This is a genomic window from Desulfonatronum thiosulfatophilum, assembly GCF_900104215.1.
Taxonomy (GTDB): Bacteria; Desulfobacterota; Desulfovibrionia; order Desulfovibrionales; family Desulfonatronaceae; genus Desulfonatronum; species Desulfonatronum thiosulfatophilum.
The window spans coordinates 173,015-230,685 of sequence record NZ_FMXO01000002.1 but is presented as its reverse complement, the minus strand read 5'-3'; the positions used below and the strand labels follow the sequence as shown (position 1 = coordinate 230,685).

The 57,671-nt window shown below is 58.9% G+C and carries 50 protein-coding genes, 1 tRNA gene and 1 pseudogene (2 of these 52 running past the window's edge); 22 read left to right on the top strand and 30 right to left on the bottom strand.

Features of this window, described 5'->3' with window-relative positions:
* The 5 genes from BLP93_RS02510 to BLP93_RS02490 form a co-directional block, all read right to left on the bottom strand.
* A protein-coding gene (locus BLP93_RS02510; RefSeq protein WP_092116875.1) for a rhodanese-like domain-containing protein crosses the window boundary here: on the bottom strand, positions 1-890 show its 5' portion. Its footprint begins 409 nt before the window's first position; only the first 890 of its 1,299 coding nucleotides appear in the window; its start codon is at positions 888-890; its stop codon lies beyond the left edge, outside the window.
* A gap of 86 nt (positions 891-976) precedes the next feature.
* A complete protein-coding gene (locus BLP93_RS02505; protein ID WP_092116873.1) occupies positions 977-1,696 on the bottom strand; it encodes a formate dehydrogenase subunit gamma in 720 nt (239 codons plus the stop codon).
* Complete coding sequence (locus BLP93_RS02500; RefSeq protein WP_092116871.1) at positions 1,693-2,457, bottom strand: 4Fe-4S dicluster domain-containing protein; 765 nt, start codon at positions 2,455-2,457, stop codon at positions 1,693-1,695. The genes BLP93_RS02505 and BLP93_RS02500 overlap by 4 nt, the downstream gene beginning before the upstream one ends.
* On the bottom strand, positions 2,457-4,646 hold the full coding sequence (locus BLP93_RS02495) for a molybdopterin-containing oxidoreductase family protein (RefSeq protein WP_092116869.1): 2,190 nt from the start codon (positions 4,644-4,646) through the stop codon (positions 2,457-2,459). The genes BLP93_RS02500 and BLP93_RS02495 overlap by 1 nt, the downstream gene beginning before the upstream one ends.
* 135 nt (positions 4,647-4,781) lie before the next feature.
* Positions 4,782-5,123, bottom strand: coding sequence for a c-type cytochrome (locus BLP93_RS02490; RefSeq protein ID WP_092116867.1), 342 nt, complete (start codon positions 5,121-5,123; stop codon positions 4,782-4,784).
* A 323-nt stretch (positions 5,124-5,446) separates the two neighbouring features.
* On the opposite strand from BLP93_RS02490, the gene BLP93_RS02485 reads away from it, so the two are divergent.
* The 4 genes from BLP93_RS02485 (at position 5,447) to BLP93_RS02470 (ending at position 8,854) form a co-directional block, all read left to right on the top strand.
* Positions 5,447-6,877, top strand: coding sequence for a sigma-54 interaction domain-containing protein (locus BLP93_RS02485; RefSeq protein ID WP_092116865.1), 1,431 nt, complete (start codon positions 5,447-5,449; stop codon positions 6,875-6,877).
* Between the two features lie 9 nt (positions 6,878-6,886).
* The gene (gene tsaA, locus BLP93_RS02480; RefSeq protein ID WP_092116863.1) at positions 6,887-7,924 is read left to right on the top strand and encodes a tRNA (N6-threonylcarbamoyladenosine(37)-N6)-methyltransferase TrmO; all 1,038 of its coding nucleotides are present in this window, start codon (positions 6,887-6,889) and stop codon (positions 7,922-7,924) included.
* Positions 7,925-8,098: 174 nt separating this feature from the next.
* Entirely contained in the window at positions 8,099-8,710 is a 612-nt protein-coding gene (gene wrbA, locus BLP93_RS02475) for an NAD(P)H:quinone oxidoreductase (RefSeq protein WP_092116861.1), read from the top strand.
* 68 nt (positions 8,711-8,778) lie between these two features.
* Positions 8,779-8,854: transfer RNA gene (locus BLP93_RS02470), tRNA-Ala, on the top strand.
* Between the two features lie 330 nt (positions 8,855-9,184).
* Here BLP93_RS02470 and BLP93_RS02465 read toward each other — a convergent pair.
* The 6 genes from BLP93_RS02465 to BLP93_RS16550 all read right to left on the bottom strand — a co-directional run bounded on the left by BLP93_RS02465 (position 9,185) and on the right by BLP93_RS16550 (position 19,262).
* Positions 9,185-12,433: a type I restriction endonuclease subunit R gene (locus BLP93_RS02465; RefSeq protein ID WP_092116858.1), complete on the bottom strand. Its 3,249-nt coding sequence runs from the start codon at positions 12,431-12,433 to the stop codon at positions 9,185-9,187.
* A complete protein-coding gene (locus BLP93_RS02460) occupies positions 12,430-13,857 on the bottom strand; it encodes an ATP-binding protein (protein WP_092116856.1) in 1,428 nt (475 codons plus the stop codon). Before BLP93_RS02460 ends, BLP93_RS02465 begins: the two co-directional genes overlap by 4 nt.
* Entirely contained in the window at positions 13,854-15,062 is a 1,209-nt protein-coding gene (locus BLP93_RS02455) for a restriction endonuclease subunit S (protein WP_092116854.1), read from the bottom strand. The genes BLP93_RS02460 and BLP93_RS02455 overlap by 4 nt, the downstream gene beginning before the upstream one ends.
* Before the next feature lie 130 nt (positions 15,063-15,192).
* Positions 15,193-16,668 carry an AlbA family DNA-binding domain-containing protein gene (locus BLP93_RS02450; protein ID WP_092116852.1) on the bottom strand — a complete coding sequence of 492 codons (1,476 nt, stop codon included), beginning with the start codon at positions 16,666-16,668 and terminating at the stop codon, positions 15,193-15,195.
* On the bottom strand, positions 16,665-18,809 hold the full coding sequence (locus tag BLP93_RS02445; protein WP_092116851.1) for a class I SAM-dependent DNA methyltransferase: 2,145 nt from the start codon (positions 18,807-18,809) through the stop codon (positions 16,665-16,667). The genes BLP93_RS02450 and BLP93_RS02445 overlap by 4 nt, the downstream gene beginning before the upstream one ends.
* Positions 18,810-19,001: 192 nt before the next feature.
* Complete coding sequence (locus BLP93_RS16550) at positions 19,002-19,262, bottom strand: hypothetical protein (protein ID WP_139162893.1); 261 nt, start codon at positions 19,260-19,262, stop codon at positions 19,002-19,004.
* 206 nt (positions 19,263-19,468) lie between these two features.
* Here BLP93_RS16550 and BLP93_RS02440 point away from each other — a divergent pair, with 206 nt between their 5' ends.
* Entirely contained in the window at positions 19,469-20,980 is a 1,512-nt protein-coding gene (locus tag BLP93_RS02440; RefSeq protein ID WP_092116849.1) for a helicase HerA-like domain-containing protein, read from the top strand.
* A gap of 65 nt (positions 20,981-21,045) precedes the next feature.
* Here the strand turns inward: BLP93_RS02440 and yqeC are convergent, their stop codons facing one another.
* From yqeC to BLP93_RS02360, 15 genes and pseudogenes are all read right to left on the bottom strand, one after another.
* Entirely contained in the window at positions 21,046-21,882 is an 837-nt protein-coding gene (gene yqeC / locus BLP93_RS02435; protein ID WP_092116847.1) for a selenium cofactor biosynthesis protein YqeC, read from the bottom strand.
* Positions 21,879-22,358: a xanthine dehydrogenase subunit XdhC gene (xdhC, locus tag BLP93_RS02430; protein WP_092116845.1), complete on the bottom strand. Its 480-nt coding sequence runs from the start codon at positions 22,356-22,358 to the stop codon at positions 21,879-21,881. The genes yqeC and xdhC overlap by 4 nt, the downstream gene beginning before the upstream one ends.
* Positions 22,352-23,224, bottom strand: a complete 873-nt coding sequence (gene xdhB / locus BLP93_RS02425; protein ID WP_092116843.1) for a xanthine dehydrogenase FAD-binding subunit XdhB — start codon at positions 23,222-23,224, stop codon at positions 22,352-22,354. The genes xdhC and xdhB overlap by 7 nt, the downstream gene beginning before the upstream one ends.
* A gap of 7 nt (positions 23,225-23,231) precedes the next feature.
* Positions 23,232-25,526: a xanthine dehydrogenase subunit XdhA gene (gene xdhA / locus BLP93_RS02420; RefSeq protein WP_092116841.1), complete on the bottom strand. Its 2,295-nt coding sequence runs from the start codon at positions 25,524-25,526 to the stop codon at positions 23,232-23,234.
* Entirely contained in the window at positions 25,523-26,410 is an 888-nt protein-coding gene (gene yqeB / locus BLP93_RS02415) for a selenium-dependent molybdenum cofactor biosynthesis protein YqeB (protein ID WP_092116839.1), read from the bottom strand. The genes xdhA and yqeB overlap by 4 nt, the downstream gene beginning before the upstream one ends.
* A gap of 20 nt (positions 26,411-26,430) precedes the next feature.
* Positions 26,431-26,775, bottom strand: a complete 345-nt coding sequence (locus BLP93_RS02410) for a nucleotidyltransferase domain-containing protein (protein ID WP_092116837.1) — start codon at positions 26,773-26,775, stop codon at positions 26,431-26,433.
* Between the two features lie 20 nt (positions 26,776-26,795).
* Positions 26,796-27,074, bottom strand: a pseudogene (locus BLP93_RS17650) (HEPN domain-containing protein); the annotation flags it as partial.
* 117 nt (positions 27,075-27,191) lie between these two features.
* Positions 27,192-29,933 (bottom strand): hypothetical protein, encoded by a 2,742-nt coding sequence (locus tag BLP93_RS02400; RefSeq protein ID WP_092116833.1) that lies wholly within the window; start codon positions 29,931-29,933, stop codon positions 27,192-27,194.
* Between the two features lie 144 nt (positions 29,934-30,077).
* Positions 30,078-30,374, bottom strand: a complete 297-nt coding sequence (locus BLP93_RS02395; protein ID WP_092116831.1) for an antitoxin — start codon at positions 30,372-30,374, stop codon at positions 30,078-30,080.
* A gap of 72 nt (positions 30,375-30,446) precedes the next feature.
* Positions 30,447-31,787: an amidohydrolase family protein gene (locus BLP93_RS02390; RefSeq protein WP_092116829.1), complete on the bottom strand. Its 1,341-nt coding sequence runs from the start codon at positions 31,785-31,787 to the stop codon at positions 30,447-30,449.
* Positions 31,772-34,396 (bottom strand): selenium-dependent xanthine dehydrogenase, encoded by a 2,625-nt coding sequence (gene xdh, locus BLP93_RS02385; protein WP_092116827.1) that lies wholly within the window; start codon positions 34,394-34,396, stop codon positions 31,772-31,774. Before xdh ends, BLP93_RS02390 begins: the two co-directional genes overlap by 16 nt.
* 72 nt (positions 34,397-34,468) lie before the next feature.
* Entirely contained in the window at positions 34,469-34,693 is a 225-nt protein-coding gene (locus BLP93_RS02380) for a type II toxin-antitoxin system HicA family toxin (protein WP_092116825.1), read from the bottom strand.
* Complete coding sequence (locus BLP93_RS17150; protein WP_208596547.1) at positions 34,690-35,262, bottom strand: DUF2442 domain-containing protein; 573 nt, start codon at positions 35,260-35,262, stop codon at positions 34,690-34,692. The genes BLP93_RS02380 and BLP93_RS17150 overlap by 4 nt, the downstream gene beginning before the upstream one ends.
* Positions 35,222-35,461, bottom strand: a complete 240-nt coding sequence (locus BLP93_RS02365; protein WP_092116823.1) for a DUF4160 domain-containing protein — start codon at positions 35,459-35,461, stop codon at positions 35,222-35,224. Before BLP93_RS02365 ends, BLP93_RS17150 begins: the two co-directional genes overlap by 41 nt.
* 29 nt (positions 35,462-35,490) lie before the next feature.
* Positions 35,491-36,972 (bottom strand): pyridoxal-phosphate dependent enzyme, encoded by a 1,482-nt coding sequence (locus BLP93_RS02360; protein ID WP_092116821.1) that lies wholly within the window; start codon positions 36,970-36,972, stop codon positions 35,491-35,493.
* A 384-nt stretch (positions 36,973-37,356) separates the two neighbouring features.
* On the opposite strand from BLP93_RS02360, the gene BLP93_RS02355 reads away from it, so the two are divergent.
* Positions 37,357-39,603, top strand: coding sequence for an NADP-dependent isocitrate dehydrogenase (locus BLP93_RS02355; protein ID WP_092116819.1), 2,247 nt, complete (start codon positions 37,357-37,359; stop codon positions 39,601-39,603).
* A 225-nt stretch (positions 39,604-39,828) separates the two neighbouring features.
* On the opposite strand, the gene thrC is transcribed toward BLP93_RS02355, so the two are convergent.
* The 4 genes from thrC to BLP93_RS02335 all read right to left on the bottom strand — a co-directional run bounded on the left by thrC (position 39,829) and on the right by BLP93_RS02335 (position 43,920).
* Positions 39,829-41,133: a threonine synthase gene (gene thrC, locus BLP93_RS02350; RefSeq protein WP_092116817.1), complete on the bottom strand. Its 1,305-nt coding sequence runs from the start codon at positions 41,131-41,133 to the stop codon at positions 39,829-39,831.
* A gap of 120 nt (positions 41,134-41,253) precedes the next feature.
* Positions 41,254-42,015 (bottom strand): ABC transporter permease, encoded by a 762-nt coding sequence (locus tag BLP93_RS02345; RefSeq protein ID WP_092116815.1) that lies wholly within the window; start codon positions 42,013-42,015, stop codon positions 41,254-41,256.
* The gene (locus tag BLP93_RS02340; RefSeq protein ID WP_092116813.1) at positions 41,999-42,820 is read right to left on the bottom strand and encodes an ABC transporter ATP-binding protein; all 822 of its coding nucleotides are present in this window, start codon (positions 42,818-42,820) and stop codon (positions 41,999-42,001) included. The genes BLP93_RS02345 and BLP93_RS02340 overlap by 17 nt, the downstream gene beginning before the upstream one ends.
* 62 nt (positions 42,821-42,882) lie before the next feature.
* Positions 42,883-43,920, bottom strand: a complete 1,038-nt coding sequence (locus tag BLP93_RS02335; protein ID WP_092116811.1) for an ABC transporter substrate-binding protein — start codon at positions 43,918-43,920, stop codon at positions 42,883-42,885.
* Positions 43,921-44,253: 333 nt separating this feature from the next.
* On the opposite strand from BLP93_RS02335, the gene ffh reads away from it, so the two are divergent.
* The 16 genes from ffh to secA all read left to right on the top strand — a co-directional run.
* Positions 44,254-45,642 carry a signal recognition particle protein gene (gene ffh, locus BLP93_RS02330; protein WP_092116809.1) on the top strand — a complete coding sequence of 463 codons (1,389 nt, stop codon included), beginning with the start codon at positions 44,254-44,256 and terminating at the stop codon, positions 45,640-45,642.
* 50 nt (positions 45,643-45,692) lie between these two features.
* Positions 45,693-45,947, top strand: a complete 255-nt coding sequence (gene rpsP / locus BLP93_RS02325) for a 30S ribosomal protein S16 (protein WP_092116807.1) — start codon at positions 45,693-45,695, stop codon at positions 45,945-45,947.
* A 103-nt stretch (positions 45,948-46,050) separates the two neighbouring features.
* Entirely contained in the window at positions 46,051-46,281 is a 231-nt protein-coding gene (locus BLP93_RS02320) for a KH domain-containing protein (protein WP_092116805.1), read from the top strand.
* Positions 46,282-46,293: 12 nt separating this feature from the next.
* The gene (gene rimM, locus BLP93_RS02315) at positions 46,294-46,842 is read left to right on the top strand and encodes a ribosome maturation factor RimM (RefSeq protein WP_092116803.1); all 549 of its coding nucleotides are present in this window, start codon (positions 46,294-46,296) and stop codon (positions 46,840-46,842) included.
* A gap of 87 nt (positions 46,843-46,929) precedes the next feature.
* Complete coding sequence (trmD, locus tag BLP93_RS02310) at positions 46,930-48,213, top strand: tRNA (guanosine(37)-N1)-methyltransferase TrmD (protein WP_092116801.1); 1,284 nt, start codon at positions 46,930-46,932, stop codon at positions 48,211-48,213.
* A 125-nt stretch (positions 48,214-48,338) separates the two neighbouring features.
* A complete protein-coding gene (rplS, locus tag BLP93_RS02305) occupies positions 48,339-48,692 on the top strand; it encodes a 50S ribosomal protein L19 (RefSeq protein WP_092116799.1) in 354 nt (117 codons plus the stop codon).
* A gap of 11 nt (positions 48,693-48,703) precedes the next feature.
* On the top strand, positions 48,704-49,333 hold the full coding sequence (locus BLP93_RS02300) for a ribonuclease HII (RefSeq protein ID WP_092116797.1): 630 nt from the start codon (positions 48,704-48,706) through the stop codon (positions 49,331-49,333).
* Positions 49,315-49,719 (top strand): YraN family protein, encoded by a 405-nt coding sequence (locus BLP93_RS02295; protein ID WP_161946169.1) that lies wholly within the window; start codon positions 49,315-49,317, stop codon positions 49,717-49,719. The genes BLP93_RS02300 and BLP93_RS02295 overlap by 19 nt, the downstream gene beginning before the upstream one ends.
* Complete coding sequence (gene rsmI, locus BLP93_RS02290; RefSeq protein WP_092116793.1) at positions 49,661-50,521, top strand: 16S rRNA (cytidine(1402)-2'-O)-methyltransferase; 861 nt, start codon at positions 49,661-49,663, stop codon at positions 50,519-50,521. The genes BLP93_RS02295 and rsmI overlap by 59 nt, the downstream gene beginning before the upstream one ends.
* Positions 50,518-51,273 (top strand): PTS system mannose/fructose/sorbose family transporter subunit IID, encoded by a 756-nt coding sequence (locus BLP93_RS02285; protein WP_092116791.1) that lies wholly within the window; start codon positions 50,518-50,520, stop codon positions 51,271-51,273. Before rsmI ends, BLP93_RS02285 begins: the two co-directional genes overlap by 4 nt.
* 50 nt (positions 51,274-51,323) lie before the next feature.
* Complete coding sequence (locus tag BLP93_RS02280) at positions 51,324-51,608, top strand: HPr family phosphocarrier protein (RefSeq protein WP_092116789.1); 285 nt, start codon at positions 51,324-51,326, stop codon at positions 51,606-51,608.
* Complete coding sequence (gene ptsP, locus BLP93_RS02275) at positions 51,608-53,386, top strand: phosphoenolpyruvate--protein phosphotransferase (RefSeq protein WP_092116787.1); 1,779 nt, start codon at positions 51,608-51,610, stop codon at positions 53,384-53,386. The genes BLP93_RS02280 and ptsP overlap by 1 nt, the downstream gene beginning before the upstream one ends.
* Positions 53,386-53,835: an SsrA-binding protein SmpB gene (smpB, locus tag BLP93_RS02270; RefSeq protein ID WP_092116785.1), complete on the top strand. Its 450-nt coding sequence runs from the start codon at positions 53,386-53,388 to the stop codon at positions 53,833-53,835. Before ptsP ends, smpB begins: the two co-directional genes overlap by 1 nt.
* Before the next feature lie 138 nt (positions 53,836-53,973).
* Complete coding sequence (locus BLP93_RS02265; RefSeq protein WP_092116783.1) at positions 53,974-55,359, top strand: FAD-binding oxidoreductase; 1,386 nt, start codon at positions 53,974-53,976, stop codon at positions 55,357-55,359.
* Positions 55,360-55,480: 121 nt separating this feature from the next.
* On the top strand, positions 55,481-56,611 hold the full coding sequence (locus tag BLP93_RS02260) for a (Fe-S)-binding protein (protein ID WP_161946168.1): 1,131 nt from the start codon (positions 55,481-55,483) through the stop codon (positions 56,609-56,611).
* 96 nt (positions 56,612-56,707) lie between these two features.
* A protein-coding gene (gene secA / locus BLP93_RS02255; RefSeq protein ID WP_092116978.1) for a preprotein translocase subunit SecA crosses the window boundary here: on the top strand, positions 56,708-57,671 show its start. The gene runs 1,550 nt beyond the window's last position; the window shows 964 of its 2,514 coding nt (coding positions 1-964); it begins with the start codon at positions 56,708-56,710; the stop codon falls past the right edge of the window.

The following is a 57,671-nucleotide window of genomic DNA, read 5'->3' as shown; positions in this document are numbered from 1 at the left end:
GTCCAGACGATGTAGCCCCGCTCCACCCATTCCGGATCGCCGGCCGGGTAGACGGCCACGTTGGTGTAGCCCATGGCCTCGGCTTTCCAGGCGGACTGGTGGCTGAGCGGGCAATGCGTTCCGCCGCAATAGAAGATCAGTTTGGTGTTCTTGTCCGCGGGCAGAACCTCGGCGGCCATGCGCTCGAACTGGCTGTCCGGCAGACTGACGGCCGTGGGAATGTGGCCCACGTCGTACCGGGGCTGCTTGGGACGGGAATCGATGATCATCACGTCGGTCGGGGGATTCGCCAGAAGTACGCCTCTGGAAACGAACGGCCGGACTTCCTCAAGGGTGACCAGAGTGTGAAAGGGGTTTGGCACCTGGGCGGGGTCCAGTGTCGGCAGCGGACTGCGTACGTCTCGCGCGGTCCAGACCTTGTAGCCCTGTTCGACCCATTCCGGATCTCCCGCCGGATACACCGCGATGTTGGTGTAGCCCATGGCCTCGGCCTTCCATGCGGACTGGTGGCTCAAGGGGCAGTGCAGGCCGCCGCAGTAAAAGACGAGCAGGGCGTTTCTGTCGGCCGGCAAAACCTCGGCTGCCATGCGTTCGAACTGGCTGTCCGGCAGGCTGACGGCCGTGGGAATATGGCCCACGTCGAAGCGGGGCTGCTTGGGCCGGGAGTCGATGATCATGAAGTCCGGCGAGGGATCGGTTCGCAGCATGGCCTCGAAGACCAGGGGCTTCACGAACTCGATGTCCACCAGCGTGTGATAGGGGTTGGGAACCTGGGCCGGATCAAGCTGGAAGGTCCGGGCCTGCGTTCCGTTGTGACCGGCGCATCCGGCCAGCAAGGCCATCAACAATGCCGCGACGAGCATCTGAATCGGGAATAAATATTTGCGCATGATGCCGCTCCTATGGGTAAGATGGTGATTCAAATCAGCCATGCTTCTGTTTCTAAAACATCCTTGAAAATACATCTCGTGACAGCTCAACCTTTCTCCTGCTTTTCCGTCACGGTCGCATACCACAGGGGATGGTGGTGCTTGGCATAATCCGCGGGCACTTCACCGGTGAACATGGACTTGAAGGCGGGCTTCTCTTCCTTGGCAATGGCGGCCATGAAGATGTGCACCAGCAGCCCCGCGAAGACCAGACCCACGGTCAGATAATGAATAACCCGGGACCAGGCCGCCAGATTGGGATTGTTCAGGAAGATCGTGGAAAAGAACATGACCATGCCCGTGGCCACGATAACAATGCCGCCGATGACCGTTGCCTGGGCGAACAGCTTCTGGCCGACGTTGTAGAAACCCTGGGGCGGCATGTCCGGGGTCATGCCGAAGCGCTTCAGCCCTTTTTTGCCCATGGTCATTTTCAGGTTCATCTTCATCAACCAGGTTGCGTCGCTGGAGGGGGACATTCTGAAGATCTCTTTCAGGAAAGCGATTGTCTCCCTGGGCATGAGCAGAACATACAGCAGAAAGGCTCCGGCCCAGACCATGCCCAGATATTGATGGACGGCCAGAAGATTCTCACCGCTGCCGAAGATGGAACGCAGCAGGTTCGGCCACCATGCACCCAGGGGGTTGAGTTGGGGGTTGCTGATCAGCCCCAGGCCGGTCAGGAGCAGGGCGATCCAGCAGAACGCATTGAACCAATGCATGAAAATGGACAACTTGGTGTGTCTATGGATCATTTGTTCACTCATGGAGCACCTCGATCCTGTTCGGTTGCTGACGGTTCATGATCGGTCTCATCGGGATCGGGCGCAAAGGCCTGCTTAACCCACATCGCGGCCACGCCCAGAGCGGAGAGGCCCACCGCGACCTTGACCACCGGATTGACCAGCGAGGCCATGGAGGCATAGGCCGCCGGAAACTCCACATCCGTCGGCCAGTCGGCCGGTTCCGTGGCCGTGAGGTAGTACATGTTGGGCTGGGTATCGATGTTCCGGCTGGTCACCCGGACTGCCGGCCTGTCCCGCAGCAACCTGGAAACTTCGCTCTCCGAATCGTTCAAATCGCCGAAAACCCGGGCCTTGGTTGGACATGTGTCCACGCAGGCCGGCAAGAGACCGCGATCCAGGCGGCCGGAGCTGAAGCAGAAATCGCATTTGTTCGGGACGCGTCTTTCCGGATGTCGGAAACGGGCTCCGTAAGGGCAGGACCTGATGCAGTTGCCGCAACCGATGCACAGGGCTTCATTGACGTGCACGATGCCGGTTTGCGCATCTTTGAACGTGGCCCCGCTGGGGCAGGCCTGAACACAGGTGGGCACATCGCACTGCATGCATCCGCCGGGCTGGAAATGGGTCCGGGTGAGCTTGCCCCGAGAAAAATCAGGCGTCGTGTGCTTGATCCAGTTGCGCCAGTACCCGTTGGGAACGTTGTTCTGGACCTTGCAAGAGACCATGCATCCCTTGCAATCGATGCAGACCGACGAGTCGACCACCATGGCATATTTTTTCATCAGCTCAACCTCCTGCTGACGGTGACAAGGGTTTCATGCATGGCCATGTTGCCGGAGATGTGATCCGCGTGGTCTTCCAGCACTTCGGCGATGCTGGCGCCTCGTTTGTGCACCAGACGCTGCCCTGGTGAGAGCGCCCCGAACCCCGTGGCCATGTAAACGGTTTCTTCTTCGATGCCTTCGTAGATGCGCAGGGCCAGTTGCACGCGTCCGGCATCACTGGTTACGAACACCCGCTCCCCGTCCCTGAGTCCGAGGCCGGCCGCGGCGCGGGGGTGCATCCAGAGGGTGTTTTCATCCTTGAATTCGATGAGCAGGGCGTTGTTGGTGTTGCTGTGAGTGAAAAAGGCCGTGCGCCCTACCACGAGCCGGAACTTGCCTTGTTCCCGGCGCGGCGCCTTGTATACCGGCATGGGGTCCAGGCCCATGTTCACGTAGCGCTGGTTGTAGAGTTCAATCTTCTGGGCCTGGGTCTTCAAGGGCACGTCGAAGTAGATGCCGTAGACCTTGCTCGGATTGTAGTAGACGCCGTCTTCCTTGATGGCCTGGGCCGCCTCGGGAATGCTTTCCAGCTGCCAGGTTCGGTACTCGTCCAAGGTGAAGTCGAATGCTTCAGGAAAGCCCAGCCGATTGGACAGTTCCGTGCAGATCCAGCGCATGTCCCGGGATTCGTACATCGCGGGAACCACGGCATCCCGCCAGATGGCGCAGGCGCAGGCCGATGAGCCTTGGAGGGCGGAAACCGGGTCGTTGCGCTCCAGAAAACTTGGGGAGGGCAGGACCAGGTCCGAGTACCAGGCGGTGTCGGTCATGGTGATGTCCGCGTTGACGATGAAATCGAGATGGTCGAGCATCTCGATGGTCTTGTTGCGGTTGGCCGCGGTTTGCATGAAGTTGGTCTTGAAGGTGAACCAACCACGAATCGGGTACGGCTGCTCCTTGATGATCGCATCGCGCATCAACTTGAAGGAACCTTCGTGGTGGATCAGACCGGGCGCCATGCCATGGTCGATGCGGTCATCCGGATTGTCGTCGTACCAGGGAATGTCGAAATATGGGGCGCGCACGCCGACTTCTCGCGAAGCCAGAATGCCGCCGGGACGATCCCAGTTTGCCAACAGGGCGTTGACAATGGCCATGGAGCGCCGAATCTGCGTGGAATCCTCGTAATCCGAGGTGCGCCGGCCGGTATAGACCATGGCCGTAGGGGCGGCAGCGGCGATTTCCCTGGCAATGCGCCGAATGTCCTCGGCCGGGATGCCGGTCTCCCCGGCAGCCCATTCCGGGCTGTACTTGCGCGTGTGCGAACGGAACTCTTCCAGGCCGAAGAGCATCTCTTCGGCGTATTCCGGATCGTAGAGCCCCTCGTGGATGATCACGTGGGCCAGGGCCAGGAAAAAGGCCATGTCCGTTCCCGGACGGATGGGATGCCATTCGTCGGCCAGGGCCGCGGTCTTGGTGTAGCGTGGATCCAGAACGACCATCTTGCAGCCGTTCTTGCGCGCCTCCATCAGGTCGATGGTGTCCGGGGTGATGATGGCCTCGTAGGGATTGGCGCCGGCGATGATGATGTATTTGGTGTACAGCACGTCCGGGTAGGGCGTTTCGCCGAAGGTATCCAGGTATGCCCGGTGATTGCTCAGCAGGCACAAGGTTTCGTGGGAGGTGATGTTGTAGGAACCGAAGACCTCGGCAAAACGGATCATGAACTGGGACTGCATGTCCGAGCCTGGAGAGAACATGATTCCGCTGCGGGTGTACTTCTCGGCGATGCGCTCGAACTGTTCCGCGGTGTGGTCCATGGCCTGATCCCAGGTTATTCGCTGCCATTTGCCTTCACCCCGGGCGCCCTTGCGCAGCAGAGGGGTCTTCAGGCGGTCCGGATCGTAGATGTGGGCCGTGGCGGCATTGCCCCGGGCGCAGAGCATGCCCCTGGATTTGAGGAACTTCGGGTTGGGGTCCAGCTTGACGACACGGCCGTTGCGGACGCGGGCGATCATGCCGCACCGGTTGAAGCACATGTCGCAGGCCGTGAAGTGATCGCTGATCTCGCCCTGTTGAGGGGCAGGGGCCATGGCATGTCCTGTGGACACGAGGCCTTTCAGGGCCGGAACGCCGGCTGCGGCGGTCATGGCCGCGGCGGACGCCTGCAGGAATCCCCGTCTTGAGATTGTTTTCGTGTTTTCCATACCTGGCTCCCTGCCCGACCTGTCCGCATTCATATCAAGGTGGTGCGGACAGGCCCGGAGTCGTTCATGTTTCGTTGGCCCTCAAAGGCCCTCTGGCTGATCGGTTATGTCAAAAGTATTCCGGTACCGAAGCCGTCAGCCGCACTTGGCGGGGGTCGGGGAATCTTGGGCGCCGTCGTGAACATACTGCAGGATGTCCATACGGTCCTGGTCGGAGAGCTCTCCCCAGTGTCCGGCGCAGGGCAGTTCGGTGTAGTTTTCGAAGACCTGCTTCCACTCGGCCTGGGTTTTGGAATCCGGTCCGAGATACTGAGCCGGAATTTCGCCAACCGGGTTTTCCATGTGGCACGGCCGACAGGTTTGGCGGTAAAGGAAACGTCCCTTCCGGGCGTTGCCGAATTCGCTGGCCACGGAAATGCCGACATATGAAGCCAAAATGACTGCCGTTGCGATTCCCATCAGTGTCTGCTTTTTCATTGCTAGCTCCTTTGATTTTATGGTGGTGGATTAAGTTGCATGAGGATGAGTTCCGGATCTGCTTTTACAACCATTTTGCAGAATGTATGCCATTCTGAGTGAATAGGCTATCTTTTTTTATTAATTGAATATTCTGCTCCGATATGAAGCGGGGGGCCCTCTTGTTGGCGTGTTTTGGATTGACAGGTGATTAATCATGTCGCATACGATTATCACACATGTAGTAAACTACTCGCCAGAATCCGGCTTACCTGTTTTACGTCATGCAAATGTCTTTGCCGGCTTTATGGTCTCGAATTTTTGCACCAAAACTTGGAGTTTTCATGCAATTAAGAACATACGGGGATGATGAAGATTGTCTGGACAGCCAGGACACGAAATATTTCCCCTTTGACGCACATTGGAGCAAAATCGTGGATGTCATGCAGGAAGGTCTGTTGCTGGTGGACACCAACGGCACCATTCGCATGGTCAACAAGGCCCTGGAGGAAATTACCGGCTATTCACGCGAGGAGCTTGTGGATTTGTCCTGTACGATTTTCAATTGCGATGCCTGCATGCGAGTTCGCTCGGACGCCCAGAGCGCATGGTGCAAGCTCTTCGAAAAGGGGAAAATCGTCCGCCGGAAATGTCACGTGATGCGCAAGGATGGGACGTATGTCACCGTTCTGAAAACGGCATCGGTGCTTTTTGCTGATGACGGAACTCCGCTGGGCGCCGTGGAGACCCTGACCGACATTACAGAGCTGGATCGCAAGGAAAACGAACTGCAGCAGCTGTCCCGGCTCTTGGATGAAAATACCATCTTTCATGGCATGGTTGGCCGATCCGCCAAAATGCACAAAATCTTCAAGTTGATCGAGAAGGCCGCCCAGAGTGACGCACCGGTCTTCATCTGCGGCGAGTCGGGCACGGGCAAGGAACTGGTGGCCAGAGCCATCCATGACCTGGGGCCTCGATCCGATGAGCCTTTCGTGCAGTTCAACTGCGCGGCCCTGAATGAGGCCCTGCTGGAGAGCGAACTGTTTGGGCACGTCAAGGGCGCTTTTACTGGAGCGTTCCGGCATCGCCAGGGACGGTTCGAGGCGGCGCACGGCGGGGACATTTTCCTGGATGAGATCGGTGATTTGCCGATGTCCGTTCAGGTCAAGCTGCTGCGGGTGCTGGAAACCAAAACTTTCGAGAGGGTCGGGGAAAACCGGCAGCTTTCCGTTGACGTGCGGATCATTACGGCAACAAACAAGATACTTCCTGAACTCATCTATTCCGGGGAGTTCCGAGAGGACCTCTTCTACCGGATCAACGTCGTCCCCATCCATCTGCCCGCACTGCGGGAGCGCAAAGAGGACATCCCGCTGCTGGCCGACTATTTCGTCCAGCGGTTGCGCTGTAAAAGCGAAAAGGACATCAAGGGCCTCAGTCCGCGAACCTTGCGCATGTTCATGGACTATTCATGGCCCGGCAATGTGCGCGAGCTGAAAAGCAGTCTTGAATATGCCTTCGTGCTGGCCGATTCCGGGCATATCGAGCCGGAGCACCTGCCTGCTACGCTTCAGGCGCCGGAATTCCAGGCCGCCACTCCCGTGCAAGGCATCGCCCAGGAAGACGATCAAAAAAAACAGTTGATCCAGGCGCTGCGCCAGTCCGGAGGCAACAAGTCAGAAGCGGCCCGGATTCTCGGCATAAACCGTGTTACCGTACTCAACCGGATGCGCAAGTACGGCATTGATCTGAAAAAAGTCATTCATCACTAAAGCGAAGACATGGATATCACGCTCACACCTATCGGCTTTGTCGATTCGCCCTTGAAAAGCCTTGAAGATTGTCCCAAACAAGGACTGGACGGCGGACCGGCAGCTCGGATTGTCGTGGCCTCCGAGTATGCTGCCGCCCTTGAAGGGCTTGACTCCGGAATGGAGGTATTGGTTATCACCTGGCTGCACCAGGCCCAGCGCGACACGCTGAAGGCCAGGGCCCGCAACAATCCGGACAATCCGCTCACCGGGGTCTTTGCGCTGCGCTCGCCAAATCGGCCAAACCCCATCGGGCTGCATCAGGTACGGATCATGCGGGTCGACCTGGAAAAGGGCAGTCTGGAGGTTTTTCCCCTTGAGGCCCTGGACGGGACTCCGGTTGTCGATCTCAAGCCGGTTCTTGAAAAGAATCGCTCGGACGTTCCGGATCAGGGCACTCCCTACGGCACTCCCTGGGGACCGCGAATCAGCGCCCGGGAGGGACAACTGATCAAGGGAATGGGGCGTCAGGCTTGGGAAAGAGGACTGATGGCCGGATTGAACGGAAACATCAGCATTCGTCAGGGTGACGCCATGGTTGTTACGGTTTCCGGCTGCGCCAAGGGGCGGCTGCAGCCCGGCGACCTGGCACGGGTTCATCTCAGTTCGGGTAATGTTCTCGGGCCAGGCCAGCCGTCGACGGAAGCTGCCCTGCACAGGGCCGTCTATTCCTTTCAACCCAAGGCCCACGCAATCCTGCATGTCCATCCGCCGTATTTGCTGGCCCTGAGCATGAACAGAACCAAAGGCGAGATGCTTGATCTTCCCCTGTTCGAAGCTGATGTCTGGTCCCGCAAAATGATTCGCCTCGCTCCTCTCAATCCGGGATGCGATGACCTGGCCAAGCAGGTTGGCAGAGCGGCCATGGCCTACCCGGCCATGTTCATGGAGAAGCACGGTCTGGTCTGCTGGGGACGCGACCTGAACGAGGCCCTCTCCCTGGCCGAGGAACTGGAAAGTCTGGCGAGGATCGTTTTCTTGCAGTCCTCTATGGCGAAACAGACGTGAGCTTGTTTTTCAGGGAATTATCCGGAACGTCGATGTTTACATCTATGCCGATCGATTTATGTTTGTTCTTGACCGCCGGGTTGATCCACTGAAACACCTCCACGATCATGCCGGGTCGCGGAAGTTGGTCTTGGGAGCCTGACTGAATCCAAATCGTAAACGAAGGAGCTGACCATGAAAGCATTGATTGTCTATTACTCCATGTACGGCCACATCCATGCTCTGGCCCAGGGCATTCTCGAAGGAGTCCGTCAGGTTCCGGGGGCTGAAGTTGATTTGCGCCGAGTTCCGGAAACTTTATCCGACGATATTCTTGCGAAAATGGGCGCAACGGAGGCTCAAAAGAAACTTCAGGAAGTACAAGTCTGCACCGTGGATGAACTGGTCGAGGCCGATGCCATTATTTTCGGTACGCCCACCAGGTATGGGAACATGTGCGGCCAGATGCGACAGTTTCTTGATGCAACCGTAGGACTTTGGGCCGAGGATAAGCTGGTCGGGAAGGTGGGCAGCGTCTTTACTAGTTCCGCCACCCAGCACGGTGGCCAGGAAACCACGATCCTGACCTTCATCCCCTTCCTGATGCATATGGGCATGATAACGGTCGGACTTCCATACTCGTTCAAGGGACAGACGCGAATGGACGAAATCACCGGCGGGTCTCCCTACGGTATTTCCACCATTGTCGGCCCGAAAGGCGAGCGCATGCCCAGCGAAAACGAACTTGAAGGCGCCAGATTTCAGGGCCGCCACGTAGCTGAAATCGCCTCCAAATTATTTCGATAATTTTTTTATCCGAAACCATTTCTGACTTGACATCCGCGGCGATTCGGATAAATTCCACATCTTCGCACGGGGCTGTAGCTCAGCTGGGAGAGCGCTTGAATGGCATTCAAGAGGTCAGCGGTTCGATCCCGCTCAGCTCCACCAAGAAAAATCAAGGGTTCAGACGGAAACGTCTGAACCCTTTTTTTTCGTCTCTACCTTTTCCATTCCCGATCCTTCCACCTTGGGAAAGGTACGTCATCCCCACCCTCATATCCATTAACGCATCGACCTGGCTCACGCCGTCCATAGACCACCATCCGGAGCAGGACGCAGCATCAACAAGCACGGGCAGACGGATCGACCTCTGCTTGATCGAAGAGTGATCATTGGCGTTCCGGGCTTCCTGTGCCAATCCGGTCCAGACTATTGTCCGAGGATGTGCTGTTGGCGTTCCTCGGTTCCTCGGTTTGCTGGTGCCGATGCATCCTGGCCTCAGGCCGCTCGCACTCCATAGTACGGCGAGGGCAGGGTCGGATAGACGCGGTAGACGTGGCGGTAGACCTCCTCGGCCCTGGCAAGCACGTCGTCCTCGGAATAGTGGTCGGCCGGCAGGCCGGTTGTGTCGCTCCACAGAAAATCCCGGATTGTCAAACGGATATTGTCCCTGGTTGCTTCCCGGCTTTCCCAATCCTCAATCACGCTGATCCTGTTCTTGACGGTTTGCAAAAGATCCACGGCCACGGACTTGATCCGTTTGATATCCTGGGCGGAAAGCTCCGGTTTACGCAACAGGTCGTACAGGGCCAGCGACTCTTCATCCAGGCCTTCGCGCACGGCCCGGCTTCCTTCATCGTCAATATCCCGAATAATCCGCATCAGCTCTTCGAACGTTTGCTCAATGGTCACCCGGTCCTTTTCCCGGTTGTAGTCGGCAACGATTTCTTCGTAGCGTTTCTGGAAATCCGTGCGCAGCGGATTTTGCTGGAGCAATCGCTGAAGGCGGAGTTCGATGACTGCTTTCAGGTTCTGGACAGTGGTCCGCTTGGCCCGAATACGTTCAAATTCCCTGCGCAGCCGGTCAAAGTCGATCTTGCTGATATCATAGGGTTCCGTGTTTTCTGTCGCGGGAGTCGGCCGCACCTTGATGGCCTTGTCCACCACCTCATACAATTTTCGGATGATGTCCGTGATATCCGCTTCCTCACGGTCCTGCTGGAGGCTTTTGTAGATTACATTGATCGCATCGTGGTCCGCCCGGTGGGCGTTCACGCCTTTTTCATTGATGCAGGCCTTGAATTTCACGAAAACGGCCCGGCAGGTGACCTCGAACCGCTTGCGGGTCTCGTCGTTTTCGTTGACCGTCTCCTTGGCCGCCAATATGGCCGCGTTGCGGTCAAAACCTGTTTTCGTGATGATATCGTCCAGAGAGGCTCCCCGTTCAGCGAGAAATGTCCGCACAAAGGCAATGGCCTCGGCCAGGTCAGCCAGCAATTCCTCGCCCGGCCTAGCCGGATTGGTCTCCCCGCCCGTGTCGCCTGCTCCGTCGCTTTTTCCGGCAAATGTGGCCAGGGCCTTGCGCAGACTCTTCAGAATGCCGCAGTAGTCCACGACCATGCCGTTGTTCTTGCCTTCGTGAACGCGGTTGGCCCTGGCAATGGCCTGCATCAGGGTGTGCGCCTTGAGCGGTTTGTCCAGGTACAGGGTGGAGAGGCAGGGCACGTCGAAGCCGGTCAGCCACATGGCGCAGACAATGGCGATCCGGAAAGGATGTTCCGGCTCCTTGAAGGCGTCGTCCAGGGCCAGCCGTTGCATATTCCTGTACTGGGGCAGGCTGCGCATGGACTCGGGCAGGTCCATGCCCTCCTTGATCAGTCGGCGGTGCGGCTTGATGTCCAAATCCCACTTTCTGAACTTCTCCACCTCGCCCTGTTCCTCACTGACCACAACGGCCGTGCGCGTCTGGCGCATCCATTCGATTTGACGGAGCCGGTACTGTTCGTCCTGCTCGTCCGCGGCGCAAGACAGTTCCTTTTCCAGCTCGCGAATGCGCTGGTCCCAGTAGAATCCGATCAGTTTATGCATTCTGACGCAGGTGACCTTATCAATGCAGACGAACATGGCCTTGCCGGACTCCCAGGCCGAGGAATAATGGAGAACGAAATCCCGGGCCACCTGGTTGAGCCGATCTCCATGCGTGATGATGAGGTAGTCCCGCTTCAGTTCCCGCTCCAGGCGCTGCTCTACATCAATGTCGTCGATTTCCAGCTCTTCCAGTTTCGCGGCGATCCGTTCGTTCAGATCGTTGACCGCCACGCCCAGCTTGTCTCCCCGGGCGTCGTAGTACAGCGGAACCGTGGCATGATCCTCCACGGCCCGCTGAAAGTCATAGGTCGAGACATAATCGCCGAACACGCGCCGCGTGATCTCGTCGTCCATAAACAGGGGCGTGCCGGTGAACCCGATGTAGCCGGCATTGGGCAGCGCATTGCGCATGTTCAGGGCCAAGGTGCCGTACTGGGTCCGGTGGGCCTCGTCCGTGATCACGATAATGTCGTTGCGAAACGTATACACTTCTTCAGGGGCGACATCCTTGTGGAACTTTTGGATCAACGAAAAAATATGGGACTTGTGCCGGCCCAGCAATTGTCTGAGATCATCACCGCTGGAAGCCCGGCACGGATCACGGTCGCTGTCCACCACGCCGCACCCGGCAAAGGTCTTGTAGATTTGCGTGTCCAGATCCTCTCGGTCGGTCAAGACCAGGAAGGTGAAGTTGCCGCCCAGCTTGCGGTGCACCTTGCGGGTGAAAAAGACGATGGAGTAGCTTTTGCCCGCGCCCTGGGTGTGCCAGAATACCCCCAGCCTTCCATCCCTGGCCTCCCTGTCGCGAACAGCCGCCACCGCCAGGTTGACGCCAAGGAACTGATGGTTGCGGGCCAGAATTTTCCTGGCCTGCCCGACGGATTCATCGAAAAGAATAAAGTTTTCCACCAGGTCCATGAAATTGGCCTTGGCGCAAACGCCAATGAGCAGGGTTGCCATGTCCACGACGCCCGGCTCGCCCTCGTCCAACCGCTTCCAATCGTGGAAAAATTTGCACGGGCTGCCCAGGGAGCCCAGTTTGGCCTCGATGCCGTTGCCGAGCACGATCAGGGCATTGTGGTGGAACAGGTGGGGGATGGTGTCCAGGTAGTCCTTGTAGTTGCGCTCATAGGCGGTTTGCAGGTCCTTGTAGACGTTTTTGCACTCCATGAAGAGCAGCGGCAGGCCGTTCACAAAGCCCACGATATCGGCCCGGCGGCGATACAGGTCCCCGCGCACCCACAGCTCGCGCACGCAAAGGAAGTCGTTGTTCAAGGGCTCGTTAAAGTCGAACAGGCGCAGCCGCTGGCGTTCCAATTCGCCCCTGGCATTGCGAAACCCCACCTGCACCCCGTCCCGGAGCAGGTTGTATTTTTCCCGGTTCGTTGCCAGGAGCGATTGCGCCGCGCTGATGGTCGTGATCTGGCGCACAGCCTCGTCATAGGCAACATCCGGCAAGCCTCGATTCAACTCCACCAGCTTGGCCCGCAACGTGCGGACCAGCACCACATCCCGATCCGAGGCACGCCCCAAAAGACTGTCCGGTCCGAAGTCTTCGTTGTTGTGGGCAAAAACAGAACGCCACCCGAGTTTCTGCTCCATGAACTCGGCCGTGGTTTGTTGGACCAGGGTGTCTTCGGTGTAAGGGGTCGGGGTCATCGCGGCTGCTCCAGTACAGCAAGAAACTCACGTCCCTTTGCCGTCAAACGGTATCGCTGTTTACTGCTGCGCGGTTTATCCGGAACAGTCATTTCCACCAATTCCGCTTCCAGCAAAGGTGCCAACACCTGGTCCCTGAACTTGGTCCTGTTCGTCCTGCCCAGAACACCCATCAAGTCGCCCATTGCGCTTTCCGTTTCGCAATGACGTAGAATTTTAACTTGGTCCTTACTTGGTCCCGACTTGGTCCCGACTTGGTCCTCTTGGGATGTGAATTGGTCTCGACTTGATTCTGCCTGTCTATCGCTTTCCGGTAATTCCTGTCTTGGGAAGACCACTGTGAACCAATGCTCCGACACCTCAATCTTCGGTTCGGCAACCCCGTACTCACGGCAAAGGTTGCGGATACGCTTGATGCCGGAGCCGATGTGTTCCACCGCCTCCATGCGGTGCAGCATGGCAAAAAGCAAGGGATTACGCGGGATGCTCTTTGTGCCGAGATCGGCCTCGGTCATTCCGGCGGGCAGGCCGCCGGGGCTGACGATTTCCAGCCGGTCCTTGAACAGATAGACATGCACGCTGGCCGTGGAGCGGTAATCGCGATGCACCAGAGCATTCACCACCGCCTCCCGCATCGCCTCTTCCGGCAGCTCCGGTCGTTCCTCGCGCTTCACATGCTTGATGATGTACTCGACATTGATCTTCGACAAAATCCAGTCCATGACTTGGTCGATCATGGAGTAGATGTCTTCGGAAAAACCCCGCCGGTCGAGAATCCGCACCTTGTCCGTGCCCATGAACAGAGCACAGGCAACCGCTGCGCTGGTGTTGAATTTGGTGATGTCCCGGGCCAGCAGCCAAGCCCCGGCATGGGTCACTTTTCCGTCCTTGACCAGATGCAGGTTTTCCAGAGCCGTGAGCGCCTGCATGTCGGCTGGAATCCTGGCCCGGCGACGAAAGCGCTCCCACACCTCATCGGTCAGGTCATCCGCCAGGGAAAACCGCTCGCAGGGTGTTTCATCGAAATGGATCAATCCTTCCGCATAGAAAAACTCGCGAATCTCGGAGCGTGACATCTGCTGCGACGACGCCCCTTCGCGGATAAAGAATTTGCCGCCAAAGGAGTAAGGCTTGCCGTGCTGGGCCGGCACCCTGACCGTCAGCACCTCGCCCACACTCTCGATCTCCACTGCAATGGGCGGTTCGGCAGACCGGGCAACGGCCTGCACTTCAGACTTGAGGCGATTGTGATCATTAACCCCGACAATCTCCCCCGCATCGGTAACGCCAATCAGGATCATCCCGCCCGTGGCATTGGCAAAGGCGCATATCTCCCGTCCGAGATTCGAGGTGCCGGAACGCTTGAATTCGGTGGTGAATCCTTCGCCGAGGGCGAGGAGGTTGTGGAGGGTTTTTTGATTCATACCGTCACCTCCCCATTCATCAGTTTGGGCAGGAGGAAATCACGGGATTTGGCGAGCTTTTGTATTTGTTCCGATAAAATTCGTATCTGATGAAATATCGGCGCAACAGTGCGTTCGAATATTTGCGCCAAGCCAGGCGTTGGCAGGACAATTTCAAGCGCGGCGATGTCGTCCTTTGAAAGTTCTGTCTGGTTTGTTGCTCCCCGGCCAAGCGTTGCGATGTAGGGTTCCAAACCTGTTATGTGCAAGCCAAAAAAGTGAACGGGAACATTCTCTTGTGGGCGAATAATCGTGATGTGTGAATCTACCGTGCATTCATTGTTCTCAAGTAAAAATTGAGCAACCCGACCAAGGGTTCCAGCGCCTGTAGAATTGATCAACACATCTCCAAATTGAACAAATTTCAATGCGGGAACGTGCTTGGATTGTCGACGGGCAAGTTCGAGGTTGACCATTCGATTTCTTATGCATTTCTGGTTGATGACGAGACCTGGCGCATCATCGTCGTATTTTGGGGTTATGCCTCTACTCAAAAACGATGTCGAATCTCCAACAGTGCTCTTCTCCCACCCATCCGGCACGCCATCCACAATCTTGACGTGTTCGTGGCCGGGAAAGCGAATGTGAACGAACCATTCCTTGTAGAGCAGCCGCGCCGCCTGCTCCAGCAACTGAATCCGGCGGCGGTTGTTTTCGATGAGGTTGTCGTAGGTGGAGAGGACGGAAGCGATGGACCGTTGAGTCTGGATATCGAGTAATGGAAGAGGCCACTGCTCAAGCACACGGGTTTCCAGTTTCTTGGTGCCGTGCGAAGCATCCGTGGCAGAATCTCGGATGGAATGCCGTTGAGATTTCAGATAATAAAACAAAAACCAAGGGTCGATTCTTTCAGACGGTCTTAGAGCCTTGATGTCTTGGTTGAACGTGACATCTCGTTCTGTAATCGAAATGCGAAACTCTTTGGCCAGCGACATTCCACGAACAACCACCAACACTGTATTCGCAGGCACTCGTTTTGTACCATTTTGCGCTCCTTCCTCTGTGACGCGGCGCTCAGTAAGCGAAATGCGGCTTTCGGTCATTTCTCCTGAAGATACCCACGGTATGTCGCCTCCCCAAAATCGAGAATCACTCATCCGAGGTGTGCCGCCCGAAAGGAAAGAAACTTCAGAGACAAGCGGGACTGTTTGAACCTTGGTTCTCATACCCCAAGCTCCTCGAAATTCTTCTTGATCGTCGCGGCGAGGCGCATGGCTTCGGCGTTCAGGTCTTTAATTACGGAAAATTTGCAAGCCTCTCTTGCACAAAAAACGAAACAGGCTGTTTTACAATTTTTCATATCCCATCCTCCAGCACCTGTTTCCCTTTTTCGGTCAGTCGGTATTTCTGTGTCGGACTTTTCGGAGAGTCAGGCTGGGTCATTTCGATAAAAGCTGCTGCGAGGGCCGGGTCCAGATAGTTTTTGGAAAACGTTACGCGATCTTTCAGTCCAGTGGCTTTCATCAGTTCGGCCCTGCTTAATTCTCCAATAGAAACGGCCAGTAACTTTTTTACTTGTTGGGTTACTTGCTGGGTTACTTGCTGGGTCGGTTGCTGGGTCGGTTGATGGGTGGTTGACTCTGCATGTTCTTCAGTCTGCACCTTACGTGTATCTGCCGATACGCGATGTGATTCTGCCAGATAGACGGTGAAGCGCAGGCGCATGGCGATTTCTTCAATCTTGGGTTCCCGCAGACCCATTTCCCGGGCTTCCGAAAATATGCGGCGCACGCCGGTGCCCCATTGTTCGATCAGGTGGAGTTCCTTGAAAACGCGGGCGATGACCGGGTTGCGTATCCGGGAGGTGCCTTGCTTCATCTCTTGGATGGTCAGGCCGGGCAGGAGAATACCCATGCTTTCCACTTCGATGCGGTCATCCAGAAAGACCACCCGGATGGGAGCGCCCCGTTGCGAGTAGTCGCTGTGGACAAGGGCATTGATGATCACTTCGCGCAAAATCCCCAGTGGAATGCTCCAGACGTCCTTGCGGCGCACCTCGGAGAGATCAGCTCCTCGGTAGGCGTGTTTTTTGAGAAACAGCAAGACCTCGTCAACGGCCCTGGGCAGGGGGAGGTTGATCTCAATATGGTCGTAAATATCAATTTTCTCAGTACCGTAGAAGCGGCCGCATTGAATCCAGGCATCGGAGAAATGCTGTGTCCGCTGTCGGCCGAAAAGCAGAATTCCCCCTTTGGTGGGCACCAGCCGTTTTTGATGGCGGGCTAGCAGTTTCAGCGTCAGCAGGGCCTGGTCATCCAGCTTCCGGCTTGTGCCAAAGGCTGCTTGCAGCGCTTCGAGATCCAGGTCGGCAGGCGTCAAGTCCGGCATGGGCAGGGCGTCGAAGGAGACGCCCTCCACTGAGCGGCGCAGCTCGGCGATCAGCTCGCGGTCAGCCTGGCGGTTGCTGGAGCCAAGCCGGACGTAGACTCCGGTTTCCGGTCCAATGGAGCGAAGATAGTGCGGGCGGGAGTTGCTGAGAAAAACCTCGACCACGAGCAGGGTCTTGCCCTCAATCGTGGTCATCTCGATATTGGGCACCAGGCGGGGGCTGATGGAGTCCGCGATCAGATTGCAGAGCCGCTCCTCCTCATCCAGGGGGTTGTCCACGCCCACCACCTCGCGGGTCGTATCCGACACGCCGATGACGATCTTGCCGCCCGCGGTATTGGCAAAGGCCACCAGGGTTTTGAGCAGGTTTTTTGGAGAAGAAAGATCCTGCTTGAACTCCAGGGTTTTGCCCTCGTCAGCCTTGAGCAGCTCGGCAATACTCATATCCCCAGCTCCTCGAAGTTCTTCTTGATCGTCGCTGCGAGGCGCACGGCTTCGGTGTTCAGGTCCTCCAGCTCGACATGGATTTCCCGCAGGGCTTCCTCGAAGTCGAAGCCGTCCTCCTCCATTTCCGGGGCCACGCCCACATAGCGGCCAGGGGTCAGGCTCCAGTCATTGGCCGCGATCTCGGCCCGGTCCACCAGCTTGACCAGCCCTTCGATCTCGCGCAGTTCCGCATTTGGGAAGCGCTCGGTCAACCATTTGGCCTGCTTCCAGAAATAGCGGACATGCTTGAGCTGTTCCACGGCCAGGGCGCGGGCCTCGTCAAGCGCCTTGATACGTTTGCGGAGGTCGTTGGGGCGTATGCATGCGGGCGCACTCTCACCCCCGGCCCCTTTCCCAGGGGGAGAGGGGGGATTGGCTTGCCCGTTTGAGGGTTCGGATTGTGCAAGCCTGGAGGTCAGTTTGAACAGCATGTCGATCTGCTTGACCAGATTCCGGCTGCTTTCCGCCAGCCAGGAAAGCCGGTCAACTGCCGCTTTCAGTTCTCCGTTGGTCGGGTTCTGTTCTTCCCAGAGCGCCTGCTGCTCGGTGACGGCCTGCCGGAAGGCGTCCACGTCCGCCGTGAACAAGGACATGGACTCATCGAATTCCTCAGGCATTTCCCCAGGTAGGGGCGACCGGCCGGTCGCCCTGGTAGCAACGTCATCACGCAGCGTGGCCAGTGCGTCAGTGAAATCCGGTAAGGGCGACCGGCCGGTCACCCCTACTACGACGTTGAAACATGCCGCGGCTTCGTCCAGCATACGCCGGCAATATCCGGCTACAAGCTCGAGGTAGCGTTCGGTCTCGCTCCGGTATAGCCAGACAATGGCCAGGAGGTTCCGCTCCTGCTCTGGCGAAAAATCAAAAATCTTGCGCGTGACCTTGCGGTAGATGTTCCGGGCGTCAATCATCAGCACCTTGTCGCGATTCGCTTCAGGCTTGGACCGGTTGAGGAACCATAACTCACAAGGGACTGTTCTCGTATAGAAAAAGTTCGAACGAATAGCGATCATGATGTCCACGTCGCCGGTCTCCACCAGCTTCTGACGGACCTTGGCCTCGTCGCGTCCGGCGCTGGAGGCCTGGGAGGACATGACGAACCCGGCCCGGCCCTGCTCGTTCAGGTAGCTGTAGAAGTAGCTGATCCAGATGTAGTTGCCGTTGGAGACCTTGCCCTTCTTGTTCACCCCGGGCAGACCGAAGGGCAGGCGGGGATCGGTCTTGACCTTGTCCGCGTCGATCTCATCCACGTTGAAGGGCGGATTGGCCATGACGTAGTCGGCCTTGCCCAGCAGTTCGTGCGGGTCCTCGTAGTAGGTGATGGCTCGCTTGATGTCGCCTTCAAGGCCGTGCACCGCCAGGTTCATCTTGGCCAGACGGATGGTGGTGGCGTTCTTTTCCAGGCCGTAAAAGGTCAGCCTGTCCACCGGGTTCCGCCCCTGCTCCTCCACGATGCGGGCGCTCTGCACGAACATGCCGCCGCTGCCGCTGGCCGGATCGAGCAAACTGCCGCCTTGCGGGTCAATGACATGGGCAATGAGCGAGACCAGGGACACCGGGGTGAAGAATTCGCCGCCGTCGTGGGCCTTCTGGTCCGCGAACTGGGTCAGGAAGTATTCGTAAATCCGCCCGAACACGTCGCCGGAGACCCGCTTCAGCTCCTCCGGGTTCAGGGTGCGCAGAAGCTGGCCGAGGACGGGATTGCTCAGCTCCTGGTATTCGCTCTTGGGCAGGACGCCGCGCAGGCTCTCGTAGTCGGCTTCGATGGATTCCATGGCGTCGATGATGGCCTTGGCTCGGTCATCCCCGTCAGACAGAGCGACAAGTGTGTCGAACTGGGCTTCGGGACGCAGGAAAATGGCGCTTTTCTGGGAGAAATCTTCCTTGGTCAGCGCCCGTGGTCTTCCTTCGCGGGTAGGCAGGTGGGCCTCGATGGCGTTCTTGACCGTCAGGTAACGGCTGTAGGCATGCCGCAGAAAGATCAGCCCCATCACGGGCAGAAAATACTCGTTGCTGGCGTAATTGGAGTTCGCCCGCAGCATGTCCGCCGCGCTCCACAGCCTTTTTTCAATTGCCTCAATGTGCTCCAGTTGGGCCAATGTTTTGCTCCAGTTGTGGGAACCAGTCAGGATTAAGAGGGATTGTCGCGTAAAAATGAAAACGCAACGAATCAAAATTCGACGTCACCAGGGAAGTCGGTTCACTATTGGAAGCTGGAAAGAATAGTCAATGCATGGCCCAACCTGTCAACGTATTCCGTGGATTTGGTTATCGCCAGCATGGGCATTAGGTCAAGGAATCATGCTTCCCGAAGCTATGCCAACGAGCAGCTTGGCAAAACCGGCCTGGCCGCCTTCATCCAGACAAGCAATCTGGACGGGCTGATGAGAAAGGACGTTTGCGAACTGACGGATGATCAATACAGGAGGTTGATCCGTTGGTGCGGCACTGGGTGGAGCGGTATATGCTGTAGCTGGCCTTTGAGATGTCAGGGCCACGCCGTCCACCAGGGCCGTGCAGGAGGTGAGGACGGCATTCATTTGCTTGCGCAATATGATCTGGACCTTGATCGACTAGTTGCGGATTGATTGACACTCAAGAGGATCTCAGGCTTGGCCATCGAATAGACTTGCCCTTGCTGTGACCGATGTTGTGCAGTACAGGGCCGAATTCGAGAGTATCGGGGAATGAAGCACCCAGTCAGTCTCATAGCTTTCTGACCGGGGAGCTTTTTTTATAGGTCTTTTTGGAGGAGAAGATGAATGATATCCTGATAGGCAAAGGGTCTGCGCAGGTATATCTGCACGGGGGATACGCCAACCGGCACGGAATGATCGCCGGGGCCACGGGAACGGGGAAGAGCGTGTCCCTGATGGTGCTGGCCGAGGGGTTTTCCCGACTCGGGGTGCCGGTGTTCGTGGCGGACGTCAAGGGAGATCTGGCCGGATTGGCCATGCCTGGAACGTTGAATGAACGAATCCGCACCCGATTGGAAGACGTCGGCATCGCGGATTACGCCAACCAGGCAAATCCGGTGATCTTCTGGGATATATTCGGCGAGCAGGGCCATCCGTTGCGGACCACCGTCTCCCAGATGGGGCCCACGCTCCTCGGCCGTCTGCTCGAGCTCAACGACACCCAGGCCGGCGTGCTGGAAATCGTCTTCCGTTTGGCCGATGAGGAAGGCCTCCTGCTCCTGGACCTGAAGGATCTGCGTTCCCTGCTGATCTTCACCTCGGAAAATCTGCAGCGCGTCTCGGCCCGGTTCGGCTTGGTCTATGCCGCATCTTTGGCCGCCATTCAGCGGGCCCTGCTGCGCCTGGACGGGGTGGGCGGCGATCAGTTTTTTGGAGAGCCGGCTTTGGAATTGACGGATTTCATGCGCCAGGATTTCTCCGGCCGGGGGGTGATCAGCATTCTGGCCGCGGACAAGCTGTATCTGCGGCCCCGGATGTATTCCAGCTTCCTGCTCTGGATGCTTTCGGAACTTTTCGAAACTCTGCCGGAAGTGGGGGATCGTGACCTTCCCAGGATGGTCTTCTTTTTTGACGAGGCCCACTTGCTGTTCACGGACGCACCTCCGGCTTTGCGCCAGCGGGTGGAACAGGTGGTCCGGTTGATCCGCTCCAAGGGCGTCGGCGTCTATTTCTGCAGCCAGAACCCGGATGACGTGCCCCAGGAAATCCTGGGACAGTTGGGCAACCGCATCCAGCACGCTCTGCGGGCCTTCACGCCTCGCGACCAGAAGGCGATTCGCATCGCGGCCCAGACTTTTCCACCGAATCCCGCTGTGGATGTTTTGCAGTCCCTGACCTCCATGGCCGTGGGTGAAGCCCTGGTAACCACGCTGCAGGACAAGGGCGTTCCCCTGCCCGTGGAGCGGGCCTTGATCGCTCCGCCCCGTTGCCGGATCGGCGCCATTACGCCGGAGGAGCGTCGGATAATCCGAGAACGCAGCCCCGTGTCTGGAAAATACGATGCCATGATCGACCGCGAATCCGCCTATGAGGTCCTGCAGGCCCGGGCGGAAGAGGCCGTTAGGACAGGCACAGGGGAAGCAAAAACCGGTGCACGAGGCGGGACAAGGGAAACGTCGGCGGAGGATTCCGGCGGAGCCGGAAGTGCGATGCGGGACTGGCTATTTGGAACCAGGCGTCGTCAGGGGGCTCTTGAAACCATGGGCAAGTCCGCCATGCGCACTATGGGCAATCAGATCGGACGCCAGATTCTTCGCGGCGTGCTGGGCGGGCTGATGGGAACAAAGAAATAGGCCGACAGCTCGACCATCAAGGAAAGACGGGGCCTTTGGGTCGTTTTTTAATTTATACCTTGTTCTTAGAGGCTTTCCTCATACTCACGAAACACGCACTCATCGACAGGAAGAATCCATTTCTCCTTGATTGAGCCAGCAAGCCAGAGCTGACTCGGAATTACATCTTTGGATTGGCTTTTTGCTTGCTTCCTTGCCTGAAGAAGGATCTGCCGAGCCTTGGCGTTTACCAGATCCATCTTGTTCACAAAGATGATCCGGCGCGTCTGAATTAATTGTGACGGGGCATTCTTGAAAAGGCCAAGACGATGGACTGCCAGACAGGCCAGAATGCGGGCGTTGACCATCTGTGCCTGCCGTGATCCGCAAAGGACAGCCAGGCGTTCGCTTCGAAACACATGTTCTTCGTCAACAGGTGCGCCGATGGCGTCCGCGCCGATAATTCCGATGACCAGATCGCTTTTGGCGGGAATTACGGGTTCATGTTCCGCTGGGGCTTTGAGGGCTCTGCCCCGGGCGCCGTCGGCCTCGACGAAGATGCGGTCCGCCATTCCGGAGGCAGCCAGAAGATCCACGGCCTCGGGAGCAAGACCAAGAAGCTTGCCCGTTCCCGGATCTTGATCCCGGACCAGGGTCAGGTGTTTTTTGCGGGAGAGTAGTTCAAGAATATCGGGCAGGGTTGTTCCGGTTCCGTCCCAGAAAACAATGTCGCCCGGCAAAACTCCACGCGGATCGGGAGCCGGCGGATGGATTTTCGTGGTGGTGGTGCTGATGACGGATTCCCCGGCAGCGACGGCATGGGCGGCCATGGCGGCCATCAGGCTGGTCTTGCCGCCGGCCCCGATAAGGGCCACGAGCCGGGAATCGGGGAGGTAGAGTTCGGCCGGAGCGGCGGGGATCAAGGCGTTTTTTCGGGATCGGCCTGGAGGGCTTGGCGCACGGCCTTGACGATGGTGTCGTAGCCTGTGCAGCGGCAGAGGTTGCCGGCATGGCCGCGGCGGATCTCCTCGTCGCTGAGCTCCCTGCCGCCGTGCGTCTCCACAAAGGCAGTAGTGGTCATGATCAGCCCGGGGGTGCAAAAGCCGCACTGGACAGCGCCAGCATCCACGTAGGCCTGCTGGACCGGGGAGAGGACGCCGTTCCTGACCTCGCCTTCCGCTGTCCTGATGTGTTTCCCATCCGCCCGGATCGCGAGATAGATGCAGGCATTCACGGCCACGTCGTCCACCAGCACAGTGCAGGCCCCGCACTCGCCCACGCCGCAGCCGTGTTTGACGCTGGTCGCACCCAGTTCCCGGAGCATGTCCTGGAGCGAAGTTCGGGGATCGATGGACATTTCGTGGCGTTGTCCGTTGATGGTGCAGGCTATCTTCAACATGACGCATTCTCCGTGCGCTTGGCCGCGGCCAGTATCATGCGTCGGGCCAGGGTGCGGATGATGTGCAGACGGAAATCTCCCGCGGCCCTCCAGGACGTGCGAGGACTGACGTCCTGGGCCAGGGTTTCGCAGACGGCCTCAACGGCCTGCTCCAGAGGCAGGCCGGTTGCGGCGGTTTCGGCCGTGGTGCAGCGTACCGGAATGGGCGCGGCCACGGTGAAGGCAAGGCGCAGCTCCCGGACCGCTCCGTCCCGGATGCGGACACCCGCGCCGCAGCCGATGGTGGCGATGTCCATGGCCTGGCGCATGGAATACTTGACGTAGGCCGTTCCCAAATCCCGGCATTCGTCGGTCTTGATGCGTATCGAGCGCAGGATTTCGCCCCGGCGCAGTTCCACGCGACCCGGTCCGAGGTGGAAGCCGCGCAACGGGATCAAGCGCTCGCCTTCCGGGCCGATCAGGTCCAGGTGGGCGTTCAGGACCAGCAAAGGGGCGGCGGAATCCGCGCAAACGGAGCCGTTGCAAATGTTGCCGCCGATGGTGGCCACGTTGCGGATCTGCGGCCCGGCCACCCAGCCTGCCGCCTCAATAAGCATGGGGACGTGACGGGCGACGGATGGCGATGCCATGATGCTGGTAAAGGTCGCACCGGAGCCGATGCGCAGCGAGCCGTCTTCCTCCGTGATCGTTTGCAGTTCCGGTAGTCCGTGGATGTCCACGATTTCGGCGTATTCCTTGTGCCCCTCCCGCAGCCGGACCAGGATGTCCGTTCCTCCGGCCATGGGCCTGGCAAAGGGATTTGCCGCGAGCAGATCCAGGGCCTCGGTCAGGGTGCGGGCGCGATGGTAACTTTCAAAGGCAAACATTGCTTCCTCAATAATCCCGCAGCAAGCCGGCTTCGCGGAACAGGGGGAACAGGGCCTTAGGAGTAAGCGGGATGGCGTTGACCTTGACGCCGGTGGCGTCCCAAACCGCGTTGCGAATGGCCGGCCCGGGCGAGAGCAAGGGTGGCTCGCCCAAGGATTTGTTGCCGAAACCGCCAGAGGGTTCGAGGGTTTGGACAAAGGCCACGTCCAGGTCGGGCAGGTCCGGGAAGGTGGGCATCTTGTAGTCCAGCAGGTTGTTGTTGCGTACCTGACCGGAGCGGGGATCAACCAGCAGTTCCTCGTACAGGGCCCAGCCGATGGCCATGGCCATGCCGCCCTGGACCTGTCCTTTGGCCGTGGCCGGATTGATGACCACGCCGCAATCATGAACATTCAGAATGTCGGTCACCCTGACTCGGCAGAGAGGAACGTCCACCTCCACTTCCACGAAGGTGCAGCCGAAGGAGGGGGCGTTGGTGCGGGTCTTCACGGAACGTTCCGCGGTGAGCTGGCTGCCCCGGTCTTTGTTGTAATAGGCGTCCAGGGCCAGTTCTTCCAGGCTCATGAACACTCGGGAAGGCTCCCGGACCGCGACGACGAAACCGGCCTTGAGATCCAGGGCATGGGCAGGATAACCGGTCATTTCGGCGGCGTGCTCAAGGATTCTGGAGCGTAGATCCTCGGCCGCGGCTTTCACGGCCGGTCCGGCGACATAGGTCTGGCGCGAGGCAAAGGCGCCGGGATCGAAGGGTGCGACGTCCGTATCCTGGGTGGAGACCACGCGCATGGCTTCCATGGGCAGGTCGAGCACCGAAGCGGCCATCTGGGCAAAAACCGTGTCCGCGCCCTGACCGATTTCCGTCGCTCCCACCTGGAGGAGAACGCAGCCGTCCTGGACCAGGGTCAGCCGTGCTCCGGACAACTCCACTCCCACGGGATACACGCCGGAATTGAAGCTGAAACAAGCCACGCCGACGCCGCGTCGGATGTCCGCTACTTCGCTGGAGCTGTTTTTATGCGCGGCCCGGCGTTCGTCCCAGCGAAACAGTTCGCGCCCCTTTTGCAGGCACTCGACCAGACCATGGGTCTCGATGGGTCTTTTCGACAGCGGATTCACGTCTCCCGGACGCCCCGCGTTGATCAGGCGAAGATCCAGAGGGTCAATGTCCAAGGCCCTGGCTCCCTCTTCCATCAGGCATTCAAAGGCAAAGATGGTCTGGGGAGAGCCGTAGCCGCGCATGGCGCCGGCAATGGGCAGATTGGTATAGACCGTGGCGGCCTGGAAGTGCATGGCGCTGTGGGGATACATGCTGCAGAGCTTGCCGCCCCCGGCGGCGGCCACGGAATGTCCATGCGAGGCGTAGGCCCCGGTATTGGAGACCACGTCCAGGCTCGCGGCCTGAAGTCGCCCCTCCCGTGAAAAGCCCATCCTGGCATGCATCCGGAAGGCGTGCCGGGTTCTGGTGATCATGGATTCCTCGCGGGTCAAGGCCATGCGCACGGGGCGGCCCAGCTTCCAGGCAAGGAAGGCGACCATGGGTTCGAGCACGACGTCCTGCTTGGCTCCGAATCCGCCGCCCACGCAGGGCTTGATGATCCGCACCCGGCTCCAGGGAATGCCCAGGGCCTGTCCGACAATGCGGCGGCAGATATGCGGGATCTGGGTGGAGGAAACCACGGTGATGCGCTCCATGTCCTCCATGTAGGCATGGGCCACCAGCGGTTCCATGTGGCAATGCTGGGTAATGGGCGTCTCATAGTGGCCCTCAACAACCACGTCCGCGCCGGCGATGATCGCTTCAGCGTCTCCACCAACGGAAAATTCGCTGCGTTGAACCACGTTCCCGTTTGGATGGATGGCCTTGGCCTCCGGGGCCATGGCCGCTTCCGGCGTGGTCATGACCGGATATTCCTCGTAAACCACCTCCACAAGAGAGGCGGCCCGCCGCGCGGCAAGCTCGTCACGGGCCACCACCACGCCGATCTCGTCGCCATGAAAGCGGACATGGTCCGTCAGCAGCAGCGTGTCGGCCACGTCGGCATGCTCCGGATCCAGGGAATAGGGATGCCCGGCTGTGGCGTAGAGAATCTTCGGAACATCGGCATGAGTGAACACGGCTTCCACGCCGGGCACGGCCAGGGCAGCACGGGTATCCATGGATACGACCCGGCCGTGGGCCACTGTTCCGCGGATGTAGACGGCGCTGTGCACCCCGGGAGGCAGCATGTCCTCGGTATATCGCGCTCGCGCCGTGACCTTGGCTTCGGCGTCCAGACGCTTGACGGGCTGTCCGATGCTCATCCGGCTCTCCCGAGATGGATGGGGGTGGTTGATTGTTCGGCAGGAGATTGCATGTCGATCAAATCGAATTGTATGTCGCCGCGGACCGCATCCACGGCCTGGAGCACGCCTTGCCCGACGGCATGGGCCTTGTCGGATACGCGGCGGCAACGCCACGTTTCACCCCTGGGGTCCACATCTCCGAGTTTGAGGCCCGTGCGGACGTGGAGCCCGGATCGCAGCAACCCCCGCACAACTCCGCTCGTCCTGGCCCGCACCGGTTCGGAACCCACATGACCCACCACCTCGTCCTGTTGGACATAATCGCCGATGGAACGACAAGCTGTGAAGACTCCGGCCTCAGGTGCCCGCAGCAGCCGCTCCAGGGTTTTGCCCAGCACCTCGCCGGGAATGCCGGTGTTAGGGTGGGCAGAGCCGTTGAAAATGAGATTTCCCATGCCATGGCCGCGATGTGTCTCCACCACGCAATGCACATCTTTTCCTGCGACAAAGCCAGGCCCTAGTCCGATAACCAGGGGAGCCAAGCCCGGATGAATGCCGGTGTAGCGCTTGGCCAGCAGCGCATCCACAACGACCTGTGGCTTGAGTCCTTCGAGGCAGTCCATGTTCGGATCCACGAGCACCGGGATTTCATCTCCGGCCCAGGCAGCCTCGGCCTGAGCCATGGAATCGATCAACATGCCCCCAACTCCCTCGACCTCGGCTCGGCCCAGGTAAACGGCTTCGGAGAAGGAGACCAGCCTCCGTACGGCCAAAGGCTGTTCCCGCTCCAGCAACAGCAGACGTTTCAACCCGGCCCTGAAGAGCACCAGCGCGACGCCGGTCGCCAGATCTCCGGCCCCGCGGATAAGGATGGTGGGGGGTGATGGTTCAGATAATGTCATGGAGTGGTAGAAAAAAGGAATTATTGTCGGTGGTCATTGTCTTCTACGTTAATCCGGATACCTTCGCGCCGGGCTGATTCAATGATGGTGCTGCCGTCGTCCGTTTCCCAGCGGTGCAGTCCTACGGGAATCGGTTCGATCCGACTGTCTGTGCGGGCTGCGGTACGCCAGAGCAGGTTGATGTCTTCTCGACTGCATGACGAATCGTAAGCTTCGGATACGACGAGCAGATCTATATCGCTCCATCGATGGGCATCGTTGCGCGCGCTTGAACCGAACATGATCCCGAAGCTGACCGGTATACCGAGTCGAATCAGCTCAGTCAGGTATTTCTTCACCGTATTTGTAGTTGATTCTTCAACCATTTGAGAAGCTCTTCAGTATTTCAAACCAGTACAACCGCCTCGTGACGAGTTGGAATCGGACTCCATGTCTCCGGATAACGACCTTCAATGTTGAGTGGATTGATTTCGGCCAAGAATTGAATGTGTTTCGCCTGGAAATTTATTCCAGATGATTCTGCCAAGACAACAAGATTATGCACCCTTGGAGCAATGTCGCCGCTGGCATGGCAGAAATGGGCTTTGAGAATCTTTTCCAACGACAGATGAAGAAATAACAAGCCGTGTCGAATTTTTCCTGATCCGATAAGCTGCTTGGCACCTCGAAATCTTCTTCTGAACTATCCCTCCAATATGAAATGTGTTTTTCGATATCCACCATGGCTTGTCCAGGATGAGCTGTTGCATTTTCCTTGGTTCTTGAACGAACGGAAAATTAGTTAACGCATGAAGCCAAATGGAAGGAGCGAAGAGGACATGAGCATGATGTGGATCAAACCTGCTTCAAGTGCCTGTTCAAGGTCCGCATGTTCCGTGTTTTCCGCCAGATCAATCATGCTCGGATACAGAGTCGCAGAGTCCAGGGTGAGGGTCAAGGCGTTGCTTTGATAGCGCAATCCATCGATGGTTTTGATCAGGCTGGCGGGGATGCCGTTGCGCAGAATTTCCAGCCGGTCCGGACCGACCGGGAAGTAACCTTCTTTTTCCTCCTCGAAGCTGGCCCTGGTCAGGTGGATGCGGGGCTTGACCGCGAAGGGCGCGTCCGAGGACGGGCAGAAGGCGGCGCAATTGCCGCAGGCATTGCAGAAGTCGGCCAGGATCACGATCTGAGTGCAGTCGGTCAAGGGACGTTTTTGCGTGATCAGAATCTCGGGTTGGCCGTCATGAGCGCGCTGGACTTGTCCCGCGGCAATGAGACCGGGGAAGGATTGCAGGGCCATGATGGCCCGATTGGGGCAGACCGTGACGCAGACTTCGCACAGGGTATCGCAGCGCAGGCAGCGGGAGGCCTCACGAGCCATGGCCTGATCGCCGGACACCTTGCGGGTGATCGCTTCAGGACAGGAATATGGCCCGAAGTCGCGGATGTGTCGGGACATGCGTAGCGTGGGCAAGTCGGCATCGGGGCGATGCGGCGCGGGAGGCTTGGTGATGCCTTGTGCGTTCAAATAAGCTTCTGCTGCCTGACGTCCGAGAGTCACGGCTCGCGGCAGGCTGCCGGGACCGGAGGGCATTGGGTCGTCAAAGGTGAAGTCGTGTTCGAAGATCTGTTGATCCTGATCGGAATGCTCGTGAATCAGCAGGCTCCCAAACGTTGAATTATCCTCGGAAGCGCCATCTTTGCTCAAGGCGGCCAGATCGGCGATGTCAGCGAGCAAGGCGCGTTGGGCTGGGGAGGTGTCCTTGCCCAGATGCATGGCGTTTTTCGGAACGAGCAGAGTCACGGGCACTCCGGCCTGGACCAGAGTTCCGGCGCAGCTTGCGGTTCGCGCATCCAGGCCGTGTATGGCAACACGGGCTCTGGTTTCGGGACTGCTTGCGGTTCCGGAGATGATCCGGGTGTTTGCTCTATCCGCCTTCCCCAGGCGGGCGGCAACGGCCTTGGCTTCCCGGATGCGCAACGGTGCGTCCAGGTTGCCCCGGGTGCAGCGCTTGCGGCATTGGGCGTCGCAGGCCAAGCCCAGATGATGCGCCAGGGGATTCGTGTCCCGGATGGCGGCCAGGGCCGCTGGGGCGTTGTTCTCGGCCATGTGCCCCAGGTAGGCCGGGATATCCTGCCCCGCGGCACAGGCGGCCATGCAGGGTGCGGTGAAGCAGTCCCGGCGGGGCAGAGGGCGGGGGATCTTGACGTCGGTATGCGTCTTGCGCGTCTTGGCGTAGCGGCGGCTTGCGGCCGTGGTTTTGGCGTAGTCCGCAAGGCTGAGGCTGTTGTTCCTGGCGTATTTCCGCCACTCTTCAAGGTTGCGGGCGCCGACCGAGGACATGCGGTCTGACAGAACGTCCAGGTACTGGCGCAGCCGGGCATATCCGCCGGGCTTGAGCAGATCGCTGCATGTCGTGACCGGGCCCAGATCTGCGGCCAGCAGGTCTGGGGTGTTGAAGGCGTCGGCTCCGGCGCAGAAAGAAAGCGGCGGACAGTCTGCGGCGTCATCCATATGTTCGCGCAGCAGCAAGGCAACATGCACGGCCAAGGGGTGCAGCGGCCGTCCGCTACAGTAGACCTGCTGCTCAGCTTTGGGCAAGGCCGAACGATTCACACACGGCAGGGTATTGGTCAGCTTGAGGTTGAACTCCACGCCCCGCTTGCGGGCTGCGGCGGAAAGGGTGCGGACGATGGGCAGGGCCTGATCCAGGCTCAAATCATTGGCAAAAACCGTGTCCGGGACTTCCAGATCCCAGCCCAGCCCTCCGAGCAGGTCGCGCACCCGCTGCGGTCCGAGAAGAGTGGGGTTGAGCTTCAGGGTGGTGTGCAGTCCGCGTTCCTCGATGAAATGCAGGGCAATGCGCTGCACCTCGTCCGGCGGACAGCCGTGCATGGTGGAGATGGTCAGACTGGTGCTGACGGCATCGGGCAGGCTCACCTCGTCGAGTTCCGGGCAGACGCGGGCGAGATTCCTGGCCGCTTCGGCGATTTCCTCGGGACAATGGGCCATGCGGTCCAGGAAGCGGACCATGGCCGGGCTGGTGATCCCGGCCAGATCATACCCCGCGCTCATGTTCATGATGAAACCGGGATCGCGGCCGTCCTCGCTGCCGGGAAAGCCCAGCCTGCGACGCAGGGTCAGGATCAGCAGCAGGCCGTTCAGGTACTCGGCAAAGGATTGCTCTAGCTTCAACTCCTGGGACCATTCGCAGTTGTACCCCTCGTCGCGCATGTCGATGCACGGTCTGGCCAGGGTCAACTCGTCCAGGATCTGGACTGTCTTCAATTCCAGATAGCGACCTCCGCACAGCCAGGCGGCCACGAGATTCCGGGCCAGCTGGGTATGCGGCCCGGCGGCCGCACCGACAGGCGTCTCCAGGCGCCGACCGTAGCGGATCATGGTGAAGGGATCATCGGGGCTTGGTCTGAAGAAACAGGCTCTGGGAATGCCGAGGATTTGCTCATGTTCGAGTTCGTCGAGCATGGAAGCCAGAAGCCGGTCGTGAGGGACGAGGTGAAAGCGGTCCATGGTCTTCATTTGAGTCTACCTTCTCAGCGTGGCAGCGATATCGTTCAGGACTTTGGTATGCTCGTCCAAGGGATGATTCGGCAGCCCTTGCGGTCACAGACCGGTAACACCCAAGCTCCTGCTTGGTACAGGAAGTTTTCGGCTGATATTGAGCTACTGTTTCTGGATCAGCTTTCCGTCTAGGTACTTATGGACCAAGCTGGAGATGAAGGTCTGGTAAGGGATGCCTTCCTCCACGGCCCTGATCTGAATCCGGTGGTAATCCTTTTGCGAAAGGCGCAGGTTGATGCGTTTGTCTTTTCTCAACGTGTTTCTGGCGGCCAAACGCGCGGCGTTTACCTGCTTTTCCGAATCCGGAACGGACTGCCATCCTTCACGCTCCAAGGACTCCATCAGATCCTTTTCCTCCTGATCCAGCGGCTCATATGTCTTATTGTCAAATCTGCTCATTCTATCACCTGCAATCCAAATTTTTCCGTATACTTTCGGCTCTGGCAACTGCATCGGAGGAATAGGCTTGGACTAACGTAATCGCTCCCACAGCCTTTGCGTCTGTTCATGTGCAAAGGCCAGAATTTCGGACTCGTCGCGGCTGACCAGGCGGCGGTCTTCGACCACGAGGCGGCCTTGGGCGATGACCGTATGCACATGAATGGCCTCCAGGCCGAACAGGAAATGCCCGAGCATGTTCTCCGGCGTCAGAGGGGTGGGCGAGTCGTAGTCCAGGATGACTAGGTTGTTGGCGCCGTCACCGGGTGCGCCGATCTCCCGGATCAGTTCATGGGTACGTCGCAGGCGGGCGTAGGCTTCCTGGAAACCGAGGCTTTCGGCGGATTGACCGGCAATGAAGGCGGCCTTGAGCGACCGGAGCATGTCCACGTGCATTCCGTCCGTTCCCAGGATCACTCGGGGGCCGAGATCGTCGTAGCGGCCAAGTCCGACGTTGTTGTTCAGGTTGGATTCGCTGGCCTGGGCCACATAGACCGGGGAATCGCGCAGCAGTTCCCGTTCGGCTTCGTCCAGGTGGACGCAATGGGCCAGGAGGGTGTGTGGAGAGGCCAGTGCCCCGGCATCGGCCAGGCGCTGGACGACCCGTTTGCCGTAGTGGTGCAGGCAATGGTTCTGATCGGCCATGTCTTCGGCCACATGCATGTGCAGGCCGGTACCGTATCTGTCGGCCAGAGCCACGGCCCGAGCTAGTAGATCGTCGTCCACGGTGAAGGAGGCATGCAGCCCCACCTGGCCGATGCGGCCGGAGGCAAGATAGCGCTGCGTTTCCTCAAGCCCCGCTTCCTTGACTGCCTCGCCGTCCCGGCAGGACATCTCGTAGCAGAGCAGATGGCCCAGCCCCACGGATTCAAAGGCCTTGGCAATGGTCTCCAGACTGCCGTTCACTGCAAAGGGAGAGGCATGGTGATCAATGACGAAGGTCACGCCTCGCTTGGCGCAGAGCAGGGCCGTGGCCAGGGCGCTGGCCTCGATCATGGGCAGATCCAGCCGCTTGTCCAGCCGCCACCAGATCAGGTCGAGGATTTCGGGAAAATTCGTGGGGGTGCGGGGTGGAGCGGGCATGCCACGGGCAAAGGTGGAGTAGAGGTGATGGTGACCCAAGGCAAAGGAGCGGGTAACGAGCTTGCCGCCGCAGTCGATGACGCGGACGGGGGGTTGGCGATCGGAACCTTCAGCGTCCGGAGCAGGCGGAGCGTCGAGGAATTCAAGACAGGTCTCGGAATCCTGAAACTGATCGCTCTCCAGTTCTTTTTTCGGGCCGCCGTCCGGACTGGGACGAATGCGCAGACACGTATCGCGGATGGTCAGGTTGTCCGGGTCCAGCCAGCGGGCGTTGGTCAGTAGCAGCTCCATGATGTGTCTCCTTCGGGACTTTGTACGTCCTGGACGGGGGCTACCGGCGGCTCCAGGGGCAGAGTGCGGCGGGGGAGGCCGTCGAAGCGGTAGTAGGCCGCGGCAATGGCCGGGGCCGTGGGAATGGAGCCGATTTCACCCACGCCCTTGGCGCCTAGCGGGCCTTCCGGATCCGCGTTGTCCACGGCGATGACCGTTATTTTGGGCATTGCGTCGGCGCGCAACAAGCCCACGTCCCGGAACTTGTCCGAAGCCAGATGGCCCTTTTCCAGACGCAACCGCTCCGAGAGAGCCGCGCCCATGCCCATGAGCACTCCGCCCTCGATCTGGCCCTCCAGCATCTGGCGGTTGACCACGGTTCCAGCGTCGTGGGCCGCCACCACTTCTTGAACCTTTCCGTCTTTATCCAGCAGCACCAGATGGGCCGCGAAGCTGTAGGCCACGTGACTGCGGAACGTGCCCGGCTCGCCGCCCGGGGCTGTGTCCGTACAGAGGTAGCGGCCTTCGTAGGTTCGCCCGGCCAGGGTTTCCAGGCTTCCGCCCTGCTGCAGGTCGGCCTTGATTTTGGTCGCGGCGTCCAGCACGGCCCGACCCAACTGATAGGTGCCCCGGCTGGCCGTGGTGGCGCCGGCCACCGCGCCGTAGCGGGTGTCCGAGTCCACCTGGATCCGCGTCAGGTCGTCGATGTGTAATTCGTGAGCCAAAAACTGGGCCGCGACAGTATGGATGCCCTGGCCCATTTCGGACCAGCCATGGTGCAGAACCAGTCGGCCGCCCTCATGAATCTCAACCAGGGCCACGCACTCTTCCACAAGGCCGTTGCCGATGCCGCAGTTTTTGATGCCACAGGAGAGCCCGGCCCGTCCGGACTTGCGGACCCGCTCCCATGGCTCGCGCAGGGCTTCCAGGCAGGCTCGCAGGCCGATCCCCCGTCCCAGAACCTGGCCGGTGGTGACCATGCGTCCTTGATCCAGGGCGTTGTCGTGACGGAACTGCCAGGGATCAAAGCCGCCGGCCTTGCAGAGCCGCTCCACCATGGCCTCCATGGCGAAGACGGCCTGGTTCACGCCGAAGCCGCGCATGGCTCCATTGGGAATATTGTTTGTGAACACGGCCCGGGATTCCACGTCCACCACCGGAACGTGGTACGCGCCGGCAGCGTGGGTTGCGGCCCGGGCCATGACCGCCGCGCCCACCGAGGCGTAGGCCCCGGTGTCCCCAACAATGCGCGCCTTGAGGGCCGTAAGCCAGCCCTGGGCGTCGCAGCCCGCGGTATAGGCCAGACGCATGGGATGGCGTTTGGGGTGCATGCGCAGGGACTCGGGACGGGAGAGCTTCACCTTGACCGGAGCCCGGAGCAGCCAGGCCGCCAGGGCCGCGTGATGCTGCACGGTCAGGTCCTCCTTGCCGCCGAATGCGCCGCCGCTGTCCACCATGGTTGCCCTGACCTGCTCCTTGGGCAGCCCCAGAACCCGGGCCACGTCGTCACGATCGTGGTAAAGGCCCTGTCCCTGGGTATGGAAATGCACGCCGCCGGTTTCGGGATCGGGCCGGGCGACGGAACATTCGGGTTCCAGGAAACCGTGCTCGATGGGAGCCGTTGTGAAGGTTTCAGTGAGGACGAAGGTCGAGCGGTGCAGAGCCTGCTCCACGTCGCCGCCGCGGCGGATGGATTTGACGGCCAGGAGGTTGCCAGATTCGTGGACAAGAATATCGCTTGCTTCCGACTGCTCCGGGTCGATCAAAGGTTCCAGAACCTCGTAGCTCACCTCAATCAATGCCGCGGCGGTCCGAGCCTGCTCCATGGTTTCGGCCACCACGCAGGCCAGCACGTCGGCCACGGTGCGGGTGGTTTCGCCTTCAGCCACATACATGGGCCAATCCGGAACGATCATCCCCACGAAGCGCTCTCCCGGAACGTCCGCGGCAGTGATGATCCGTTTGACGCCCGGCGAAGCCATGGCCTTGCCGATATCGATGCGCAGCACCCGCGCCCTGGGATGGGCGCTGAAATGCAGTGCCCCGTGGAGCATGCCGGGGAGATGCATGTCGTCGGTGAAGACATGCGAGCCCACGGCGCGTTCGTAAGCCCCGTAGCGGATGACGCTGGAACCGAGCCTGGGCGGGCCTGAATGGAAGGAGACCGATTCCTCCCCGCGCAGCATGCGGGCCGCTTCCAGAATGGCGTCCACGATCTTCACGTATCCCGTGCAGCGACACAGGTGCGGCCGTACGGCCTTGATCACTTCTTCGGGGGCAGGGTCGGCGTTTTGCTCCAGCAAAAGCTTGGTCCGGGTCAAAAAGCCCGGCGTGCAGAATCCGCACTGCACCGCCCCCTTTTCAGCAAAAGCCCGGCCCAGGGTGCGGCGCAAATCCTCCGGAAAGCCTTCCAGGGTCAGAACGCGCTTGCCGGCAAGCTTGCGCATGGGCGTCGAGCAGGCCAAGACTGGTTTGCCGTCAATTTCCACCAGACAAGCCCCGCAAGCCGCCTGGCCGGAGCAGCCGTCCTTGGCCGCGGTTAACCTCCGATCCTCCCGCAGCCAGGTGAGCACGGAGCGTTCCGGATCGCCGTCGTAGGTTGTGGGGGTGTTGTTCAGGGTGAAGTTCATGGTGGTGTCTCAGGGTGATATATTGGGACTGAGGTTCAGGAGGTGGGCAAGAGGTTGTGGTGGATTTCCAGATCACATCTTCGAATATAATTCCTCTCGGGTGATTTCACAGTCGCGCAAGATCTGAGCGAGAAGTCCGCGACCAATGGTTTCATTCCGGTGGATGGGAACTACCGTGCAACGCCCGTCTGGATGGCGCAGGAAGTGGTGGCTTCCTTTGACGCGTACCACATCAAATTTTAGAAGGCGAAGGGCCTTGATGAGTTGCTTTCCGGTTGGCGTTGAAAAAGATGTCATGTGGGAATTGAAATACGTTGAACACCAACAAACTGATTGGAAACAGGTTCTTCGACTTCCAGGCAGAGTTCGATGGCTTCCTTGATCCTCTTCATGAGCGTGTCGAGTGATTTTGCTTGGGTGTGGCATCCGCGCAAGGCAGGTACTGACGCAACATAATAACCGTCTTCGTCCAGTTCGATCACCACATTGAAATCTCTCATAACAGCACACCTTCCTCGTCGAGCTGTAGAGTTTTCGATATTGTGTGTCAGCCTGTGATGAGGTTTGGAATTGGCCTCGATGTGCTGTCTCCCATAGGTTCCGGATGGTTCGTAGGTCAACGGGAATGCTCCGGGACGTTTGATCGAATCCAGAGACAAATCAATATCGAGTTCGGGCCATCGTAGATGTCCCGTTCCCTCTTCAATGACGCGAAACACCTTCTGAACCGGAGCTTCCAGGAACCAGGGGAACTCATCGTAATCCAGAAAATATTCCTTCCCGCCATGCATGATCCAGAGGCCGAATGAGGAGATGTCAGTTACCTCAGGTCCTGAAGTGGTCGTCCCAGTGCTTGCGTATTTCATCGGCTTTATCCTCTATGATCAGTTCCAGTTCTTTCAGCTCCCTCTGGGGAAAACGATGATTGATCGCCAACTCAATTACAGGCTCAAGCCAGAATTTCGCTTCCCCGTCCGGGCTTCGGACGTGTACATGTCGCCGCGGCTCCTCTCGGGAGAAAAAGAAGAATCGGTATTGCCTGAAGATAAAAACGGTTGGGCTCATTTGGTGACCGATTTCGTCGCGCCGTGCCTCTACCCAATATCCACCAACAATCCCACTTGCTCGTTGAAGGCCTCGATCAACCGGTCGATCTCCGGCAGTTGGCGGGGGATGCGCTCCCAGTAGTCCTCATCATGCCATTGGGCCTGGATTTCCTCGAAGGTCTTGCCCTGCTGCTCGACCCAGGTGAAGTATTTCAGGTTGTGGATTCGTTTGCGATCCCAGTGGTTCAGTTCCAGGAGGTTGTCCAGCCCCTGGCCCAGCAGATGGCGTTCATGGGCCACGGCCGCGTTGATGGTCGTCAGCCTCCCACGTTCTGCTGTCAGTTCCTCCAGGCGGCTGCCGTACATCTCCATGGAATCCGTGGCCACTGTGGCCACAACGTCGTCGGGTCCCAGCTCGTACCATTTGGCGAACTTGGCCGCGGCGATGATATTCGACCAGCCGGAAATGCCGATCAGATCGAGCTGATCCACCAGGGCCGGGGCCACGCCCCTGGATGCCAGGTACTCGCGCCCGGCCTCCTCGTTGGCCAGACGGATCAGTTGCATGGGGGCCTCGTCGTCGATGGCCAGGATCATGTCCGTGTTCTTGACGTTGTGCACCCAGGGCACGTGCTTGTCGCCGATGCCCTCGATGCGGTGCTCGCCAAAGCCGTTGAAGAGCAGGGTGGGGCACTGGCTGGCCTCGCAGGCCGCGATTTTCAAAAATGGGAAGCGGGCTTTCAGGTAATCCCCAGCGGCCAGGGTGCCGCCTGAGCCGGTGGCCAGAATCAGACCGCGAATTCTGGAGGGTTTGTCCGTGAGGCCGGTCATGACTTCTTCCAGAGCCGGACCGGTGACTTCATGGTGCCAGAGGTAGTTCCCGAATTCGTCGAACTGGTTGAAGATGACCACGTCGTCGCCGGAAGCACGCAGCTCATGACACTTGTCGAAGATTTCCTTGACGTTGGATTCCGAGCCCGGCGTCTTGATGATTTCCCCGGCCACTTTGGTCAGCCACTCGAAGCGTTCCCGGCTCATGCCCTCGGGCAGGATGGCGATGGAGGAGCAGCCCAGCAGGGCCGAGTCATAGGCTCCGCCCCGGCAGTAGTTGCCCGTGGAGGGCCAGACCGCCTTCTGGGTCGTGGGGTCGAACTGACCGGTGACCAGCCGGGGCACGAGGCAGCCGAATGCCGCGCCAACCTTGTGCGCCCCCGTGGGAAACCATTTCCCGGTGAGGACCACGATCCGGCACGGCGCTCCGGTCAGCTCCGGCGGCAGAATCAAGTGGTTCACATCGCCGTATCCGCCGCCGGCAGGCGTGGGCTCATTGCGCCAGGTGATCCGGAAGAGGTTGGCGGGATCAAGGTCCCAGAGGCCAAGTTCAGCCAGACGGCTCCGCGCAGCTTGGGGGATGGTTTCCGGGTCGCGCATTTGGGCGAAGGTGGGGATGATCACGCCCCGTTCCCGGGCTCTTTCAACGGCCCGGGCAAGGCCGACTTCGTTGATGGTCAAATCTATAGCCGCGGACATGGCATTTCCTTTCTGAAATGTTTGTTTGATGCTGAGGTTTTGCTAGAGGTTACAAAGCAGGGTACGCACGTTTCGGACCGGGCGAATCTTCAGCCAGTCTGCCGTAAGATGTATCAGGAGAAAGAACGTGCTTCAAGCCCTGTTGGCAGAGTTGGGAGCGAGGAAATGATAAGACTTGAGCAGGTTTTTGGTCGACCCAAACTCGATCCCTTCGATGATCGGCATCCCGCTGGTGGAAATGGACGGCGATCATTTGCAACTTCACAACCGCGGTCCGGTCATGTACATCCGGACCTTCAAAGTGAAAGGAAGCATGGGCTGTTCATGGTCCGTGTCAAGCTCAGCCGGCAAACGGCGGAAAGATTCAAATCAGGAGTGCAGTACATGACAGGAAAAACAGGTACGGCAAAGATCATCTACACCATTGTGGACGAGGCCCCGGCGTTGGCGACGCGTTCCTTTCTGCCCGTGGTCGCGGCCTATGCCGGGGCGGCCGGAATCGCCGTGGAAACACGGGACATATCCTTGGCCGGGAGAATCATCGCCAAGTTCCCGGAGCGGCTCACCGTTGAGCAGCGCGTGCCGGACGATCTGGTCGAGCTGGGCGAGTTGGTCCGCCAACCAGATGCCAATATTATCAAGCTGCCGAACATCAGCGCGTCGGTTCCTCAACTCAAGGCCGCGATCAAGGAGTTGCAGGGCAAGGGCTATGATCTGCCGGATTACCCGGAAGAGCCGAAAACAGCTGAAGAGCAGCGGGTCAAAACCGTGTACGACTCGGTCAAGGGCAGCGCGGTGAATCCGGTGCTGCGCGAGGGCAATTCGGATCGCCGCGCGCCGGACTCGGTCAAGAACTACGCCCGGAAGCATCCTCACGCCATGGGCGAGTGGTCCAAGGATTCTCGATCCCATGTGGCCACGATGCAGGACGGCGATCTGCGGTCCAGCGAACGATCGGTCACTGTCGCCGATGCCACGGCGGGGAAGGCCCGGATTGAGTTCCAGGCCCGGGACGGCCGGACCGAAATCCTGAAGGAAGGTGTTGCGCTGACTGCCGGCGACATTCTGGACGCCGCGGTGATGCGACGCCGGGCCTTGCGGGCATTTATCGCGGAACAGATCGCCGATGCCCGCGAGCAGGACCTGCTGTTTTCTCTGCATCTCAAGGCCACGATGATGAAGGTTTCGGATCCGGTGATCTTCGGCCATGTTGTTGCGGTGTTTTTTGAGGACGTCTTTGAAAAGCACGCCGAGACTTTCCAGGCGTTGCGTGTTGATCCCAACAACGGCCTGGGCGACCTGTTCGCCAAGGTGGCCACGCTTCCTGAAGAGCAGCGTTTGGTCGTCGAGGCGGATATTCGGGAATCTCTGGCCAGGGGGCCGAAACTTGCCATGGTCGACTCGGACAAGGGGATTACCAACCTGCACGTGCCCAGCGACGTGATCATCGACGCATCCATGCCTGCTGCGATCAAGTCCTCGGGTCGGATGTGGGGGCCGGAGGGCAAGTTGCGCGACACCAAATTCGTCATACCGGACAGCAGCTACGCCGGCGTTTATCAGGCGGTGATCGATGACTGCAAAGCCCATGGAGCCTACGATCCCAAGAGCATGGGCACGGTGCCCAACGTCGGGCTGATGGCCCGGAAGGCCGAGGAGTATGGAAGCCACGACAAGACCTTTCCGGCGCCCGGAGACGGGGTCATCCGGATTATTGACGCGAATGGAGAGATCCTGCTGGAGCAGGAAGTGGAGCAAGGAGACATCTGGCGGGCCTGCCTGACCAAGGACGAACCCATCCTCGACTGGGTCAAGCTGGCCGTGAGCCGGGCCAGGGCAACCGGCTGGCCCGCGATTTTCTGGCTGGACGATCAGCGGCCTCACGACCGTGAACTCCTCGCCAAGGTCCGGAAATACCTGTCTAAGCACGACACGGCGGATCTGGACATCCGGATCATGGCTCCGACAACAGCCGCCAGGTTCAGCGTGGAACGGATGCGGGCCGGAGAGAACACCATCTCGGTGACCGGAAACGTGCTCCGCGACTATCTCACGGACCTGTTCCCAATCCTGGAAGTGGGCACCAGCGCGAAAATGCTGTCCATCGTTCCGCTGATCAACGGCGGCGGCCTTTTCGAGACCGGGGCCGGCGGATCCGCCCCCAAGCATGTCCAGCAGTTCCTGGCCGAAGGCCATCTGCGCTGGGACTCTCTGGGCGAATTCCTGGCACTGGCCGCCTCTCTGGAACATCTGGCAATCACCGCGAACAACTCCAGGGCCAAGATCCTGGCGGACACCCTGGACCGGGCCAACGGCCGCTTTCTGGAAAGCAACAAGTCCCCATCACGCAAATGCGGCGAGATCGACACCCGGGGCAGCCATTTTTATCTGGCCCTGTACTGGGCTCAGGAATTGGCCCGGCAGCAGGAGGACCCGGAACTGCAGGCGATATTTGTCCCCCTGGCAGCGGCCCTGGAACAGAACGAAGGTCGCATCGCCGAAGAATTGCTGGCGGCCCAAGGCCGGCCCGTGGACATCGTCGGATACTACCGTCCTGAAGACGGACCGGCGAACGCCGCCATGCGGCCCAGCGTCACGTTCAACGCCGCCCTGGACTCCTTCAGAGTTTGAGATCTGTTAACAGGCTGTTGAAAAATCCCAGCCGCTAGGTTGCTGCGAAAAGTTCACATCCTTACGTATGACTAAATACGTGAGGGTGTGAACTTTTCTTTGCGCCTTGCAATCGGGGTTTTTGAACAGCCTGCGGTATCGGGATTTTTTCAAAACACTGTTAAAGCTGGTCTCGGTAATCAAGGCGGCCAGCCCTTTCGTGCGGTGATCTGCTGCGGCAAACCGCTATTCCGAGGGCAAAGTATCGAGAACACGCTCCAGACCGCGTGAGCCTGGGGGAATAGGGACAGGAGCGAGATTTTCTCCGGTGCAGGCCTGGATGGCCGAAGCCACGTCCTTCAGGCCGGAGCCGGTGATCAGCAGGCAGATGGTTTCGTCCGGGGAGAGAGCTCCGACTTGGGCCGCGGTCAGGGCTCCGGCCAAAGCCGCAGCGCCAGCCGGTTCAGCGAATACGCCGGTGCTTCGGGCCAGGAGGGGAATGGCCTGGAGGATGGAATCATCCTCCACGCGCAGATAGGCGCCGCCGGTTTCCCGCACGGCGCGCAGGGCCTTGATGCGATCCCGGGGCAGTCCGGCGGAGATGGAATCGGCCACGGTGCGGGCCTGGATGGCCGGCTTGGTCAGGACATTCTCGTTGTTGCGCCAGGCCTGGTACAGGAAGTCGCTGCCCGCGGCCTGCACGCCCATGAGGCGGGGCAGACGGGCCGTCATGCCGAGGCTCGTCAGGTCGGCAAAGCCCTTGTGCAGCCCGCCAATGATGCAGCCGTCGCCCACGCCCACAAAGACGCGGTCAGGAATGCTCCATTCGGACTGTTCGGCAATTTCGAAGGCGACCGTCTTTTTGCCTTCGGTCATAAATGGATTGGTAGCGGTGTTGCGGTTGTACCAGGGACGAACGCGGCAGGCGGCCATGCACAGCTCAAAGGCGTCGTCGTAGCTGCCGTCCACCGTGAAGACCCGGGCTCCAAAGGCCAGCAGCTGGGCCACCTTGGCCTGGGGTGCCGAGGCCGGAACGAAGATGACGCAGGTCAGTTCCATGGACGCGGCCATGCCGGCGAGAGCCGCGGCGGCGTTGCCCGTGCTGGCGCAGGCCAAGGTGGTCAGACCCATAACCTTGGCCTGGGACGTGGCCAGGGCGCTGGCCCGGTCTTTGAGCGAGGCTGTGGGCTGGCGGGTATCGTCCTTGACGAGTACCCGGGCTACTCCGAGCAATTTGGCCAGACGTGGTGATTCGTACAAAGGTGTGAAGCCAGTGGCCAGCGGAGGAACGTCAGCCGCATCGGGCAGGGGGAGCAGCGCCCGGTAGCGCCACATCGTCCGTGGTCCGGCAGCAAGGGAGGCCGGGGTAAAGAGCGGCCGGGCTGCCTCATAGTCATACCGGATGTCCAATATCCCGTTGTCTCCGGAACATGGGCAGGTCAGGCTGCTGAGACTGATCTCGCCCGGTGCGATGCTCCGTCCGCAGACCTGGCAGACGGCTCCGGTGACATAGGGGCCTTGAGGGAAGGGAATATGCTGCGCGTCGTGCATTGTTTCCAATCTTTTTATTGGCGTCAGTTGTATGGGTGATAGAATATGCTTGCTTTGGGTGGAAATGCCGACGCTTTGGTGTTGAGGGTTATCGATTGCGATTGCGATTCGATTGGGAAATCAGCGGCGGAAGGCCCAGGATGTGGTTCGGTTTTCCAGGGCGGCGAAGAGGGCGTACATGCCGATGCCCATGGCCGCGATGACGATCAGCCCAGCAAAAACCAGAGGGACGTTGAACCGGGAGCTGGCGGACATCATCAGGTAGCCGATGCCGGCGTTGGAGGCCACGGTCTCGGAGATGACCGAACCCACAAAGGCCAAAGTTATGGCGATTTTCAGGGAGGCGAAGAAATAGGGCAGAGAATTGGGAATGCCGACCTTCAGCAGAATCGTCGCCTTGGAAGCGCCCAGGACCCGAAGGACGTCCTCAAGCTCCGGCTCGATGGTCGCCAGACCCGTGGCCACATTGACCACCACCGGAAAGAAGGAGATCAGAAATGCGGTGATGATGGCAGGCGTCGTACCGATGCCGAACCAGATCACCAGTAGGGGCACCAGGGCCACCTTGGGCACGGAGTTGAAGCCGATCAGGATCGGATAGAAAGCCCGGTACAGGAGTTTGGATGAGCCGATGATCACCCCCACGAGCATGCCGAAGATCACGGCCAGGGCGAAGCCGGCCAGGGTGGTATAGAGCGTCTGCAGGGCATGGGTGGTGATGGGGCCGGCGAACTCGTAACCGGCCATCATGGCTTCGCTGGGCGGCGGCAGGATGTAGCTGGGAATGCGGGCTAAACGCGCCACTGCCTCCCAGGCCGCGAACATGATAATGGTGACGATGAGCGGCGAATACCGTTCCAGGTTCTTACGCGACAGAATCATCAATGCCTCCGAATGTGTCGACGCAGCGAACCCGTTCAATGTGGCCGCGCAACTCGTGGACGATCTCCACAAATGCGGGTTCGTAACAGACGTCCAGAGCCCGCGGCCTGGGCAGATCCACGTGGCGGCTGTGCACGATGCGGCCCGGGCGGCTGCTCATGACGTGCACCGTATCCGCCAGAAAAACGGCTTCCCGCAGATCGTGGGTTACCAGGACGACGGTCAGCTTCTTTTCCCGGCGCAACTCGGCCAGCACGCACCAAAGTTCCTCACGGGTAAAGGCGTCCAGGGCGCCGAAGGGTTCGTCGAGCATGAGCAGTCTGGGATCGTGGATTAAGGCCCGGCAAAGGTTGGCTCGCTGCTGCATGCCGCCGGAGAGTTCCCAGGGATGTTTGGCTTCATGGGCGCCCAGGCCCACTGTCCGTAACAGCTGCCTGGCCCGTTCCAGGTACGCTGCCTTCTGGCTGCGTAGATTGCCGCGATGCGGCTCGACGATTTCCAGGGGGAGCATGATATTGCGCAAGGTGTTGCGCCAGGGCAGAAGCGTTGGGTTCTGAAAGGCCATGCCCACGAAGGAAAGGGTGCCGGCTACATGCTTGCCGTCCACCGTGACGCTGCCGCGGGTGGGCGGCTTGAGACCGGTGACCAGCTTGAGCAGAGTTGATTTCCCGCACCCGGACGGACCGACCACGGCCACGAACTCGCCCTGCCTGATGTTCAGATTCAACCCCTGAACCGCAAGGCTTTCGTCATCCTCGTTGTACGCGAGATCGACATTGTCGATCTCGACAAAATAATCGCTCATGCGCCGTGCTCCATGCTGCGGCGAAGAGGACGGCGGTCGGTCCGCTTAATGGAATGCATGGGTTAGAAGATCATCCGTGCTTCTTTCTCAGGCAGGAAAGAGCTGTCGAAAATCGCTTCCGGCGCAGGCGTGCTGGGCAGATTGAAGGCATGAACCACTTCGTCGATGGCCTTGGCCAGGCGTTCTTCGTCCACTGCGCCGATGCCGTTGGCCTTGGCGCTTTCCGTGGCCACGCTGGTCTCGATGGCCAGGTTCAGACGCCGCAGTTCCAGGTCGACGTCAATCAGCCCGTCACGCTGCCGGACGTAGGCGATGGCCGCGGCCGGATCTTGCAATGTGTCCGCCCAGCCCTTGGTAACGGCACGCAGAAAACCCTTGACCACTTCGGGCTGCGCCAGCATTTGCGGGGAGACGACTATGGCGTTGCCATAAAGCTGAACGCCGTAGTCGGCATAACGAAATACGACGAGATCGTCCGCGGGAATGCCGAGATTGTCCAGGTTGAGCAGGCTGGTGAAGTAGAATCCGGAGATGGCGTCCACCTGCCCTCTGAGCAGCATGGGTTCACGCAGGGGAGGATCCATGGACATCCAGGTGACCGAGGCTTCGTCAAGACCCGTGGCTGCGGTGAAGGCGGAGAACGTCTTGCGCGGGGAATCGAAAACCGGGGCGCCAAGTGTTTTGCCGGCCAAGTCGGTAGGAGTCGCAATTCCGCTTTCCTTCTTGGCAAAGATGGCGAAGGGCGGATGGTCGTAGACCATGAACACGGCTTTGAGGGCCTGGTCCGGATTGTTCACGTTGAACTCGATCATGGCGTTGATGTCGGCGAACCCGACATCATAGGCGCCGGTAGCAACGCGGTTTACGGCTCCCGCGGAGCCGCTGCCGGAATCGATGGTCACGTTCAGACCTTCATCGGCGAAGTAGCCTTTGGCTTCCGCCAGGAGGTACGGCGCAATCGGTCCCTCGAATCTCCAGTCCAACGTAAAACGAACGGGTGTTTTGGCGGAAGCCGCGGTGGACATGACCAAAACCATGGCCAGAAGCACTGCCAGAAAAACAATGGAGCGGCTGAACGATAAAGATTGAGACTTGAGCATGAAATTCCTCCGAATGGGTGTAAAGGGTGAAGACCTTATGCTTGACGGATGAATTGCAAACCTGAATCCTGGATGTCACCCATTCCTTTCGGATCGAGCCGGGCAGGGTAGAAGTGCAGAGAGGTTCAGGTTTTCTTGTGCCGGGACCTTCCCAAAAAAAACGATTTTTTGCAAGCTAAAATCAATGTGAATATATTCAATTTCGCGCGATTTTGCACATTCGGCAAAGGCGTGTTCCGGCGCAATTCATGAATGCAGTGTTGACTCGAACACGGCTCTTCGATAATTGGTTACGTTTTCGCATTGTTTTTCGAATCCTCATTTGGATATCCCATGTTCGACAGCTTAGCGGATCGACTTCAGTCCGTTTTCAAAAAAATCCGCGGCCACGGCCGTTTGGATGAGAAGAGCGTTCAGGAAGGTCTGCGCGAAGTACGCCTTGCCCTGCTGGAAGCGGACGTTAATTTCAAGGTGGTCAAGGATTTTGTGGACCGGGTCCGGGATCGGGCCATGGGCCAGGACGTCCTGGGAAGCCTGACCCCCGGGCAGCAGGTGGTCAAGATCGTTCACGACGAAATGGTCGAACTGCTGGGCGGCGAACATCTCGGTCTGCAGCTGCAGGGCAAAACCCCGGCGATCATCATGCTGGTAGGCTTGCAGGGCTCGGGAAAAACGACCACCGCGGCCAAGTTGGCTCTGCATCTGCGGCGCATGAAGCGCAGCCCCTACCTTGTCCCCGCCGACGTCTATCGTCCCGCGGCCATCGATCAGTTGCACACGTTGGCCGGACAGCTGGGCGTTCCGGCTTTCGCCTCCACTCCCGAGATGAAGCCCGTGGACATCTGCATGCAAGCCCGGGAAGAGGCGGTCCGCAAGGGACTGGACGTGCTTCTCGTCGATACCGCCGGGCGGCTGCACATTGACGAACTCCTGATGGAGGAGCTGGTCGCCATCAAGGCGGCTGCCGGACCGCAGGAAATCCTCTTCGTGGCCGATGCCATGACCGGGCAGGATGCGGTCAACGTGGCGGTCAAGTTCGACGAACTCCTGGATCTTACCGGTATTGTTCTGACCAAGATGGAAGGCGACGCCCGGGGCGGCGCGGCCCTGTCCATCAAGTCCGTTACCGGAAAGCCCATCAAGTTTGTCGGCATGGGCGAGAAAGTGAGTGATCTGGAAGTCTTTCATCCGGACCGCGTGGCTTCGCGAATCCTCGGCATGGGCGACATTCTCTCGCTGATCGAAAAGGCCCAGGGTTCCATCGATCAGGCCGAGGCCGAGGAACTGCAGAAGAAGATGCAGAAGGCCGAATTCAACCTGGACGATTTTCGCACCCAGATGCGACGGCTGCGCAAGCTCGGTTCCCTGGAGGGCATGCTCAAGCTCATTCCCGGAATGGGCGACTTGCGCAAGCAGATGGGAGAAATGAAGATGCCGGAGAAGGAGATGAGCCGCATGGAAGCGATCATCAATTCCATGACTCCGGCGGAACGCAAATCGCCCAAACTGATGAATGCCAGCCGCAAGATGCGGGTGGCCAAGGGCAGCGGAGTGAAAGTGCAGGACGTGAATGTTCTGCTCAGAAATTTTGAGCAAATGCAGAAAATGATGAAGAAAGTGATGACCGCCGGTCCCGGCGCCTTGAAGGCGCCGACCAGCCCCGGCCTGCCGCCGGTCATGCCCAGGAAGAAAAAGGAACGGCGGAAAAAGAAACGCCGTTAATCCCCCCAAAAACATTTTTTTGAACGTAAAATGAAGCGAGGAACGCAGCAATGGCAATGAAAATCAGATTGACCCGGATGGGCTCCAAAAAGAAACCTTTCTACCGCCTGGTGGCCGTGAACAGCGAAACCCGCCGTGACGGTCGCGCTTTGGATTTTCTTGGATACTACAACCCCATGAAAGAGCCCAACGAAATCAAGATCGATACCGACAAGGTACGGGACTGGATGGCCAAGGGCGCCAAGCCTTCCGACACGGTACGTTCGCTGTTGAGAAAGGCCGGCTACAACGAGACGCAGGCCTAGTGTCTGAAGTTCTTCTTGCTTCTCAGGCAGGATTCGTCAAAAGGTTCAAGAAACTTCAAAGCTCTCCGATGCGGCTGATTTTCGCAATCCGGAGGCAGAAGCCATGAAAGAACTCATCGAATATATCGCCACCTCACTGGTTGATCATCCGGACTCCGTTCAGGTTTCCCTGGTTGAAGGCGAACAGTCCTCGGTTCTTGAGTTGCGTGTTGCCAAGGAAGATCTGGGCAAGGTCATCGGCAAGCAAGGACGCACCGCCAAAGCGTTGCGGACGATTTTGACCGCGGCCGCCGCCAAGGCCGACAAACGGATCGTGCTGGAAATACTTGAATAGAATGGAAATCAAATGGCCGAACGGTCGCTGATCCTCGTTGGTGAAGTGATAAAGCCCCACGGTTTGACAGGGGAGTTCAGTGTCAAGACACATGTGGACTCCCCTGATTTTTTTGCCAGTGTTCCGCTGCTCTATCTGCGTCATGGAGCGGATGCTCCTGCTCGCCCGGTCAAGGTGGCGTCATGGAGAATGCACAACGACCGCCTTTTGATGCGGCTGGAGCATGTTTCTGGGCGAGATCAGGTGGACGGGATGCGGGGAGCACAGTTTTTGGTCCGATCCGAAGACTTGCCGAAGCGTTCGGCTGACGAGATTTATATTGAGGAACTGCTGGGCATCACGGTGCATCTGCCTTCCGGAGTTTTTCTGGGCCGGATTACAAATGTGGACGCCGGCACCGGGCAGGAGGTCTGGACGATAACCACTGATTCCGCTCAGGAAGTCCTCTTTCCGGCCCACCAGGATTTCATCTTGGATGTCGACATGGAAGGGAAAATTATCCGAATCGATCCTCCGCCGGGGTTGCTGGAACTCTACCTGGGTGGACAGTTGCCCAGCTGAGCCCGGTTTCTGCACTCAGGAATCGCTTGGTTTCCTGATTCCCACGATACCTTCCGATTCCGTATCTCCAAATTCTGCGCTTCCAACATGCAATTCAACATTGTCACTCTTTTTCCGGAGTTTTTTTCTTCGGCGCTACAGTGCGGCTTGCTCGGCAAAGCCCTGGATCAGGAGATGGTCCGGGTTCGGCTGATCAACCCCAGGGACTACGCCACGGATCGCCATCGCAGCGTGGACGACCGGCCATACGGCGGAGGACCGGGAATGGTCATGACCTTGCCGCCTTTGACCGCCGCCTTGCGCTCCCTCGAGCCGGCCGGACGGATGCTCATGCTCTGCCCGAAGGGCCGCTCCCTGGATCACGATCTGGCGTCTTCCCTGGCCCAAGAACAGACAATTACTCTGATCTGCGGCCGGTATGAAGGGATCGACGCCCGGTTGGAGCAGTTGTTTCCAGTGGAAAAGGTCAGCGTGGGCAATGTGGTGCTCAACGGAGGCGAAACCCCGGCCCTGCATGTGCTGGAGGCGGTATCTCGACTGCTGCCCGGATTCATGGGGCATGGTGAGTCCTTTGAAGAGGAAAGTTTCGTCCAGGGCGTACTGGAATATCCCCATTATTCACGGCCCGAAGTTTTCGAGGGCCAGGAAGTGCCGGAGATTCTGCTGTCCGGGGATCATGCCCGGATAGCGGCCTGGCGGCGGGAAATGGCTTTGCTGACCACGTTGGAGCATCGGCCGGACTTGCTGGCGGGTGCAACGCTTGCTCCTAAAGACGCTAAACTCCTGCGCTCCATGAACAACCAGCGGCGTCGCATCGCCAAAAATTGCTACATCGCCCTGGTCCACGCCCCGGTATTGAACAAGTTTGGTCAATGCGGGACGGTTTCTTTGACAAACCTGGACATCCACGATATTGCACGCGTTTCTCGCACATACGGGATGGGCGGCTATTATATTTGCACGCCGCTGCAGGACCAGCAACGTCTCGGAACACGCCTTCTGGGGCATTGGTTGAGCGGGCCCGGTCAATCCGCCAATCCGGATCGCGGATCCGCGCTCAGTCTTGTGCGCATCGTGGACAATCTTGAGCAGGCTGTCGAGGATATTGCCCGTCAATGCGGGAAATCCCCGACCCTGGTGGCGACATCAGCGCAGGGGTTGGGCGAACTGACCTTTCCGCAAGTACGACGACTTTTGGACGATGAGCCGGTTCTTCTTGTTCTGGGAACCGGATACGGACTGGCCCCGGAAGTCCTGAATATGTGTTCCGGAGCATTGCGCCCGATCCGTTATTTTAGTGACTACAACCATCTTTCCGTGCGCGCTGCCGCGGCCATCATCGTGGACAGGGTGCTGGGAGATGATGGATAAGCGAAATTCCGGATGTGCGTCTTGCATGCTCCGGGTCACCTATACGCATGTTTCCAGCCTCGGCCTCAGGTTCGAGCCGCGGTTGGAGCAGATATCATTTGCATGATTCATAAGGAGAGCAGGTCATGGATGTAATGAAAAAGATTGAATATTCGCAAATGCGCATGGACATCCCGTCCTTCAAGGCCGGGGATACCGTCAAGGTGCATGTCCGGATCATTGAAGGCGACAAGGAACGGATCCAGATGTTCCAGGGCGTGGTCCTCTGTCGGCATCGCGGTACCACCGATGCAACATTCACCGTCCGGAAAATGTCCGACGGCGTCGGGGTGGAGCGTATTTTTCCCCTGCATTCTCCGTTTATCGAGCGTGTAGAAGTTCTCAGCGAAGGCAAGGTCCGACGCAGCCGCATTTTTTACCTGCGCAAGCTCCGGGGCAAGGCCAGCCGGATCAAGTCCAAGAATTCCTGGGACAACTAGGTCCCGCGAACATGGTGGGCGGAGAAAATCTCCGCCGCATCGGCCAGGTTGCAGGTTTGGACGAGGCCGGCCGGGGTTGCCTGGCCGGCCCTGTCGTGGCCGCGGCGGTGATCCTTCCGGAATCGTATTCATTGCCCGGTCTGACCGATTCCAAGAAGGTCCGCTCTGAACTGCGCGTGCTCTTGGCTAAAGCCATCCGCGAGCAGGCAGTGGCGTGGTCGGTGGGTGTTGCCTGGCCTCGGGAGATCGAGACCCTGAACATTCTTCGCGCCTCGTTGCGGGCCATGTGCCGGGCCGTGCTGGCCTTGAAGATTCGCCCGGACGCCTTGATCGTGGACGGTCCGCACAAAATTCCCCTCGATACTCCCCAGCAGGCAATCATCAAGGCGGATGAAACCATTCCCGCCGTCTCCGCCGCCTCTATTCTGGCAAAACCCTTTCGCGACAAGTTACTGACATCCCTGGATCGGCGTTACCCCGGCTATGATCTGGCCCGCCACAAGGGCTATGCCACGGCGCTGCACCTGGAGGCCTTGCGTCGACTCGGTCCTTCGCCCACGCACCGATTGACCTTCAAGGGCGTTCGCGTTGAGGAGACACACTGTTCACGCCAGGAGCGTCAGTGGCTGCCGGGCATCTGAAGTGCGGGCATGCCGGTGAGGATGCCGCGGTTCTCTTCCTCAAGGAATTGAATTACCAGATTCTGGAACGCAATTTTCGGTGCAAGTCCGGTGAGGTGGACGTGATCTGCCTGGACGGCGAAGTCCTCGTGTTTGTCGAGGTCCGCACTCGTGCCGCGCGATCCCTTTCCACGCCGGCACAGAGCGTGAATCAGGCCAAGATCGCCAAAGTGGCCCGGGCGGCAAGCTTTTTTCTCAGCCGACATGACTGGTGGGAAAAGCCGTGCCGTTTCGATCTGGTCGCGGTGGTGCATAATGCCCAGGGGCTCAGACTGGAGCACATTCCCGATGCCTTTTCCTTTCCCCCGACTGTGGGTCGTGGCCGTAACCCTTGGCAACCCTGGTGACTTCACGCCCAGGGCCAGACAGGTGTTGCAGGAAGCCGACTTGATTCTGGCCGAGGACACCCGGCGGGCCGGACTGTTTTTTCAACGCCACGACGTTGCGCAACGCGGGACGTTGCGCAGTTTTTTTGAGCATAATGAGAATGAGCGCATTCCCGCGGTCTTGAATGCTCTTGAGCAGGGCCGCAATGTGGCTTTGATCTCGGATGCCGGTACGCCGCTCATCGGTGATCCCGGGTATCGCTTGGTGCGGGCTTGCCGCAATGAGGGATACGTCGTCACACCCGTTCCGGGACCTTGCGCGCCGGTTGCCGCTTTGAGCGCTTCCGGTCTCCCTCCATCTCCGTTCTCGTTTCTGGGATTCCTGCCGAGACAAACCGGTGAGCAGAAGCGGTTGTTCCTGACATGGGCCGAAATGACGACCACGCTTGTTTTTTTCGAGCGCAATTCACGCTTGCCCGCGACGCTGGGCGTTGCTCTGGATTGTCTGGGTCCCCGGGAAATCTGTGTCGCTCGCGAATTGACCAAGGAACACGAGGAGTTTATTCTGGGCCGTTTGGAAACGCATCAGGACATGCGATGGGATCCTCGCGGGGAAGTGACGGTCATTATCGGCCCGCCGGAGTTTTCCGTGAAGACACTGGAAGAAGATATGGACCGAATGCTTTTGGAAGAAATGCACAGCGGCACGCCAAGAGATGTGGCTTCCAGAATCGCGGCCCGAACCCGCGGCTGGACCTCCAAAGAGGTCTATGCCCGGCTGATTTCCATCTCCAAAGCCAATCCCGGATCGAGAGGCACATGACATCTTCGGAGAAGAATCCTGCACTGAGCTTTCGGCTCATGCTGCGGACGTTTCTGCGCTGTTATCTCGTGGGAGCGAACTTCAATACCCGGGGCATGCAGAATGTCGGATTGGCCATGATCCTGGAACCGGGGCTGAAAGTGATCCATCCGGATGCCAAGGAACTGCAGAAAGCCCGACGGCGTTCCCTGCAACATTACAATACCCACCCCTTCTGGACGCCATTGCTGGCGGGGATTTTTTTGTCCCTGGAGCGGGATATCTCCCGCGGCATATTGCCGGCACCCATGCTGCAGCGCGTAAAGAACACGACGACCTACACACTCTCGGCACTTGGCGACTCTTTTTTTGGAGGAGGGGTCCTTGTCTTTTGGTCCCTTGTTCTGGTCATGCTCCTCGTAAACGGCTGGGTGGTATTGGCCTGGCTCTGGCTTGCGAGTTGTTTTTTGAGTTTGCAGGTATTCAAGGTGATGACGTTTATCGGCGGATTCCGTGATGGAATCGGTTTTTTGAGTCGACTCAAACGGTGGGACCTGATCAACTGGGGGCAGCGAATCAAGCTGCTCAACGCCGGACTTCTGGTTTTGATCTGGATGCAACTTTGGCCCGGGCTCGGCTCCGACTGGATGTGGGCTCCCTGGACCGGCGTCGTTGTGCTGGCCGCCATTTCGGCATTTTATTTACGTCTGTCTCGAAACTGGTTCCTCCTGGCCTTTGCCGGTTATTGGGCCGCATCGATCATTTGGTTCTGAATATTTCTTGAATAGGTTTTTTCCCGACCGCCAATCAGGTTGCGTGATGCATGGAAACTGTTGATTTTGTCAGTCGAAAGGTCTTTGTGGCCAACGAGCAGGGTTTGCATGCCCGCCCTGCTGCCCGCTTAGCCCGAGAGGCCCAGAAATACTCTTCTCGGATCACATTGCTCACCGCGGAACAGGAAGTGGATGCCAAAAGTATTCTTGATCTGCTGACATTGGCCCTTGGGCCCGGATGTGTCGTGGAACTGAAAGCTCAAGGCGAAGATGCTCAGGCTGCTTTGGAGCAGCTTGAGTTGCTGTTTGTGAATCGCTTTGAAGAGGAGCGCTAGTGGCAAGGCAAGTTCTCCAGGGGATTCCCGTTTCCACAGGCGTGGCTTTGGGGAAGGCCTTTTTTCTGAATCGCGGCAGATCCCGCAATATTCCGCGCCATAACATTCCGGATCGCGACGTGTCGTCCGAGATCCAACGAGTTGAGCAGGCCTTTGCGCAGGCGCTGGCCGAACTCGAGGACATCCAGTTGCGGGTTCCCGCCGAACTTCTGGAGCATGCCCGGATCATCGACTCGCACATCATGATGCTCCAGGATCCGAAACTGTTGGAGTCCTCCAAGGACTACATCCAAAGGATGCATCTCAACGCGGAATGGGGACTGGAGAAGGCGGTCGCGGACATTGAAGCGGTTTTTCACAGCATCGAGGATTCTTATATTCGCGAGCGGATTCAGGACGTACGCCTCGTGGCCGGCAGGGTTCAGCAGCATCTGCTCGGCGAATCCGGCAACAACCTGCATTCCATCACCACCAGGATCATCCTGCTGGCCCATGATCTGAGTCCCGCTGATACGGTAGAACTGGAAGTGGGCAAGATCATGGCTTTTGCCACGGTCACCGGCGGCAAGACCTCCCATACCGGCATTCTGGCCCGGGCCATGCAAATCCCAGCCATCGTGGGCGTCGCCGATCTCGAGGAAACCATTCGTGACGGCGAGGTCATCATCATTGACGGGTTGCAGGGGCGGATCATCATCGATCCGGATGAGGAAGAACTGGCCGGTTTCACGGACCTGAAATACCAGTTCGAACAATATCAGGCCGGCATCAACCGTTCCAGCCACCTGCCCGCGGAAACCATCGACGGCTACCGGGTCAAAGTATTTGCCAACATCGAGCTTCTGGAAGAGGTCTCCTCGGTGCTGGGCAACGGCGGCGAAGGGGTCGGCTTGTACCGCACCGAGTATTCCTACCTGAACCGGGTCAAATTGCCCGACGAGGAACAGTTGCTGGAGGAATACCAGGATCTGGCCTCGATCATGTTTCCGGGCAAGGTCGTGCTGCGCACCCTGGATGTGGGGGCGGACAAGTTCATGCACCACTTTGGCGGCCTGGATGAAGCCAATCCGGCCCTGGGTTTGCGGGGCGTGCGTTTCTGCCTGCACCATGCGGATCTGTTTCGCGTGCAGTTGCGAGCCATTCTGCGGGCCAGCCTGCACGAGAATATCTCGCTGATGTTCCCCATGGTTTCCGGGCTGGGCGAACTTCGCCAGATCAAGGCCGTTTTCAACAGCGTGCAAATGGAGTTGAAAAAGCAAGGGCTGAAGTACAATCCGGAGATGCCCGTGGGGATGATGATCGAACTGCCTTCGGCCATGATCACCGCGGATATTCTGGCCACGGAAGTGGACTTCTTCAGCATCGGCACCAATGATCTGATCCAGTACAGTCTGGGCATCGACCGGACCAATTCGTACGTCTCGTATCTTTACCAGCCGCTGCACCCGGCCCTGGTGCGGATGATCAAGTATGTCGTGGATGCCGGCCACCGGGCCGGCATCGAAGTGAGCATCTGCGGGGAAATGGCCGCGGATCCGTACTGCATTCCCGTGCTGATGGGCATGCATGTGGACTGCCTGAGCATGAATCCCCAGGCCATGCCCGTAATCAAGCATATTGTGCGACAGGCTACCATGGAAGAATGCAAGACCCTGCTCAAGGAAGTCCTGGCCAGCAAGACCGTGGGCCGGAACAACAAGCTGGTCAAAGACAGCATTTTCCGCCGCCATCCCAATGAACTGATGTTTTACTCCTCCCTGCTGGATGAGGGATATTGATGAAACCGGAAGGAACCCGCCTGATCGCCTCCAATAAAAAGGCGCGGCATGAATACGAGATCCTGGACACCCTGGAAGCCGGTTTGGCGCTGATGGGGTCGGAAGTGAAGTCGCTGCGGGACGGGAAGGTCAGCTTTAAGGACGGGTATGTTCGATTTACAAGCGGAGAAGCCGTTCTGGTGGGAGTGCACATCGCCCCCTATGCCCATGCGGTGCACACCGGCCATGAGCCGGAAAGACCTCGTAAGCTCCTCCTGCATCGCCACCAGATCGATGCCTGGAGCGCCAAGATCGGTCAGAAAGGCCTGACCGTGGTCCCCCTGAAGATGTACTGGAAGGCTGGCAGGGCCAAGATCGAGATCGGTCTGGCAAAGGGCAAGAAATATCATGACAAGCGCGAAGATCTCAAAAGCCGCGCCATTGAACGCGACTTGGCTCGGGAGAGATGAGGGCAGCCAGTTCCAGCTCCCGGCGACTGCCTCAATCTCGATCCCGACTTCCGGATCCGCTTCTAAGTGTATTCTCAAAAAATCTGAAATCTGAAATCTGAAATCTCAAATCTCAAATCCGCCAACTCCTCCCCCTCAATGCCTTCCTCCAGCCTGACAACCAGTCAACGCACCGTTCTCCAGGGCATCTTTCCAGGAGACGACTATCTGGACACGCCGGAAGCCGCCTGTATTTACGGCACGGATGCCAGTCGCAGGTTTTCTTTGCCCTGGGCCGTGGTGCGTCCACGAACCGTGGATCAGGTGCGGGAATTGATGGCTTGGGCGCATCGTGAGGAGGTTCCTCTGTTTCCCCGTGCTCGGGGAACCAACGTGGTGGGTGGTTGCGTCCCCCAGGGCGGGGGGGTGGTGGTTTCCTGTCTGGCCATGAACCGGACCCTGGAGATTCAGGAGGAGGATTTCACGGCGGAGGTCGAGCCCGGATTGATCACCGCCGCTTTCCAGGCGGACCTGCAAGCCCGCGGTTTGTATTACCCTCCTGATCCGGCCAGCGTCCGTTTCTCCACCCTTGGCGGCAATGTGTCCACCTGCGCCGGCGGAATGCGTGCTCTGAAATACGGTGTGACCAGGGATTATGTCCTGGGCATTGAGGCCGTGCTCCCCGGCGGGGAGATGATCCATACCGGCTCCAGAACCCACAAGAACGTGGTCGGCTTGGACCTGACCCGACTGCTGGTGGGATCGGCCGGTACCCTGGCTTTTTTCACCAAGCTGACGCTCAAGCTGTTGCCGCTGCCTCCGGCCCAGGCGACGTTGATGGCTGGATTCAAATCCCTGGCTGATGCCCTGGCTGCCGCTCAGGCGGTGTTTCAGGCCGGAATCGTACCCGTGGCCATGGAATTGATGCCGGTGGATGTTCTGGACTGCGTCGCGAAAATCGCAACGCCGCCCTGGAGCGATTCAACCAAGGCGGTACTGCTGCTCAAGTGCGACGGACGCCCGGAAGGTTTGCGGGAAGAACTGCGTCTGGTGCGCCTGGCCTTGGAAAGCAAGAGCCCGCAATTTATCGAAGTGGGCAGGGATGGGGATGCGGAGGAACGTCTTTGGGAGTTTCGGCGGTTGATCAACCCGGCTTCGTTTCGACTGGGCAAGGACAAGATCAGCGAGGACGTCACCCTGCCGCGGAGCAAGGTCGTCGAAGGCATCCTGGGCATCCGCGAGATCGGACGCAGCCACGGCCTGCCTATTTTGACCTTCGGGCATCTTGGAGACGGCAATATCCACACCAATATCATGTTCGACGCGGAGCTCGAAGAGCAACGCCGTCATGCGGACCTTGCCCGGGATGAAGTTTTGAATCTCGTACTTCGTCTTGGCGGAGTCCTGTCCGGAGAGCATGGCCTGGGACTGACCAAACGAAGTTATCTCGAACGTCAGGTCGGCCCGGTGGAACGCGGATTGTTCGCCTTGATCAAAAGGGCGTTCGATCCCAAGGGGATCATGAATCCGGGGAAGGCGTATTGAGCTGCTTCAGGTCGTTGTGAGGGATGTATTACGGGGGGATTTTTTTCGATTTGGATTTCGATTGCGATTTCGATTTCGATTTTGATGATGATTGATATAATGCCTGGGGATGGCGTTGGAGATGGATAGGGACCGGGATTGCATTCTTTGCGGAAAATGCCTGGAGGCGTGTCCGCTGTTCAAGGCGACCGGACGGGAGGAATTGAGTCCTCGCGGAAAGTCGTTTCTGATCCAGGAAGCGCTGGAAGAGCGGAACCTGGGCAATCCCGCCGCGGCCCGCAAGCTGTTGGGGCTGTGCCTGGGCTGTGGAAGGTGTGCCGATGTTTGTCCACAGGGGCGAAATCTACCTGAAACATTGCGGCGGATCAAAGCCGGGCATCCTGGGTGGCAGGCCTGGGTCTGGCGAGCCTGGATCAACAATGCCAAACATGTTTGGCCGTGGCTGGGCGGATGTGCGAAACTGCTTCCCGGCCGGTCGACCGCCGGCTCCCTGCCTTCGGTGGTGCACGCTCTGGCCTCTCGTCCACAGATGGAAATGTTCCGGAGAAGTGCGGGAGATGGTTTCTTGCCGAGTCCCGCGGTTCTTTTTCCAGGCTGCATGGCCCGCTATGCCAAACCTTGGTGGATTCAGGCCGCGGGACGGATCATGGGCTCGGCGGGACAGGGGCTGGAGGATTTTCCGGATTGGAATTGTTGCGGTTTTACCCTGGGTCAGGCAGGATTATCGGGTTTGCGGTCAGATGCGTGCGTTAAAAATGTAGAGCTGTGGCGCAACTTGGGTCGCCCGTTGCTGCTGACCATCTGCGCCACGTGCACCACGGCATTGCGGAATTACGAAAAAAAAGCCGATTTGTTCTCGGATGAAGACGAACGGCGGACCTGGGCCAAGGCCGTGCAGCCATTGAGCCGTTACCTGAATCCGCACGATTTTCGTCCGCTGACGGACGCTTGTTTGACGTATCATCGACCATGCCACGCTCCAAATCCAGATCCGGATGAAGCCTTTTTGCGGGATCTTTTCGGGCCTCGTTTCATCGCCGGTGCACAGGGCGCCTGTTGCGGCATGGGAGGAGTGATGCGGCTCAGTGCTCCGGAGCTGTCCACTCAGGTTGCAACGCAGTGCTGGGACGCTTTGCAGCCTCAGGCCTTGGGGCACGTGGTTTCCGGCTGCAGCGGATGCGTCCTGCAACTCTCGGCAACGGCGCCGCCGAAAACGGATGTGTCCCACTGGTTGGAGCTTATGCGCATGTGAAGCCTCGCAACGCTTAGATGTCGATTTCATGAAATACATGAACCGAAATACGGAAATGCCTTTGCGATCCAGCCTGGCATGAATCAGGGAGAATACATGTTTCAATTTATCATTAAAAAAGTCATTGGTTCAAAAAACGAACGGTACATAAAAAAGCTCAATCCATTGGTGACCAAGATCAATGGCCATGAAGAGCAGATGCGGGCGCTGCGCGACGACGACTTTCCGGTCAAGATCCGGGAATGGAAAGAACAGGTGGCCAATGGGCGGTTGCTGGACGACCTTTTGCCGGAGACGTTCGCCCTGGTCCGTGAAGCCTCCTGGCGGGCTCTTCAGATGCGCCACTTCGACGCCCAGTTGATCGGCGGAGTTGTTCTCCACCATGGCAAGATTGCCGAAATGAAGACTGGTGAAGGAAAGACGCTGGCCGCGACCTTGCCGGTGGTGCTCAATGCCCTGGCCGGCAAAGGCGTCCATGTGGTCACGGTGAACGACTACCTGGCCCGACGCGACTCGGAATGGATGGGGCAGATTTATCGCTTTCTCGGTCTTGATGTAGGTGTCATCCTGCACGGATTGACCGACCCGGAACGACAGGCATCTTACAATGCCGACGTTACCTACGGGACCAACAACGAGTTCGGCTTCGACTATCTCCGCGACAACATGAAATTCCACATTCAGCATCTGGTGCAGCGGGACCTGTTCTTTGCCATTGTGGACGAAGTGGACTCCATACTGATCGACGAGGCGCGGACCCCGCTGATCATTTCCGGACCGGCCGAGGATTCCACCGGCCTGTACGTGCAGATCAACGCCCTGATCCCCAAGCTGCAAAAGGAGCGGGATTTCACGGTGGACGAGAAAGTGCGCGCCATTCTGCTCACGGAAGAAGGCGTGGGGCGATGTGAGGAATTGCTCGGTCTGGAAAATCTTTACGATCCCAAGAATATCCGTTTTCAGCACCATATTTTGCAGGCGCTCAAGGCCCATCATATTTTCAAACGCGACGTGGATTACATTGTCAATGAAGGGCAGGTGGTCATTGTCGATGAGTTCA

Bases quoted from the DNA above. Each gene is read 5' to 3' on its own strand.
- xdhB (WP_092116843.1), bottom strand. From the start codon at position 23,224: ATGTTTGCCTTTGAAAGTTACCATCGCGCCCGCACCCTGACCGAGGCC.
- rsmI (WP_092116793.1), top strand. From the start codon at position 49,661: ATGCCTTTTCCTTTCCCCCGACTGTGGGTCGTGGCCGTAACCCTTGGC.
- BLP93_RS02320 (WP_092116805.1), top strand. From the start codon at position 46,051: ATGAAAGAACTCATCGAATATATCGCCACCTCACTGGTTGATCATCCG.
- BLP93_RS02280 (WP_092116789.1), top strand. From the start codon at position 51,324: ATGGAAACTGTTGATTTTGTCAGTCGAAAGGTCTTTGTGGCCAACGAG.
- BLP93_RS02360 (WP_092116821.1), bottom strand. From the start codon at position 36,972: ATGTCCGCGGCTATAGATTTGACCATCAACGAAGTCGGCCTTGCCCGG.
- rimM (WP_092116803.1), top strand. From the start codon at position 46,294: ATGGCCGAACGGTCGCTGATCCTCGTTGGTGAAGTGATAAAGCCCCAC.
- xdhA (WP_092116841.1), bottom strand. From the start codon at position 25,526: ATGAGCATCGGACAGCCCGTCAAGCGTCTGGACGCCGAAGCCAAGGTC.
- xdhC (WP_092116845.1), bottom strand. From the start codon at position 22,358: ATGTTGAAGATAGCCTGCACCATCAACGGACAACGCCACGAAATGTCC.
- BLP93_RS02410 (WP_092116837.1), bottom strand. From the start codon at position 26,775: ATGGTTGAAGAATCAACTACAAATACGGTGAAGAAATACCTGACTGAG.
- tsaA (WP_092116863.1), top strand. From the start codon at position 6,887: ATGGATATCACGCTCACACCTATCGGCTTTGTCGATTCGCCCTTGAAA.
- rpsP (WP_092116807.1), top strand. From the start codon at position 45,693: ATGGCAATGAAAATCAGATTGACCCGGATGGGCTCCAAAAAGAAACCT.
- BLP93_RS02490 (WP_092116867.1), bottom strand. From the start codon at position 5,123: ATGAAAAAGCAGACACTGATGGGAATCGCAACGGCAGTCATTTTGGCT.
- BLP93_RS02300 (WP_092116797.1), top strand. From the start codon at position 48,704: ATGGTGGGCGGAGAAAATCTCCGCCGCATCGGCCAGGTTGCAGGTTTG.
- BLP93_RS02265 (WP_092116783.1), top strand. From the start codon at position 53,974: ATGCCTTCCTCCAGCCTGACAACCAGTCAACGCACCGTTCTCCAGGGC.
- ffh (WP_092116809.1), top strand. From the start codon at position 44,254: ATGTTCGACAGCTTAGCGGATCGACTTCAGTCCGTTTTCAAAAAAATC.
- BLP93_RS02345 (WP_092116815.1), bottom strand. From the start codon at position 42,015: ATGATTCTGTCGCGTAAGAACCTGGAACGGTATTCGCCGCTCATCGTC.
- BLP93_RS02505 (WP_092116873.1), bottom strand. From the start codon at position 1,696: ATGAGTGAACAAATGATCCATAGACACACCAAGTTGTCCATTTTCATG.
- BLP93_RS02355 (WP_092116819.1), top strand. From the start codon at position 37,357: ATGACAGGAAAAACAGGTACGGCAAAGATCATCTACACCATTGTGGAC.
- yqeB (WP_092116839.1), bottom strand. From the start codon at position 26,410: ATGACATTATCTGAACCATCACCCCCCACCATCCTTATCCGCGGGGCC.
- smpB (WP_092116785.1), top strand. From the start codon at position 53,386: ATGAAACCGGAAGGAACCCGCCTGATCGCCTCCAATAAAAAGGCGCGG.
- trmD (WP_092116801.1), top strand. From the start codon at position 46,930: ATGCAATTCAACATTGTCACTCTTTTTCCGGAGTTTTTTTCTTCGGCG.
- thrC (WP_092116817.1), bottom strand. From the start codon at position 41,133: ATGCACGACGCGCAGCATATTCCCTTCCCTCAAGGCCCCTATGTCACC.
- BLP93_RS02450 (WP_092116852.1), bottom strand. From the start codon at position 16,668: ATGAGTATTGCCGAGCTGCTCAAGGCTGACGAGGGCAAAACCCTGGAG.
- BLP93_RS02440 (WP_092116849.1), top strand. From the start codon at position 19,469: ATGAATGATATCCTGATAGGCAAAGGGTCTGCGCAGGTATATCTGCAC.
- BLP93_RS02365 (WP_092116823.1), bottom strand. From the start codon at position 35,461: ATGAGCCCAACCGTTTTTATCTTCAGGCAATACCGATTCTTCTTTTTC.
- BLP93_RS02340 (WP_092116813.1), bottom strand. From the start codon at position 42,820: ATGAGCGATTATTTTGTCGAGATCGACAATGTCGATCTCGCGTACAAC.
- BLP93_RS17150 (WP_208596547.1), bottom strand. From the start codon at position 35,262: ATGAAATACGCAAGCACTGGGACGACCACTTCAGGACCTGAGGTAACT.
- BLP93_RS02500 (WP_092116871.1), bottom strand. From the start codon at position 2,457: ATGAAAAAATATGCCATGGTGGTCGACTCGTCGGTCTGCATCGATTGC.
- BLP93_RS02400 (WP_092116833.1), bottom strand. From the start codon at position 29,933: ATGAAGACCATGGACCGCTTTCACCTCGTCCCTCACGACCGGCTTCTG.
- BLP93_RS02495 (WP_092116869.1), bottom strand. From the start codon at position 4,646: ATGGAAAACACGAAAACAATCTCAAGACGGGGATTCCTGCAGGCGTCC.
- BLP93_RS02285 (WP_092116791.1), top strand. From the start codon at position 50,518: ATGACATCTTCGGAGAAGAATCCTGCACTGAGCTTTCGGCTCATGCTG.
- BLP93_RS02455 (WP_092116854.1), bottom strand. From the start codon at position 15,062: ATGAGAACCAAGGTTCAAACAGTCCCGCTTGTCTCTGAAGTTTCTTTC.
- BLP93_RS02390 (WP_092116829.1), bottom strand. From the start codon at position 31,787: ATGGAGCTGCTACTGACCAACGCCCGCTGGCTGGACCCGGACAACCTG.
- BLP93_RS02260 (WP_161946168.1), top strand. From the start codon at position 55,481: ATGGATAGGGACCGGGATTGCATTCTTTGCGGAAAATGCCTGGAGGCG.
- BLP93_RS02380 (WP_092116825.1), bottom strand. From the start codon at position 34,693: ATGACATCTTTTTCAACGCCAACCGGAAAGCAACTCATCAAGGCCCTT.
- BLP93_RS02335 (WP_092116811.1), bottom strand. From the start codon at position 43,920: ATGCTCAAGTCTCAATCTTTATCGTTCAGCCGCTCCATTGTTTTTCTG.
- BLP93_RS02460 (WP_092116856.1), bottom strand. From the start codon at position 13,857: ATGAATCAAAAAACCCTCCACAACCTCCTCGCCCTCGGCGAAGGATTC.
- BLP93_RS02485 (WP_092116865.1), top strand. From the start codon at position 5,447: ATGCAATTAAGAACATACGGGGATGATGAAGATTGTCTGGACAGCCAG.
- xdh (WP_092116827.1), bottom strand. From the start codon at position 34,396: ATGAACTTCACCCTGAACAACACCCCCACAACCTACGACGGCGATCCG.
- rplS (WP_092116799.1), top strand. From the start codon at position 48,339: ATGGATGTAATGAAAAAGATTGAATATTCGCAAATGCGCATGGACATC.
- wrbA (WP_092116861.1), top strand. From the start codon at position 8,099: ATGAAAGCATTGATTGTCTATTACTCCATGTACGGCCACATCCATGCT.
- BLP93_RS02465 (WP_092116858.1), bottom strand. From the start codon at position 12,433: ATGACCCCGACCCCTTACACCGAAGACACCCTGGTCCAACAAACCACG.
- BLP93_RS02395 (WP_092116831.1), bottom strand. From the start codon at position 30,374: ATGAGCAGATTTGACAATAAGACATATGAGCCGCTGGATCAGGAGGAA.